We start from the raw sequence: 57,671 nt of genomic DNA, 5'->3' as shown, positions 1-57,671 counted from the left end.
GATCAGGAGGCGGCGGCGCCGCCGACGGACCGGCCGACGACGAGTGTGCCGGTGCTCGGAGTCGGCATGGTCGGATACGCGTTCATGGGCGCCGCCCACTCGCAGGGCTGGCGCACCGCGGGACACGTCTTCGAACTGCCGATGAGACCGGCTCTCGCCGCGATCTGCGGACGCGACCGGGCGGCGGTCGACGCGGCAGCGGCCCGCCACGGCTGGGCGGCGGCGGAGACCGACTGGCGCGCCCTGATCGCCCGGGAGGACGTACAGCTCGTCGACATCTGCACCCCCGGTGACAGCCATGCCGAGATCGCCATCGCCGCGCTGGAGGCCGGCAAACACGTGCTGTGCGAGAAGCCGCTCGCCAACACGGTCGCCGAGGCCGAGGCCATGGTCGAGGCCGCGGAGCGCGCCGCGGTCCGCGGTCAGGTCGCGATGGTGGGCTTCAACTACCGCAGGGTGCCCGCGATCACCTACGCCAGAAAGCTGATCGCCGACGGCCGGATCGGCACCCTGCGACATGTCCGCGCCACCTATCTCCAGGACTGGCTCGTCGATCCCGAATCACCGCTCACCTGGCGGCTGAAGCGGGAACGCGCCGGCTCGGGAGCGCTCGGCGACCTCGGGGCGCACATCGTGGACCTGGCCCAGTTCCTGGCGGGGGAGCCGCTGGTCGGGGTGTCCGCGGTCAGTGAGACGTTCGTGCGCGAACGGCCGGTGCTCGCCGGGCCGTCGGCGGGGCTCTCCGGGGCCGCGGACCAGGGCGCACGGGGCGCGGTGACCGTCGACGACGCGGCGCTGTTCACCGGCCGGCTCGCGTCCGGGGCGCTGGCCTCGTTCGAGGCGACCCGGATGGCCGCCGGACGGAAGAACGCGCTGCGGCTGGAGATCAACGGGGAGCGCGGCTCGCTCGCCTTCGATCTGGAACGGCTCAACGAGCTCTCCTTCCACGACCACACCGAGGCCGCCACCACGGCGGGATTCCGGCGCATCCTGGTCACCGAGCCGCAGCACCCGTACCTGGAGGCGTGGTGGCCGCCGGGTCACTCCCTCGGCTACGAGCACACCTTCGTCCACCAGGCCCGTGACCTGGTGCAAACGATCGCCGAAGGGGCCGCGCCCGTACCGTCGTTCGCCGACGGCCTGCAGGTGCAACGGGTGCTTGCCGCGGTGGAGGAGAGCGCCGAGAAGAACTCCGTACACACCCCCGTAGTCCTTTAGGAGGTTTCGCGCATGCCCCGTCCCTTCACACTGTTCACCGGTCAGTGGGCCGACCTGCCGCTGGAGGAGGTCTGCCGGCTCGCCCGGGACTTCGGCTATGACGGGCTCGAACTCGCCTGCTGGGGCGACCACTTCGAGGTCGACAAGGCGCTGTCCGACCCCGGCTATCTGGACGGGCGGCGGCAGCTGCTCGACAAGTACGGGCTGAAGTGCTGGGCGATCTCCAACCACCTCGTCGGCCAGGCCGTCTGCGACAACCCGATCGACGAGCGGCACCGGGGGATCCTGCCCGCGCGGATCTGGGGCGACGGTGACCCCGAAGGGGTGCGACGCCGGGCGGCCGAGGAGATCAAGAACACCGCCCGAGCGGCCGCCGCTATCGGGGTGCGTACCGTCATCGGCTTCACCGGCTCCTCGATCTGGCACCTGGTGGCCATGTTCCCGCCGGTCCCGCCGCACATGATCGAGCGGGGCTACGAGGACTTCGCCGAGCGCTGGAACCCGATCCTGGACGTCTTCGACACGGAGGGCGTGCGGTTCGCCCACGAGGTTCACCCGAGCGAGATCGCGTACGACTACTGGACCACGCACCGCGCCCTGGAGGCCGTCGGCCACCGGGCGGCGTTCGGGCTGAACTTCGATCCCAGCCACTTCGTCTGGCAGGACCTCGACCCGGTCAACTTCCTGTACGACTTCCGGGACCGGATCTACCACGTGGACTGCAAGGAGGCACGCAGGCGCCTCGACGGCCGGAACGGTCGTCTCGGTTCCCACCTGCCGTGGGGCGACCCGAGGCGCGGCTGGGACTTCGTCTCCGCCGGACACGGGGACGTGCCCTGGGAGGACGTCTTCCGGATGCTCCGGTCCATCGGGTACGAGGGTCCGGTGTCCGTCGAGTGGGAGGACGCGGGGATGGACCGGCTGGCGGGCGCGCCGGAAGCGCTTGCCACGCTGAAGCGGTACGACTTCGAACCGCCGTCCGCGTCGTTCGACGCGGCGTTCGGGGGTGGGGACTGAGGGGCCCGTCCGGGGGCGCCGCCCCCGGGCCCGGCTCCTTCGTCGTCGGAGGAGTCTGACCGGCCGAGCGCCGGTTCGGGAGGGGGCCGGGAGCGCGAGCTCGCGGCCGCCCCGCGCTCAGCCCTGCCCTCACCCCACTTTGTCCTGGCGCAGGAAAAAGTTCGACACGACCGTTGCGCAAGGGCTTTCCGTCCCGGACGAACAGGTCTACCGTCCAAAGCGTGTACATGACATGACCTGGGTCACGGGCGCCCCATCGGCCCCATATGACCTGAGCGGCAGTCCCCGCGCAGAACGGCACGGCAGCACCCGCCCGTACAACCGGCACGGCAGCACCCGCCCGTACAACCGGCACTCTCCGGAGGACACTCGTGCACAGAACAAGAGCCAGAAGCAGGAACAGAACCCGGCTCCGCGCCCGTAAATCCCTCGCGCTGCTCACCGGCGGCCTGCTCGCCGCGGCCACCCTCGCCCTGGGCGCCTCGCCCGGAGCAGCCGCGACGGGACCGTCCTCGCCGGCCGCCGCCGACGCGGCGGCGGAGGAATTCCAGCAGGTCACCCTCGCCAAGGGCGCGGCCGAGACCGGCGAGCCCATGACCCTTGCCGTCCTCCCCGACCGCAGCGTGCTGCACACCTCGCGCACCGGCGAGCTGCGTCTCACCGACAGCGGCGGGAACACCCGCGTGGTGGGATCCGTCCCCGTGTACTCGCACGACGAGGAGGGGCTCCAGGGCGTCGCCATCGACCCGGACTTCAGCAAGAACCGGGCCATCTACCTCTACTACGCGCCCCCGCTGGACACCCCCTCCGGGGACGCCCCCGAGAACGGCACGGCCGCCGACTTCGCCAAGTTCGACGGGGTCAACCGCCTGTCGCGCTTCGTCCTGAAGGACGACGGCACTCTCGACAACGCCAGCGAGAAGAAGATCCTCGACATCCCGACCTCGCGCGGCATGTGCTGCCACGTCGGCGGTGACATCGACTTCGACGCCCAGGGCAACCTGTATCTGTCGACCGGTGACGACACCAACCCGTTCGCCTCCGACGGCTACACCCCGATCGACCAGCGCCCCGACCGCAACCCGGCGTTCGACGCCCGGCGCAGCGCGGGCAACACCAACGACCTGCGCGGCAAGATCCTTCGGATCAAGGTCGCCGACGACGGCTCGTACACCATCCCCGACGGGAACCTCTTCGCACCCGGTACGGACAAGACCCGCCCCGAGATCTACGCGATGGGCTTCCGCAACCCGTTCCGCTTCTCCGTGGACAAGGCCACCGGCATCCTCTACGTCGGCGACTACGGGCCCGACGCGGGTGCGGCCGATCCCAAGCGGGGCCCGGCGGGCCAGGTCGAGTTCGCCCGGGTGACCGAGCCGGGCAACTTCGGCTGGCCGTTCTGCACCGGGAACAACGACGCCTACGTCGACTACGATTTCGCGACGAAGACGTCCGGCGCGTCCTTCGACTGTGCCGCCCCGAAGAACACCTCCCCGCACAACACCGGTCTCGTCGACCTTCCGCCCGCCCAGCCCGCCTGGATTCCCTACGACGGCGGATCCGTACCCGAGTTCGGCACCGGCTCCGAGTCGCCGATGGGCGGACCCGTCTACCACTACGATGCGGGCCTCGACTCGCCCGTGAAGTTCCCCGAGGCCTACGACGGGCAGTTCTTCGCGGGGGAGTTCGGCCGGCGTTGGATCAAGGCCATCAAGCATGACGCGGACGGCACCGTCCAGGCCATCAACCCCGTCCCGTGGACCGGGACCCAGGTGATGGACATGGCCTTCGGACCCGACGGGGCGCTGTACGTGCTCGACTACGGCACCAGCTGGTTCGGCGGCGACGAGAACTCCGCCCTCTACCGCATCGAGAACGCCACCGGCGGGCGCTCTCCCAACGCGGTGGCATCGTCCGACAAGACCTCCGGCACGACACCGCTCAAGGTGAAATTCTCCTCGGAGGGCACCGTCGACCCCGACGGCGATCCCCTGACGTACGCCTGGAACTTCGGTGACGGCGGCACCTCGACGGCGGCCAACCCCACGTACACGTACAAGAAGAACGGCACCTACACGGCGACCGTCACCGCCAAGGACCCGACCGGCCGGACCGCCTCGGCGAGTGTCCATGTCACGGTCGGCAACACCGCGCCGAAGGTGGAGCTGAAACTCCCCGGTGACGGGCAGTTGTTCAGCTTCGGCGACGACATCCCGTTCAAGGTGACCGTCACCGACCCCGAGGACGGCACGATCGACTGCTCCAAGGTCGAGGTCCGTTTCGTCCTCGGCCACGACAGCCACGGCCACCCCATCACCACCGTCAACGGCTGCTCCGGCACCATCAAGACCGCCATCGACGGCGGCCACGACCCGAACGCCAACATCTTCGGGGTCATCGACGCCTCCTACACGGACGGCGGAGGCGGCGGTCAGGCGTCCCTGTCCGGTCACGACCAGGCCCAACTCCAGCCGCGGCACCGCCAGGCGGAGCACTTCAGCGCCTCGTCGGGGATCAAGGTCTACGACAAGGCGACCGCCAACGGCGGCAAGACCGTCGGCGACATCCACAACGACGACTGGATCTCCTTCAAGCCGTACATCCTCGGCGACTCCAACAAGCTCACCGCCCGCATCGCGTCCGGTGGCAGCGGCGGCTTCCTGGAGGTCCGGGCAGGTTCGGTGACCGGTACGCTCCTGGGCTCGACCCCGGTACCGGTGACCGGTGGCTGGGAGAACTTCCAGGACGTCGACGTACCGCTGCGGAACGTCCCCAAGAAGGCCACCGAGCTCTTCCTCGTCTTCAAGGGAGGTGACGGAGCGCTGTACGACGTCGACGACTTCGAGCTCACCCACAGCACCGTCGGCAAGACCGCCAAGCGGGTCCTGGTCTTCTCGAAGACGGCCGGCTTCCGCCACGACGCGATCCCCGACGGCATCGCCGCGCTGAAGGAACTCGGCAGGGGCAGCGACATCACCGTCGACGCGACGGAGGAGGCCCGCCAGTTCACGACCGCGAACCTGGCGCGGTACGACGCCGTCGTCTTCCTGTCGACGACCGGTGACGTGCTCGACGCCGACCAGCAGAAGGCGTTCGAGAACTACGTGGCCACCGGCGGCGGCTACATGGGCGTCCACGCGGCGGCGGACACCGAGTACGACTGGCCGTTCTACGGCGGACTCGTCGGCGCGTACTTCTCCTCCCACCCCGCCATCCAGCCCGCCACCGTCCGCGTCGAGGACCACAAGCACCCGGCGACCGCCCACCTCGACGACGAGTGGAACCGCACCGACGAGTGGTACAACTACCGCACCAACCCGCGAGGCCAGGCCAAGGTCCTCGCCACACTCGACGAGACGACCTACACCGGCGGCACCATGAAGGGCGATCACCCGATCACCTGGTGCCAGAGCTACCAGGGCGGCCGCTCCTTCTACACCGGGCTCGGCCACACCAAGGAGTCGTACGCCGAACCGGCCTTCCGTCAACTCCTGCTCGGTGGCATGCGGTACGCGGCCGGCCAGGTGAAGGCCGACTGCAAGCCCGACACCGGCTACCGGTCGATCTTCAACGGCAAGACGCTCGAAGGCTGGAAGCAGGCCGGCCCGGGGAAGTTCGACATCGTCGACGGTGAACTGCGGTCCCAGGGCGGCATGGGCCTGCTCACCTACCAGGCCAAGGAACTCGGGTCGTACTCGCTCAAGCTCGACTGGAAGTTGCAGGGCGACGACAACTCCGGTGTCTTCGTCGGCTTCCCGGAGTCCGACGACCCCTGGTCCGCGGTGAACAACGGCTACGAGGTCCAGATCGACGCCACCGACGCGCCCGACCGCACCACGGGCTCGATCTACACCTTCAAGGCGGCGGACATCAAGGCGCGGGACCGGGCCCTGCGACCGCCCGGCCAGTGGAACAGCTACGAGATCAAGGTCCGGGGCGAGCGTCTTCAGGTCTTCCTCAACGGGGTGAAGATCAACGACTTCACCAACACCGATCCGGTGCGGAGCTTGAAGAACGGATACATCGGCCTGCAGAACCACGGTGCCGATGACCATGTGTCCTTCCGCAACATCCAGTTGAAGGAGCTGCCCTCCGCGTAGGGCGGTGCACCCGGCCGACGGCGGGCGGGGAAGGTCCGTCCTTACCGCCCGCCGTCACCACGTGAGACCAACCCCCTCGTCGATCCCGTTCCCCCGTCGCACAGCGCCACCCGCTCTGCCCAGCCAGGATCCCCAGCCAGGGAGGCAGCCAGTGACAGCACCCGCCGTTCGCACCGGAGTCTGGTTCATCGGAGCACGCGGCTCCGTCGCCACCACCGCCACGGCGGGGTGTGCGGCGATCGCGGCGGGGCTCCACCCGGCGGCAGGCGTGGTCAGCGAGACCCCGCCGTTCGCGGCCAGTGGACTGCCCGCCCTCACCTCACTGGTCTTCGGCGGACACGACACCGTCGGCTGTCCACTGCCCAAACGTGCCGAGACGCTGGCCGCCGGGGGAGTCCTGCCGTACGGCCTTCCCGCAGCCGTACGCTCCGAACTCGACGCAGCCGACGCCGAGATCCGGCCCGGCGGACCGCTGCCCGGCGACACCCGCGAGGACGAGACGCTCATCACCGCCTTCGCCGCCGACCTCGCCGACTTCGGACAGCGCCACGGCCTGGCCAGGACGGTCGTGGTCAATGTCGCCTCCACGGAACCCGTCCCGGCCCCCGGCGACCGGCGGCTGCCCGCCAGCTCGCTGTACGCCGCGGCGGCACTCCGGGCCGGTTGTCCGTACATCAACTTCACCCCCTCCACGGGGCTGCGCACCCCCGCTCTCCAGGACACCGTCGCGGACTGCGGACTTCCGCACGCGGGCCGCGACGGCAAGACCGGCCAGACGCTGCTGCGCTCCGTGCTCGCCCCGATGTTCGTGCAACGGGCCCTGCCCGTACGGGCCTGGTCCGGCACCAACCTCCTGGGCGGAGGCGACGGAGCGGCACTGGCCGACCCGGGCGCGGCCGCGGCCAAGAACGCCGGCAAGGAACGCGTCCTCGCCGACACGCTGGGAATCGCGCCGGAGGGCGAGGTCCACATCGACGACGTGCCGGCGCTCGGCGACTGGAAGACGGCCTGGGACCACATCGCGTTCGACGGATTCCTCGGGGCGCGCATGGTGCTCCAGACGACCTGGCAGGGCTGCGACTCCGCACTGGCCGCACCGCTGGTCCTCGACCTGGCCAGACTGGTCGCCCGCGCCCACGAGAAGGGACTGACCGGCCCCCTGCCCCAGCTGGGCTTCTACTTCAAGGATCCGGACGGCGGGCCGGCCGCGCTCTTCGAGCAGTACACGGCGCTGCTCGCCTTCGCCGAGACGCTGCGGGGGGAGAAGTGACGGGACGGGCCTGGGCGGAACTGCTGCGGGTGTCGGCGTTGTTCACCGTCCCCGGGGACGCGCTGGCCGGGGCGGCGGCGATGGGCCTGCGCCCCGACCGCGGTACCGCGCTCGCCGTCGGCGCCTCGCTCTGCCTGTACGAGGCGGGCATGGCGCTCAACGACTGGGCCGACCGCGACGAGGACGCCGTCGACCGCCCGCACCGCCCGATCCCCTCGGGACGGATCGCTCCCGGCGCGGCCCTCGCGGCGGCGGGCGCGCTGACGGCCGCGGGCCTGGGCCTCGCCGCCCGTGCGGGGCGCCCCGCCCTCGCGGTCGCCGCGGGACTGGCGGCGACGGTCTGGGCGTACGACCTCCGGCTCAAGCACACCCCGGCGGGACCGGCGGCGATGGCGGCGGCGCGAGCCCTGGACCTGCTGCTCGGCGCCACCGCCACCGGGGCGGCGGCCAGGGCGGCGGGACCGGGCCCGGCCTCCGCCTCGGCTTCCGCATCGCGTGGCTTCGTTCGCAGTGCCCTTCCGGCTGCCGGCCTGCTCGGGGCACACACCTATGCCGTCACCGCCGTCTCACGGCACGAGGCGCAGGGCGGATCCGCCACCGCGCCCCTCACCGCGCTCGCAGCCACCGCAGCCGTGGGCGCCGCGGCCCTGCGTGGGCAGCGAGGGCCGCACGGATCCGACGGCGTTCCCACGGCTGCGGGACGCGGAAGGACGGCAGCGACGAAGTACCGGCCGTCGGTCACCCACACCGCCCCCCGCCTCCTTCTCACCGCGCTCACCGGCGCCTACTTCCGCACCGCCGCCGGGCCCCTCCTCCACGCCGCCCTCAACCCGTCCCCGCCGCTCACCCAGCGCGCCGTCGGCGGCGGCATCCGGGCGATGATCCCGCTCCAGGCCGCTCTGGCCGCCCGCGCCGGAGCAGCCGGAACGGGGCTCGCCGTCATGGGACTGGTCCCACTCGCCCGCACCCTCGCCCGGAAGGTGAGCCTCACATGACGATCCGCTTCGGCTACGGCACCAACGGGCTCACCGATCTCCGCCTGGACGACGCCCTCGGACTCCTCGCCGATCTCGGATACGACGGGGTCGGTCTGACCCTCGACCACATGCACCTCGACCCCCTCGCCCCGGATCTCTCCGCCCGCACCCGCCATGTGGCCTCCAGACTCCGGGAGCTGGGCCTGGGGGTCACCGTCGAGACCGGCGCCCGCTACGTCCTCGACCCCCGCCGCAAACACGGCCCGTCCCTGCTCGACCCGGACCCGGAGGCCCGCGCCGCCCGCACGCGGCTGCTCGTCCGTGCCGTCGGTATCGCCGCCGACCTCGGTGCCCACGCCGTGCACTGCTTCAGCGGCATCACCCCACCGGACACCACCCCCGACACCGCGTGGCAGCGGCTCACCGACTCCCTCGCGCCCGTTCTGGACGCCGCCGAGCGCTCCGGCGTCCCCCTGGCGATCGAACCCGAACCCGGACACCTCCTCGCCACCCTCGCCGATTTCCACCACCTGCGCGTCCTCAGCGGCGATCCACCGCCTCTCGGACTCACCCTCGACATCGGCCACTGCCAGTGCCTGGAACCCGCCGCGCCCGTCGACTGCGTCCGCGACGCCGCCCCCTGGCTGCGCCATGTCCAGATCGAGGACATGCGCCGGGGCGTCCATGAACACCTTCCGTTCGGCGACGGCGAGATCGACTTCCCGCCCGTACTCGAAGCCCTCGACGTCCTCTCGGACACCGGCTACCGCGGCCTCGCCGTCGTCGAACTGCCCCGTCACTCCCATGCCGGTCCCGAACTCGCCCGCACCTCGATCGAGTTCCTCCGCAAGCACAGCCCATCCAGCCGCTGAAACCGCCGAAGGGAGCAACGCCATGCCGATGACCCCGACGACCGCCCCGCTGCTGACTCGTGAGGAACTCGACGTACAGCTCGGCGGAGCCGCGCGCGCCTGGCTCGACGAGGCCTTCGCGGAGGCCGAGCACGCCGCCGCCCACGAGGGCACCGAACAGCCAGGCGGCCCGTACGCCGCACCGCCGTGGGAACTGCGGTACGCCGCCGCCGGCCGCTACTGCGGACTCGAAAACGCCGACTCCGTACGCGTCCTCCTGCTCATCGAAGCCCGCGCCGCGCTGCCCGCTCTGAGCAGGCTCTACGAGCAGGGCACCGCCGCCGAACGACGCGCCGTCCTGCTCGCCCTGCACCGGCTCGACCTCGGCCCCACCGCCCTCCCGCTCGTCGAGGACGCCCTGCGCACCAATGACACCCGGCTCGTGGCCGCGGCCGTCGGACCGTACGCCGCCGCCCACCTCGACGCGCACAACTGGCGCCACGCCATTCTCAAGTGCCTCTTCACCGGCGTCCCCGTCGACGCCGTGGACCAACTGGCACGGCGCTCCCGCGGCGACGCCGAACTCGCCCGCATGCTGGGCGACTTCGCGGCCGAACGCATCGCGGCGGACCGCGACGTCCCCGCCGACCTCACCCGCGTTCTCGACCTCACCACCCCCGGCCCTGCCGCCCCCACGGAGGAGTCCTGATGCGCATCTTCGACCCCCACATCCACATGACCTCCCGCACCACGGACGACTATCAGGCGATGTACGACGCGGGCGTCCGCGCCCTCGTGGAACCCTCCTTCTGGCTCGGCCAGCCCCGCACCTCGCCCGCCAGCTTCTTCGACTACTTCGACGCCCTGCTCGGCTGGGAGCCCTTCCGCGCCGCCCAGTACGGCATCGCCCACCACTGCACGCTCGCCCTCAACCCCAAGGAGGCGAACGATTCCCGCTGCACCCCCGTCCTGGACGCCCTGCCGCGCTATCTCGTCAAGGACTCCGTCGTCGCCGTCGGCGAGATCGGCTACGACTCCATGACCCCCGCCGAGGACACCGCCCTGGCCGCCCAGCTCCAGCTCGCCGCCGACCACGGTCTGCCGGCGCTCGTGCACACCCCGCACCGCGACAAGCTCGCCGGTCTGCACCGCACCCTCGACGTGATCCGCGAATCCCACCTCCCCCCGGAGCGGGTCCTGCTCGATCACCTCAACGAGACGACCGTGACGGACGCCATCGACAGCGGCTGCTGGGCCGGCTTCTCCATCTACCCCGACACCAAGATGGACGAGGACCGCATGATCGCGGTCCTCAAGACCCACGGCACCGAGAAGGTCCTGGTCAACTCGGCCGCCGACTGGGGCAGGAGCGACCCGCTCAAGACCCGCAGGGTGGGCGACGCGATGCTCGCCGCCGGGTTCGACGAGGACGACGTCGACCAGGTGCTCTGGCGCAACCCCGTCGCCTTCTACGGGCAGAGCGGCCGGCTCCAGCTCGACATCGCCGCGCCGGAACCGCTCCACGAGGGCAACTCCATCCTGCGCGGCGGGGAGTGAGGCCATGCGCTTCCGCCACCCCGACGGCTCCACCGTCCACCTCTCGTACTGCACCAACGTCCACCCGGCGGAGACACTGGACGGGGTCCGCACCCAACTGCGCGACCACTGCGAACCGGTCCGCAAACGCCTCGGCCGCGACCGGCTCGGCATCGGCCTGTGGCTCGCCGGCGACGCCGCCCGCAGTCTGATCAACGACCCGTCCCAGCTGCGCTCCCTGCGCACCGAACTGGACCGCCGGGGCCTGGAAGTCGTCACCCTCAACGGCTTCCCGTACGAGGGCTTCGGCGCCGACAAGGTCAAGTACCGGGTGTACAAGCCGGACTGGACGGACCCGGAGCGGCTCGCCCACACCACCGACCTCGCCCGACTCCTGGCCGGGCTGCTCCCCGACGACGTCACCGAAGGAACCATCTCCACCCTCCCGATCGCCTGGCGCACCCCGTTCGACTCCGATGCCGAGGCCGCCGTTCTCGCACACACCGCGCTCACCACCCTCGCGGAACGCCTCGACGTGCTGGCCGAGCTCACCGGCAGGTCCATCCGCATCGGCCTCGAACCCGAGCCCGGCTGCACGGTCGAGACCACCGCCGACGCCGTCGCCCCGCTCACCGCCGTCGGACACGGGCGCATCGGCATCTGCATCGACACCTGCCACCTCGCGACCTCCTTCGAGGACCCCGACACCGCCGTCGACGCGCTCGGTGCCGCCGGCGTCCCGGTCGTCAAGGCACAGCTCTCCGCCGCACTGCACGCCGAACACCCCCACCTCCCCGAGGTACGCGCCGCGCTCGCCGCCTTCGCCGAGCCCCGCTTCCTCCACCAGACCCGCACCAGCACCGCCGCCGGACTGCGCGGCACCGACGACCTCGACGAGGCGGTCACCGGCCGGGCCCTGCCCGACGGAGCCCCGTGGCGCGCCCACTTCCACGTCCCCCTGCACGCACCCCCCGCACCGCCGCTCACCTCCACCCTTCCCGTGCTCCGGTCCACGCTGACCCGACTGGTCGGCGGCGCTCGGCCCCTCACCAGGCACCTGGAGGTCGAGACGTACACCTGGCAGGCGCTGCCCGCCGAACTGCGCCCCCGCACCCGCCCCCAGCTCGCCGACGGCATCGCCGCCGAACTCACCCTCGCCCGCGACCTCCTGGTCGACCTCGGTCTCAAGGAGCTCCCGTGACCCGAACCGGGCCCGCCACCGGCCGGCACACGACACCCACCCCCCTCCTCGTCCTTGACGTCGTCGGCCTCACCCCGCAGCTCCTCGACCACATGCCGCACCTCAAGGCCCTCGGCCGGTCCGGCACCCACGCCCCCCTCGGCACCGTGCTTCCCGCCGTCACCTGCGCAGCCCAGTCCACCTTCCTCACCGGCACCACCCCCGCCGAGCACGGGATCGTCGCCAACGGCTGGTACTTCCGCGAGCTCGGCGACGTGCTGCTCTGGCGCCAGCACAACGGTCTGGTCGCCGGTGACAAACTCTGGGACGCCGCCCGCCGTGCCCACCCCGGCTACACCGTCGCCAACATCTGCTGGTGGTACGCGATGGGCGCCGACACCGACATCACCATCACCCCCCGTCCCGTGTACTACGCCGACGGCCGCAAGGAACCCGACTGCTACACCCGGCCGCCCGCCCTGCACGACGAACTCACCGCGAAACTCGGCACCTTCCCCCTCTTCCACTTCTGGGGCCCGGGCGCCGACCTCGTCTCCTCCCAGTGGATCATCGACGCGACCCGGCACATCCTCGACACCCGCCACCCCGACCTGGCCCTGTGCTACCTCCCACACCTCGACTACGACCTGCAGCGCTACGGCCCCGACGACCCCCGCTCGCACCGGGCCGCGGCCGATCTCGACCGGGCCGTGGCACCTCTCCTGGACGACGCGCGCCGCGAAGGCCGCACCGTCGTCGCCCTCTCCGAGTACGGCATCACCCGCGTCGACCGGCCCGTCGACATCAACCGGGCCCTGCGCCGCGCCGGCCTCCTGGAGGTCCACACCCAGGACGGCATGGAGTACCTCGACCCGATGGCCTCCCGCGCCTTCGCCGTCGCCGACCACCAACTCGCCCATGTCTACGTGCGCCGTCCCGAGGACCTCGAAGCGACCCGCGAAGCCCTCCAGGACCTCCCCGGGATCGAGCAACTCCTCGACGACGAGGGCAAGAAGGCCCACGGCCTGGACCACCCGCGCTCCGGCGAACTGGTCGCCGTCGCGGACCCGGATGCCTGGTTCACGTACTACTACTGGCTCGATGACGCCCACGCGCCCGACTTCGCACAGCTGGTCGAGATCCACCGCAAACCCGGTTACGACCCCGTCGAACTCTTCCTGGACCCCCAGGACCCGTACGTCCGGGTCAAGGCCGCTGCGGCCGTCGCCCGCAAGAAGCTCGGGATGCGCTACCGCATGGCGGTCGTTCCGCTGGACCCCTCACCCATTCGCGGCAGCCACGGCCGCCTCCCCATGAGCGACGAAGAAGGGCCGCTCATCCTGTGCTCCACCCCCCACGCGTTCACCGGACCCGTCCGGGCCACCGAGGTGAAGTCCTTGCTCCTCACGCTGGCCGGCCTCGCATGAGATCGGTCCGTGCACAGCGTTTCGAGCATCTTCGAGAAAGAGAGAGACCGTGACCGCGTACAACGACGAATCCGGAACGGACGGCGCCCTGCGCCGCAGCCTCGGCGTCAGCCGCCGCCGCTTTCTGAGCAGCTGCACGGCCGCCGCGACAGCGGCGATCGCCGCGCCCGCCTTCGGCGCGTCGCCGGCCCTGGCCCAGACCGCATCGGGCAAGGGGCAGGGCGTCGGCCAGGCCCTGATCCCGGCGGCGAAGCGGGGAATCATCCTGTACACCGTGCGCGACGCCACGGGCCGGGATCCGCTCACCACCGACCTTCCCTCGGGCTTCCGTGAGGTCTTCAGGGAGCTGGCCCGATACGGCTACCGGCAGGTCGAGTTCGCCGGGTACGGTCAGCACACCAATGCACCCGGCGGAAGCAACCTCGAATCGGTGGAGGGCGCGAAGCTGCTGCGCTCGTGGCTGGACGAGTACGGTCTGCGCGCCCAGGGCAACCACGGCTTCATCCCGGCGTCCTGGCCGCTGAGCCAGAGCGATCTGGACCAGTTCAAGCGCCACCTCGACATAGCGAACATCCTCGGCATGGAGCACATGGGCACCGGTGGCGACCCCACCGGCAGCGCGTACCGTGCCGACTGGGACGTGGCCGCCGACAAGTGGAACACGCTGGGACGGATCGCTCAGGACGCCGGCATCAAGCTGTACACCCACAACCACGACGCGGCCTACGGCTTCCTGCTCGACGGCGGTCCGCTGGACGCCCAGGGCCGCCCCACCCGCAGCTCCGGCATCCGCAAGCTCGAATACTTCCTCCAGGTCACCGACCCGAAGTCCGTATGGCTGGAGATGGACATCTACTGGGCACATGTCGCCCAGTACAAGTTCCACACCTACACCGCGCACGACGGATCCCAGCGGGAGAACATCTTCGACCCGGCGGCGCTGGTCCGCGGCAACACCAAGCGCTACCCGCTGTTCCACGCCAAGGACGGCATCGTCAACACCACCAGTGGGGAGGGCTACGACATGGTCCCCTTCGGCACCGGGGTCATCGACTACCGGACGTTCTTCCGCCGCGTCGGGGCGAAGAATTACCACAACCCGATGGTCGAGCAGGACAACGCACCGAGCTCGACCGTCCCCGCGCAGTCCCTGAACCATGCGCGGATCGGCTACGACAACCTGGCCGCGCTACGCAAGTAGGACGATCGGCGCCGCCGGAGGGGCGGTCCGCGCCTCACCCCGAGTTCCTGACGACCGGGGAACAGCGCAAACGTCCGCCAGGTGACGTCAGGCACCGTACGCTCCACGGCAGTCACCAGGAGCGTACGGTGCCTGACCGGCACCCGGAACTGCGCGGCCGGCCCCCGGGGCGCCGCCTGCCAGAGCACAGGCACCGTTGTAGTCCCACGCTTCGACCACCATGGCGCCGAGACCACCGCCGAACAGCCCGCTGATCAGCCTTCCGCTGTACATCGGACCGTAATCGGTGGCCTTGTGGTTCTCCCCGAAACAGTCCGGAGTCAGCGCGGCGAACATCGGGTGGAAGGCGCCGCCGTCGAAACCGGAGAGGAAGGCGAAGAACAGGAGGAGCCACTCGCTGTGCACGTTCCCGGCCCGGATCACACCGATCCGGGCCAGGCCGTGATGCCCCACCCCTCGACGGTGCCGTCCGTAGCTGCACTGTAGCGGTGCGTGCATCTGGCGCGTCCATGTGTGCCGGATCGCGCCGACGGCGTCCGGCGCACCGCACTGACCACCGGAAACGCGGGTGAGAGGCACCCCGAACCCCTGGTATTGTTTTCCATGTCGCCGCGGGAAACCGGGGCCGACCACCTGGTCCGGGTGGCGGAATGGCAGACGCGCTAGCTTGAGGTGCTAGTGCCCTTTATCGGGCGTGGGGGTTCAAGTCCCCCCTCGGACACCAGCTGAGACCCCAGTACTTCTGGGGTCTTTCTGCGTTTCCAAATGGTGTGCGAACCGCACGTGAACGACGCTCGGTGGACCGGGCGGTCCTGGGGCTTGAACTCCGACGCGTTCTCCGGCGCCGGCGGGACAAGGGCTGGACCCGCCGGCTGGACGACCGGCCGCGTGACCGGGTCCGCAAGGCCGCGGGTCGGGATCCGGAGCCGACCGCGGTGATCATCGACGCGCAGTCGGTGAAAGGGACTGCGTGCGGGCCGCGCCGCGGGGCTTCGGCGGTGGGCAGATCTCACCGAGCGGCCGCGCCGCCCGCGAAGCGCCGACGGTCGCTCCGAGTCGTCGCAGCAGCATCGCTGGTGCCGCGTCAGGCGATGTTCGCCCCGTCGCCTGATCGAACTCGGCTGCCCGTCTGTGCGGCGAGCTCTTTGGTCATGAACACGCGGCTGGTGCCCGGCGGATCGCAGGGGACCTCTCCCAGGCGCTTCCACCCTTGTTTCTGATAGAAGCCGGGGGCCTGGAAGGTGATCGTGTAGAGCACGGCCGCACGGCAGCCGCGGGCGCGGGCCTCGTCCTCGGCCTGCCGAAGGATCTCCCAGCCCAGCCCGCTGCCACGCAGCTCGGGGGGCAGGAAGACGAGGTCGACGAAGAACAGCCCGAGTGAGGTGCGCCCGGTCAGTCCGCCGATCACCTGGTGCGTCTTTGGATCACGGACCAGGACGGCCAGCGGTCTCCGGTCGTCGACTCCCGACTTCTCGATGTTGAACCGGTCCAGCCCGTCGGAGAGCACCGCGATATCCGCAGGCGTGGGGACGTCGGTGACCACGAGGTCGGTCCGGGGTTCGGGACGTGGTGACGCGCTGACGGTCGTGTCGGATGCGGGCATGGTTCCTCCCATACGTAGGCGGAGGCGGCGCGGCCTCTGGTTCGGATGCAGGTGCGGGGTGCCGGCGTTCCCTGCGCACCCGGCGACGTTACGGCGTGGACGTTTCGACGGACGCCGAACTGACGTCGGCGACAATGGAGGACATGGACATTCAGTGCGCAGGTCAGGACGTGGGCGTGGACCTGGCGGCCGTGGCCAGGCTGCTTGCCGACGGGACCCGGGCCGCCTTCTGTCTGGCGCTGCTCGACGGCCGGGCGTGGACCGCGACCGAGCTCGCACGATATGCCGGGGTCGCGCCGTCGACCGCGACGTCGCATCTGAACCTGCTCGTCAGCGGCGGACTCCTCGTCGAGGAGCGGCACGGACGCCACCGTTACCTTCGGGTGGCAGACCGCAGGGTGATCGAGTTGATCGAGAGTCTCGCCGCGCTGGCCCCACAGCAATCTGCCCGACCGCGCTCGCTGGCGGCCTTTGGCCGTCAGCAGGCACTGGCCCGTGCGCGGCTGTGTTACGACCACCTGGCCGGAGCCGTCGCGCTGGCGATCACCGACGCGATGGTCGAGCGCGGCCTGCTGGAGTGGGGTCCCGAGCCGGGACTGACCGGTGCGGGCGCGGCCTGGCTGGCCGAGATCGGTATCACGGTGCCGAGCGGATCGCGCCGCCCGCTGGTGCGCGCGTGCCTGGACTGGACCGAGCGCCGCCCCCACCTGGCCGGCGCGGTGGGTGCCGACCTGTGCGCCCACGCACTCACGGCCGGATGGATCACACGGATCGGCACGACCCGCGCCCTCACCGTGACCCCCGCCGGCCGACGGGCATGGCACGACCACCTCGGCCTGCCACTGGCTGATCTCTGATCCTTCGGCGGTCGTCGCAGACGCGGCGGACACACGACGCCCGGACCCGCATCCTCATGGCGCGTGCCCGTCCCCCTGTCCCAGGGGCTGAGAAGCCTCACTTCAATGTGTGACGACCTCGATGACTCCCCATGGTCTTGACGGCGAGCAGGACCGATGGGGCGATCCCTCCGGGCAGAAGGTGGAACGGCTGGTGCGCGTGGACCAGGGGGGCCTTCGGGGCGGATCGTCGCTGGGTACATCGACGAGGCGGAGTGCCGGGCGTGCGGCACTCCGCCTCGCAGTATCCGATGGTCTGCCGACGGTGTTCGAGTGGGGCGAGTGGGGTGACGGGCGTGAGGGGCTCGGATCCGCTACCGGGCGGAAGCGATCAGCGGGTAGTGGTCGGAGAGGTTCGTGTACGTGTACTTCGTGCCCCAGCTGGAGACGGTCCAGGGCGCGCTCTGCTCCTTGATCACCTCGTTCGTCCAGCCGGCCGGCTTCGCGTGCCCGGCGCGGTGCAGGACGTAGTCGAGGTCCTCGCGGGGGTCGTCGGGGTAGCGGTCGGCGGCGATCGAGTTGTCCTGGGTGTCGAAGGAGTAGGCGTGCCCGGTGCGGGCATCGGCTCCGGTCAGTCCGGCGTCGGTGAGCATCGACGCGTACTCGGGGGAGCGGGAGTCGACGTTCATGTCGCCTGCCACGATGACCTGTTCGGAAGCCGGGATGTTCTTGGCGTCGAGGAAGGCGTCGATCTGCTTGAACTGCCGGCTGCGCATCTGCGCCGCCTCACCGGCCTTGCATCCGGAGTCGGTCGACTGCGCGTGGGTCCCCACCACATGGACCTTGGTGCCGTTGACGTTCAGTTCGGCGTAGACGAAGCCCTTGTTGGACCACCAGTCGCTGCCGCAGGCGTCCTTGTAGATGTACTGCTCCTTGCGGACGATCGGCCACTTGCTCAGCACGGTGACCCCACCGTCCTCCGGAGTGGTGGCCGAGTAGGCGCCTCCCGTGGCATCCCAGCCGTTCTTGCTCCGGCCCACCACCGGTGTCTGATACGGGTATTGAGTGGAAGCGTTCCGTGCGAGTGCGTCGGAAGCGGAGTTGTCGAACGCCTCCTGGAGTACGACCACGTCATGGCCCTGGAAGAAGGACGCCTTCGGTATCTCCGCCGCTCGGTGGTCCTGTCCCCAGTTCGGGTAGAGGTTCGTGCTCATGAGGAACGTGTTGTACGTGAGCACCCGCAGGGACGGGACGTCGGCCGCCGATGCCTGAGGGGCGTTGGCGATCAGCGTGACGGCGGCGAGCGCGGCGGACAGGGTCACGCCGGAGGTGCGGCGGAGTGCGGTGAGCGGCACGGGGTCTCCTGCTTCTGCTGATGGGGGTGGAACAGGCGACACACATCCAATCAGCGGGAGTTACCCATGGGTAGACGTCGGATGCCGGGACTGTTTCCGTGGGCGTACCAATGAACGAAACCTTGGTGCACGCGTGCGGCTCACGAACCGTGGTGGACCGTCACCCACCCGCCGTACCCGCCCGGACTCCGGGCGAGCAGCTCGTACACCGCTGTGAGCCGGCGGTGTCCGCGCTCCGATGGGCCGCTCGCGGGCTGCATCCTCGTCCGCGAGGCGGTCCGCGCCGCCGCGGAAGGGCGCCCAAAAAATTGGCGAGTACATGCCCATTGTCAGGGCTGTCGTGAGGGAGTTACATGGTCGTTGCACGCGGACGAAAGCGCTTTCTGTCGACCGGGAAACCCCGGTCGGCCGTCCCTTCGCTGCCGCTGGGAGGCTGTATGACACCGCCCCGCACCAGACGCCACTCACTCGCCGTCGCCGCGCTCGCCGCGACCGCCTCGCTCGCCGCCGCCACGTTTCCGGCCCAGGCGGCCCGCCCCTCGACCGCTCACACACCGCTACGGGCCCAGGCCGTCGCGGCGTACGACTTCGGACACCCGGACCCCGCCGACCCCGGTCGCGAGCAGGACATCGGACGTTCCGGCACCACGCTCAGCCTGATCAACGGCGGTTCCGCGATGCGTGTGGCCGACGAGGCGTACCCGGGCGCTTCGCCCGCCCTGCAGGTGCGCCAGCAGAATCCGGCCACCGCGGGCAACGACGACTGGAAGGCCGGGACCTGGGACGCCGAGGGCATGGCGTCCCTCGGGGCCTTCAACAGTGCCCGGGGTGCCACCGTCATGGGCTGGTTCAAGATGACGGGCGACAATCCCGCCCTCAACTCCAACACAGCGAATCCGGGCGACCGCTACAACGCGATCGGGCTGGCCGGCGTACTGTCCGGAACCTCTGACGGCCACGCGGTGCGGGCGCTGCTCGAACTCATCCAGGTCAACGGTGAGTTGAAGCTGGTCGCGCTGGGCAGGCGCCTGGACGGCGGCGCCTCCCAGACCTTCGCCGCCGAAGCCCCCTGGGAAGAACTGCTGCCCCTCGGTGAATGGGTCCACCTGGCTGCGACGTTCGACTTCCGTGACGGCACCCTCGCCCTCTACCGCGACGGCAAACCCCTGGACGGGTTCTACGTCACGCCGGGCGACCCCTGGGAACTCGCCACCACGCCTGCGCCTCATCGCGCCTCGCCCACCGATCCCCGCGGCATCAAGATCGGCGGGAGCTTTCCCCAGAACACCCGGGAGAGCAATGCCTGCGACTGCCGTATGGACGACCTCCTGTTCCTGAACCGCCCGGTGCCGGCCGGAGCGGTCGCGGCGGAGTACCGGCGCATGACGCGGGGCCACTGACCGCTCTCGTCCCCGGCTCGCCCTTTCCTCACTTCCTTGTCGCGCCAGCCCGAAGGGATCCGCATGGCCTCACGACGTACCTATCGAAAGAGCTGGGCGGCCGTGGCCGTCGTCGCAGCCCTCGCTGTCGGCGGTCTCGCCGCGCCCTCCCATGCCGACGCACCCGCCGCAACGACAGCCGCCCTGACCGACCCCATTCCGCAGAAGCCCGTCCAGTCCAGGACAGGCCTCGTCCTGCAGGAGTTCGCGCAGTTCCCCGAGTCGAAGCCCGTCCCGGCGCCGACGGATCCGCGTCTGGTGCGCCACGCCCGGATCAACACCATCAATGAACTTCCCGACGGGTCGGGCCGGATGGCGACCCCCGACCTCAACGGCACCCTGTACCTCACCGACCCCGGCGCCGCGACGCGGAAGTCCGGGGGTACGCCGCACCCCTACCTGGACGTCAAGGCGGCGTTCCCGCACTTCTTCTCGGGCCGCGGTCTCGGCCAGGGCCTCGGGTACGCCGCATTCCACCCGGAGTTCGCGGCGAACGGGCGGTTCTACACCATCCACACCGAGCTCGCCTCGCAGGCCACCGAGACCCCCGACTACCAGCAGGCGGGCACGCTCACTTATCACGGCATCGTCACCGAGTGGACCGCCGACGACCCCTCCGCGGCCGTCTTCCGCGGCACCCGTCGCGAGGTGCTGCGGATCGGCTTCTCCGGCCAGGTCCACGGCATTCAGCAGATCGACTTCAACCCGACGGCCAAGCCCCACGACGAGGACTACGGCCTTCTCTACCTTGCGGTGGGCGACGGAGGGCAGGGTGTCGGCAACAGCGAGCCGCAGAACCTGACGCTCCCGCACGGCAAACTTCTGCGGATCGACCCCGCAGGCCGTGACAGCGCCAGCGGCCGGTACGGCATCCCCGCGTCCAACCCGTTCGTCGGTGAGGCCGGTTCCCTCGGGGAGATCTACGCCATAGGCATGCGGGACCCGCACCGCTTCAGCTGGGACACGGGCGGCAGCCACCGTATGTATCTCGGTCACATCGGCGAGCACGCCATCGAGTCGGTGTACGAGGTCAAGGCCGGCGACAACTTCGGCTGGAGCGAGCGCGAGGGTCCCTTCGTGTTCGACAAGAAGGCCACCGACCCGTGCGCCCGTATCCTCCCCCTCCCCGCCGACGACGCCCAGTACGGCTACACCTACCCGGTCGCCGCCTACGACCACGACCCGGGACCCGACTGGAACTGCCGGTCCGACGTGGGCCGCGCCATCGCCGGAGGCTCCGTCTACCGCGGCAAGGACGCGCCGGCGCTGCGCGGAAAGTACATCTTCGGCGACCTCGTGGACGGCCGGATCCTGGCCGCCGACACCCGCGACATGCGCCGCGGCGCCGGGCTCGCGCCGCTTGAGCAGCTGATGCTCTTCGACAAGTCCACCGGGAAGACGGTCACCATGCGCGACCTCGCCGGTGACCAACGCGTCGACCTGCGCTTCGGTTCCGACCGCAGCGGCGGCCTGTACATCGTCTCGAAGGCCAACGGCAAGGTCTGGAAGGTGACCGGGACCCGCACCTTCGCCGACTGCGAGGTCGGCAACACCCCCACCACCCACACCACCGGTCCCGACAACTGGGCGCCGGTCACCCCGGCCAAGTGGGCCTACACCGAACGCGAGACGATCCTGACCGAGCCGGGCGTCGCCCGCCCCGGACCGCGGCGCCCCTTCGAGTACGCCGTCCTGACCGCTGGCCCGCGCTACTCCTCCGTCACCGTCGAGGCGGAGGTGCGGATCGATACCCCCGTCGAGATCACCAACCGTGACGTCATTCTCATCTGGGACTACCAGTCCGACACTCGATTCCAGTACGCGCACCTGTCGAGCGACAACACCATCTACCCGCACAACGGTCTGTTCACGGTCGACGACGCCGACCGGCTGCGCATCGACGACCAGTGGAACGGCAGCTTCGGCGCACCTCCGGCGATCAAGGACGACGGATGGCACAAGGTGCGCCTCACCCACTGTGCCGACACCGGTGAGACCGCCGTCTACCTGGACGGCAGCCGCAATCCCCTGATCACCGCCACCGACCCGGTCTTTGCCTCGGGGCGGGTTGGCTTCGGATCCTTCGACAACACGGGCCGCATCCGTCATCTGAAGGTGACGGGCACTCCGGCCGACGACTGAGCTCGCGGGAGCGGGCCGACGCCATCGGCCCGCTCCCGCACATCGTCCAAGACCATGTCGCGGCCTGCCAGATCGAGAGAGACCGAGTCGTGGAAACCCGTGATCCGGCAGAGGCCGTTTCGACATGGTGCGGTGCGACTGCCGCGTACAGATCCGAACAGCGGGCCGTGGCCCCGGATCGCCAGGCTTCGCAGGAGTCATTGGCAGAGTTCGTCGAGGTCGCGATCGACACCACCGAGCTCCACTTGCACAGCTGACGTCAGCCGCCCAACGCCCAGCGGACCGCGGCTACCGCAGCAAGGGCGAGTGGTGGAAGGAGCCACGCGCGTCCCATGGCGCGCCGCACCGAAGGAGGGACGACTGTGATGAGTAGCGCGACGGCACTGACGGCGATGGTGAAGAAACACGACAAGGTGATCGCGCCGTATGCGTCCTTGTCCCAGACTCCTGACGGACGGATGGTCAGCGCGTAGTAGCAGCAACCGGCGGCGATGGCATAAAGGATCACCAGGGGGACGGCCGTGACCCGTCGAAGGCAGCCTTGGTCCTCAGCCTTACGAGTGGTTTCGGAGCGTTCGAGCATCAGCGCAGCGCGTTCCTTGCGTTGTCGAGGTCGTTGTTGAAACCCCGGCCGTATGCCTGGGCGTCGTCTCCCGCCCAGTACGGTCCGCCGTTGTACCGCGCCGTGAGCTCCTGGTACGGGGCCGGCGTCCTCTCCTGCGGCGGTACGTCGGCGAAGTCGCCGTCGGCTTTGAGTCGAGCGAGGTGCTCGGATGCGATGAAGATGTTCTGTCCTGGATCCTGGAGGGGCTCCTCCACGGCCGGCCGCTGGTGTGCGGTCAGGTTGTCCGGATCGCGATGGGGCCGAAGGACGTTTCGTCGGGGCTTCCACCGAGACGCCCCGGCAGTTTCTCGGGCGAGACGGGACTCAGCCCCCAGGGCCGATCGGCATGCTCGCGGATCGTATCGACGACATCGTCCGCGATTCCTGGCCGGCAGCCGATCTCCTGTCAGGCGATACCGGCGACCATGTCGGCGGGCAGCCCCGAGTTCTTCGCCGCGGCCTGGATGATCTCCCTGTTCACGGCCGAGCCGGGTTTGCGCACGAGGGCCGGGCCGCTGCCGCCGGTGCGGCGCCTTCTCGGCCCCTCCCGGCCGGGCATTTCGCGTTGCGTCATGCGGCAGTGGCTGCCGCCGCCCGGCCATCACCCCGGTTCCCGCTTTGGTTACGATCCGGTCTCGGACATTCCTGAGGGGCTTGTTTTCAGCCATGTAATCGTTTCCAATCTTCGTTGTAATCGATTCCACGGCCCTGAGCTGCTGGTTTCGAGGCTCACGGAAACCACAAGGAGGTGGTCCGGAAATGGCGAGCATCAAGGATGTCGCGGCCGAGGCGGGAGTGTCCGTCGCCACGGTCTCCCGCGTTCTCAACAGCCATCCCTCCGTCAGCCCCGACGCGCGCAGACGCGTCCTCGCCGCTGTCGACGCCCTCGGATACCGGCCCAACGCCGTGGCCCGGTCGCTGCGCACCGATCAGACGCGCACCCTCGGCCTGGTCATCAGTGACGTACTCAACCCGTACTTCACCGAACTGGCCCGCTTCGTCGAGGAAGAGGCCCGCGCGCTCGGCTACAGCGTCATCATCGGGAACGCCGACGAACGGCCCGACCTGCAGGAACATCACGTCCGGACGCTCCTCGACCGCAGGATCGACGGACTCCTCGTCTCCCCGGCCGACGGAAGCTCCCCGCTCATGCCGGGGCCGGGCGACAGCGGCACGCCGATGGTCTTCGTGGACCGCTGGATCCAGGGCGTGGACGTCCCCGTGGTGCGCGCCGACGGCCGCGACGCCATCCGGGACCTGGTCGCCCACCTGCACCGTCTCGGTCACCGCAGGCTCGCCATCATCGCGGGTCCGGCGGCCACCACCACGGGCAACGAGCGGGTCGACGCCTTCCGCGAGGCGCTGCGCGAGCACGGGCTCGCGCTGCCCGACGCCTACATCGGCCAGGGCGACTTCCGGGCGGACAGCGGGCGCCGCGTCACCGAGCGCTTCCTGGCCCTTCCCGAACCGCCCGAGGTCGTCTTCGCCGCCGACAACCTGATGGCACTCGGCGCGCTGGACGCGATCCGCGCGCACGGGCTGAGCGTTCCGCAGGACATCGGGCTGGCTGCCTTCGACGACATCCCGTGGTTCGTGCACACCGACCCGCCGATCACGTCGATCGCCCAGCCGACCGGCGAGCTCGGCCGCGCCGCCGTACGCGCGCTGGTCGACCTCATCGAGGGACGGCCCCCGCAGTCCGTGACCCTTCCCGCCCGTCTCGTCGTACGCAGTTCCTGCGGCGAACCCGCTTCGAACCGGAGGAGCAGCCTGTGAGCACCCAGGACGAGTTGCTGCGCATCGAAGGCGTACGCAAGACCTTTCCCGGCGTGGTCGCCCTGGACAGCGTCGACTTCGATCTGCGGGGCGGCGAAGTGCACGTCCTGCTCGGTGAGAACGGAGCGGGCAAGAGCACCCTCATCAAAATGCTCTCCGGTGCCTACCGCCCCGACAGCGGCCGGATCTTCGCCCAGGGGCGTGAGGTCCGCATCCATGGTGCGCAGGACGCCGAACGGCTCGGAATCGCCACGATCTACCAGGAGTTCAACCTGGTACCCGATCTGACCGTGGCCGAGAACATCTTCCTCGGCCGGCAGCCGCGCCGCTTCGGGATGATCGACCGGCGCCGCATGGAGGCGGACGCCGAAGTGCTCCTGCACCGCGTCGGCCTGCACGTCTCGCCGAAGGCCAAGGTGCGCGAACTGGGCATCGCCCGGCTGCAGATGGTGGAGATCGCCAAGGCGCTCAGCCTCGACGCACGCGTGCTGATCATGGACGAGCCGACGGCGGTACTCACGTCCGAGGAGGTCGAGAAGCTCTTCCGGATCGTGCGGCAGCTGCGCGAAGAGGGCGTGGGGATCATCTTCATCACCCACCACCTCGAAGAGATCGCGGCGCTCGGCGACCGGGTCACGGTGCTGCGCGACGGCCGCAGCATCGACCAGGTGCCCGCCTCGACCCCCGAGGCGAAGCTCGTACAGCTCATGGTCGGCCGCAGCATCGAGCAGCAGTACCCGAGGGAGCGGCCGAAGACGGGAGAACCCCTGCTCGCCGTGCGCGGGCTGACCCGCAACGGCGTCTTCCACGACGTCAGCTTCGACGTGCGGGCGGGCGAGGTCGTCGGCCTCGCCGGTCTCGTCGGCGCCGGACGCACCGAGGTCGCCCGTGCCGTGTTCGGCGCGGATCCCTATGACGCGGGCACCGTCGACGTACGGGGCCGCCGGCTGGCCAAGCACGACGTGACCGCGGCCATGGGCGCCGGGATCGGTCTCGTGCCCGAGGACCGCAAGGCCCAGGGGCTGGTGCTCGATGCCTCCGTGCAGGAGAACCTCGGCCTGGTCACCCTGCGCTCGGCGAGCCGCTCCGGGCTCGTGGACCTCAAGGGACAGCGCACGGCCGCCGCCCGGATCGCCGAACAGCTCGGGGTGCGGATGGCGGGTCTCGGCCAGCACGTCCGCACGCTCTCCGGCGGCAACCAGCAGAAGGTCGTCATCGGCAAGTGGCTGCTCGCCGACACCCGGGTGCTGATCCTCGACGAACCCACGCGCGGCATCGACGTCGGCGCCAAGGTCGAGATCTACCAGCTCATCAACGAGCTGACGGCCTCCGGCCACGCCGTTCTGATGATCTCCAGCGACCTGCCCGAAGTCCTCGGCATGAGCGACCGGGTGCTGGTCATGGCCCAGGGCCGCATCGCCGGGGAACTCCCCGCGCACGAAGCGACCCAGGACGCGGTGATGGCGCTCGCCGTCAGCGCCGCCCCCACAACGACTCCCGCAACAACTCCGGCTGTGAACGAAGAGGAGAGCCCCCGTGGCCACTGACACGCTCAAGAGCGATTCGGGCGCGAGTGGCGCCGCAGGACGCACGATCCGCCGCCTCCTGCTCGACAACGGCGCCCTCAGCGCACTGGTCGTCCTGCTGGTGGCGATGTCGCTGCTCTCCGGCGACTTCCTGACCACCCAGAACCTGCTGAACGTCGGGGTGCAGGCCGCTGTCACCGCGATCCTCGCGTTCGGCGTCACCTTCGTCATCGTCTCGGCCGGCATCGACCTGTCCGTGGGTTCGGTCGCCGCGCTCTCCGCGACCGTGCTCGCCTGGTCGGCGACCTCACAAGGCGTGCCCGTCTGGCTGGCGGTCGTCCTGGCCGTCGCCACGGGCATCGCCTGCGGCTTCGTCAACGGCGCCCTCGTCTCGTACGGCAAACTGCCGCCGTTCATCGCGACACTGGCCATGCTCTCCATCGCGCGCGGTCTGTCCCTGGTCATCTCCCAGGGCAGCCCGATCGCCTTCCCCGACTCGGTCTCCGTCCTCGGCAACACGCTCGGCGGCTGGCTGCCCGTCCCGGTCCTCGTGATGATCGCGATGGGCCTGGTCACGGCACTGATCCTGGCCCGTACCTACATCGGCCGCTCGATGTACGCGATCGGCGGCAACGAGGAGGCGGCCCGCCTCTCCGGACTGCGCGTCAAGCGCCAGAAGCTCGCCATCTACGCCCTGTCCGGGCTCTTCGCGGCCGTCGCGGGCATCGTTCTCGCGTCCCGTCTGACCTCCGCCCAGCCGCAGGCCGCGCAGGGGTACGAGCTGGACGCGATCGCCGCGGTCGTCATCGGCGGTGCCAGCCTGGCCGGCGGTGTCGGCAAGGCGTCCGGCACCCTGATCGGCGCGCTCATCCTCGCCGTGCTGCGCAACGGACTCAACCTTCTCTCCGTCTCCGCGTTCTGGCAGCAGGTCGTCATCGGTGTGGTCATCGCCCTCGCGGTGCTGCTGGACACGCTGCGCCGCAAGGCCGGGGCCAAGACCGCCCCCACGACCGGTTCCCCCGGCGCTCCCGGCTCGCCGGGATCCGGCCGAAAGGGAGCAGGAGCGGTGAAGTTCGGGATCGCCGCGCTCTGTGTGGCCGTCGTCGTGGGCGGGGTGTCGTACTTCAACCATGGCTCCTCCGGCGGGAACACCAAGGTGGGCATGTCGCTCTCCACGCTCAACAACCCGTTCTTCGTACAGATGAAGGCGGGCGCGCAGGCGGAGGCGAAGGCGGACGGGGTCGACCTCACGGTCACCGACGCGCAGAACGACGCGTCGCAACAGGCCAACCAGCTGCAGAACTTCACGAGCTCCGGAGTGAAGTCCATCATCGTCAACCCGGTGGACTCCGACGCGGCGGGCCCCGCCGTGCGGAGCGCCAACCAGGCGGACATCCCGGTGATCGCCGCCGACCGAGGCGTCAACAAGGCCGAGACCGCGACGCTGGTGGCCTCCGACAACGTCGCGGGAGGCAAGCTCGCGGCGAAGGCGCTGGCCGACAAGCTCGGCGGCAAGGGCGACATCGTCATCCTGCAGGGCACCGCGGGCACCTCGGCCAGCCGGGAGCGCGGCGCGGGCTTCGCCGAAGGGCTCAAGGCGTACCCCGGCATCAAGGTCGTGGCCAAGCAGCCCGCGGACTTCGACCGCACCAAGGGCCTGGACGTCATGACCAACCTGCTCCAGTCCCACCCCGGCGTCACCGGTGTCTTCGCCGAGAACGACGAGATGGCGCTCGGCGCGGTCAAGGCACTCGGCAGCAAGGCGGGAACGTCCGTGTCCGTCGTCGGATTCGACGGAACCCCGGACGGCCTGAAGGCGGTCGCGGCGGGCACGCTGTACGCCTCCGTGGCTCAGCAGCCGAGGGAACTGGGCAAGATCGCCGTGCAGAACGCGGTGAAGGCCGCCGAGGGCAAGAAGGTCGACAGCACGGTGAAGGTGCCGGTCAAGGTCGTCACCGAGAAGAACGTCGCCGACTTCTCCTGAGCGGGACCCGAGCACTGTCCGATCACGGAAAGCAGGAATGATGCACGAGAACGAGTACGACCGGTACGAGCTGCTGGTCGTGGGTTCGGCCAATGCCGACCTGGTCATCGAGGTCGAACGCCGCCCCGCCGCCGGTGAGACCGTGCTCGGCTCCGATCTGGCCGTCCATCCGGGCGGCAAGGGAGGGAACCAGGCGGTCGCGGCCGCCCGTCTCGGGGCCCGCACCGCCCTGCTGGCCCGGGTCGGCGACGACGCCCACGGTCGCCTGCTGCTGGAGTCGCAGCGGGCGGCGGGAGTCGACACCCGTGGCGTCCTCGTGGGCGGGGCACCGACCGGAGTCGCACTGATCACCGTGGACCCCTCGGGAGACAACAGCATCGTGGTGTCGCCCGGGGCCAACGGCCGGCTGACCCCGGAGGACATCCGGGCGGCCGGGCCCCTCTTCGAGGCGGCCCGGGTCGTCTCCGTGCAACTGGAGATCCCGCTGGACACCGTCGCCGAGGTGGCGGGTGCGATGTCACCCGGAACCCGGCTGGTACTGAACCCCTCTCCGCCCGCGCCGCTGCCCGACTCCGTGCTCGCCGTCTGCGACCCATTGGTGGTCAATGAGCACGAGGCGCGCTCCATACTGGGAGAAGCGGCGGGCAGCACGGCTCAGGAGTGGGCGCGGGCGCTGCTCACGTCCGGTCCGCGGTCGGTCGTGGTCACGCTGGGGGCACAAGGCGCACTCGTCGCCGACAGCCGTACGGGTGCGTTCGTCACCGTCCCGAGCCCCGAGGTCGAGGCCGTGGACACGACCGGGGCGGGTGACGCGTTCACCGCCGCTCTGGCCTGGCGCCTGGGGCAGGGCGAGGAGCTCACCGAAGCTGCCGCCTTCGCCGTCAGGGTGGGCGCGGCAGCCGTCACCAGACACGGCGCGCAGGCGTCCTTCCCGACCGCAGAGGAAGTCTCCGGGCCGTGAAGAAGGCAGGAATCCTCAACCGCCATCTCGCCGGGGCACTGGCGGAGTTGGGCCACGGCGACGGGGTACTGATCTGCGACGTGGGCATGCCCATTCCGGCCGGTCCCAGGGTTGTCGACCTGGCCTTCCGGGCCGGTGTCCCGTCGTTCGCCGAGGTGCTCGACGGGCTGTTGGGCGAACTGGTGGTGGAGGGCGCGACGGCGGCGCACGAGGTCCGGAAGGCCAACCCGGAGGCCGCACGGCTCTTGGACGAGCGCCTTCCGGAACTCGCCCACGTATCGCACCACGAACTCAAGGTGCTCTCGGCCGGTGCCCGGCTGGTGGTACGGACCGGGGAAGCGCGGCCGTACGCGAACGTGCTACTGCGCTGCGGGGTCTTCTTCTGACGAAGGCCGGGCCCTCGGACGCGAGAAGCACGAACGACGGGTCTGCCCATGACCGCCGCCGACCGGACCACGGCGCAATCCGCACAGCCGAGGGGCCGCATCTCTCTCCTGGATGCGGCCCATCGGGCGTATGCGTCGAGGCAGATGCCGGCTTGGCCGGCCATACCATAGCGGCGCGTCGGAAGAACCGATTCGGACGCGGGAAAACGGATGCCATGGCGCTGCAACGCACTCCCGGACCGGTCCTCCCACCTATGAGGCCTGACACACCCCGGCCTCCATCAGGAACTCGCTCGGCGTGCCCGACCACGACACATGCAGCCCGTCCCGGGCCCGCGTGCACGCCACGAACAGCAGGCAGCGTTCCGCCAGCAGGTCCGACTCGTGCTGGAGCCGGTCGATCTCGGCCGGGGTCACCGCACGCGGATACGGCAGCGCACCGTCGCTCACACCGATGACCGCCACGCAACGGAACTCCAGCCCCTTGAAGGAGTGCATCGTGCCGACCTGAACGGCGTCCGCGCCGGACGGGACATCGCCCCGCAGGCGTGTGGCAGGGATGCCCGCGTCCTTGAGCCGATGCGCCGCCTTGTCGCAGTTCTTGTTGAACCGGGCGCTCACCCCGATCTCCCCCGGGGCGATCCCGCTGTCGAGCCAACCACGGACGCGCGCGACGAGCGCGTCCAGCTCGGCTTCCTCCGATTCCGCCCCGCGCGCCTCGGGCCCGTTGCCGTGCAGGGCCGAGCGGTAGCCCAGCAGGGTCTCGTTCGCCGCGTCGTCCGCCAGCTGCTCGAAGGGCCGGCCGACGAGCAGCGCGGTGGACCAGCTGAGGATCTCGTGCGTGGAACGGTAGTTCTTGCGCATCTTCGTCGACCGGCCGGCCACCTTGATCCCGACGGACTTCAGCGACACCTTCGAGTCGTAGATGCGCTGATGCGGGTCGCCCGCGATGAACAGGTCGTCGGGGCGCGCCGGGGCCGCCGCACGCAACAGCCGCCACTGCGCGGGGTGCAGATCCTGCGCCTCGTCGACGACCACGTGCCGGTAGCGCGGGCCGCCGGCCTCCATCAGATCCGCGGCCTCCGCGCAGGTACCGAGGTAGGTGCGGAGCCCGTCGGCGGTGAGCCGCCCGGTGAACTCCTCGATCGTGCGCCACACCAGCACGCGGGCCGAGGTGGGCAGCGCGCTGCCGCGTCCGCGCCGCTCGCAGTCCTCGTACTCCTTCAGGGTCCGCAGATTCCGTGCGAGGACGACGTGCTTGTACTCCTGCGCGAGGAACTGCGCGGTGCCGGTGAACCCGGTGGCCTTCGCGGCCCGCGCCCACCGCGTCTCCTCCTCGCCGCCCCGCAGCGGCCGCCGCGCGGTCGACACGACGCGGCCGGCGAACGCGTCGACCGTCATGATGTCCACCCGGTCACGCAGCGTCTCGTCCTCCACCAGGGTGGCGAGACCGGTCCGCAGCGCGCCCACCAGCGCATTGGTGTACGTGGTCAGCAGGATGCGGTCGCCGTCACGCAGATACCCCAGCAGATGGCGCACCCGGTGCAGCGCGACGACGGTCTTTCCGGTTCCGGGCCCGCCGGTGACCTGCGCGGGCCCGGAGTACGAGGCCCGGTAGGCGACCTTGTGCTGGGAGGGGTGCAAAAAGACCCGCCAGGCCGCGAACGGTTTGTCGAGGATGTCGCGCAGCTCCTCGGATGCGGTGACGAGCGCGATCCGGGTACGGGTGCGGTGGATGGCGGCGGCGAAGTCGCCGGTGTCCACAGGCGCGTCGTCGGCGGGCCTGGCGGAGAGGCTGACGGACACCACGTCCCGCCACACCTCCTCCACGGTGAAGCCCGCGGCGAGGTATTCGAGGACTTCGCGCTGGTCCTGCGGGAAGTACGGTGCGAAGACCTCCAGTTGTTCGAGGTCGGTGAGCGCGCGTGCCTGGCGCAAGGTGGTTTCGTCGATGCCGAGCGCCGTCAGGTCCCCGTCGGACACCTTCGCGAACAACCGCCGGTCGGGAGCGGGAGCGATGCGCTCGTACGCGGGGGTGAGCTCGTCGAGCATCGCGATGTCGCGGATCTCGACGGCCCGAGTGACGGTATTGATGCTGGCTTTCTGCTTGATGGCCCAGTCGATCGCCTTGTCGTGCGGCATCACGCGGAGCAGTACGTACGTGTCGCCGCTGTCGGGTGCGAGGACGACACCACGCGTCCCCTGGTCGATCCGGATGGTCCGGATATGAGGATCACGCGCGCGCTTCAAGCTCTCCAGCTTCAGCCCGGGATCCTTGAACAGCTGGTCCAGGGTGAGGCGTTCGAACTTCTCCCAGGCATCGAACACCCCCTGCTTCACGCTGCCCTGAAGCTTGCCGAGCTGGGCGCAGAAACCGATGTCGAACGCGAGGTGGGGCATGGGGCGGACTCTCCGGGGAAGCGAACTGAGGATTGACGATGGGGGTCAGGCGGCCGGCCCGTCGAGGTCGAGACCGATCAGAGCCAGCGCCTCGCCGACCTCTTCGGTCATCTCGTCGCCGGGCCCGAAGACCAGACACAGGTCATCGTGCAGCGGCCGAAGAATCCGATGAGCCTCGGCCGCCTGGCCCTGGGCGAGCAGCAGCATCCCGATGTCGCGGCGCAGCTCGACGGCTTCCTCGCTGAGGTCGCTGTCGACGGTCCCCACGACGTCGAGGAGACCACGCAGCGCGGCGAGCGCGTCGGTGACCTGGCCGAGCTCGGCGCGGCAGCGTGCGGCCTGGGTACGACAGGCGCGCGCCGACTCGCCGGTGGGGCCGCCGGTGCGCGCGTACGCGTCCGCCAGCGCGTCGAACTCGGGCAGAGCAGCCCGGTAGTCTCCGCCGAGCAGTTGGATCGCGGCCCGACGGGTCCGCAGCTCCAGGACCTTCCGGCTCTCCGCACCGAGCGCGCGGGCGGCGGGTTCGGTGATCTCCCCGAGCACCTCGGCGGCCTGCGCGAACCGCTCCTCGTCCAGGAGCGCGTCGGAGTGCGCATACGCCTCGTCGATCTCCGCACGCAACTGCGCGGGTACGGGTACGGGACCGGGCGCGGCCTGCCCTTCGTTCGGGTCGGCTGCCGCGGGCGTGGACCGGGCCGGCCCCGCACGGGCGCGCGGCGCATACGGGTGGCGGAAGATCCCGGTCGGGTCCGGCGCCCCCGCCGGTCCCGCCTCCCCGGGCGCGGGCTTCACGCCAGGCGGCGGAAGGAACGGCCGCAGTCGCTCGTACACCTCCTGCACGTCGGCCGGCCGCGCCTCCGGCGCCTTGAGCAGCAGCTGCAGGACGAGGTCCTCCAGCTCCTTCGGGACGCAGCGTCCGCAGCGGGGTGGGGGCGGCGTTGACGTGCTGGTGCATCACCATGTACTCGCTGTCCGCCGTGAACAGCAGCCGCCCGCCGAGGAGTTCGTGCAGGACACAGCCCAGGGCGTACAGATCGGTCTGCGGGGAGGTCCGCCCGCCGCGTACCTGCTCGGGCGCCATGTACTGGTAGGTGCCGATGGGGCTGCCGGTCGCGGTCAGTTTGGTGGCATCGGTCCGAAGGATGGCCGCGATCCCGAAGTCGAGGACCTTCACCGTCCCGTCGCGGGCGACCAGGACGTTGCTGGGCTTGAGGGCGCGGTGGATCACCGGCACCTCGTGCGCGTACGACAGCACGGTGGCGACCTGCGCCGCCACCGCCACCGCCCAACTGACCGGAAGCAGCCGCTCCGGGTGGATGTACGCGGACAGCGACACCCCGTCCACCAGCTCCATGACCAGGAACAGCCGCTCGTACGTGTCGTCGAGCACCGCGTCGTACACCTGCGGCACGCCGGGGTGCTGGATCCGCGCGGTGATGCGGGCCTCACGGCGGAAGCGCTTGGCGAACTCCTCCGCCAGCTGCGGCGAACCGACGACGGCCTGCTGTCGGATCAGCTTCACGGCGACGGGCCGGTCGAGCACGGCGTCGTAGCCGCGCCACACGTCCCCCATGCCGCCGTTGTCGAGCGGCTCCAGAAGCTCGTACCGACCCGCGATCGGCTGCTGCTGCGGCACATTGCCCCCGTGTGTGCGTGCGCCGGCCGGTGTGCGCTGCTGGACCGGCTCTCGACATGGTGGAGGGCAAGTGTCCCTGGTGGGGCGATCTTCAGTCCAGTGGCAGCGGTACGGAGGCGCACGGGGCGCCTCTTTCCGGTCACGGGTCACGGGCCAGGGGGCACGGGTCAGGGCCGGCCTACGGCGAGGGCGCCGCCAGGACGCTCACGGAACACACGGCCCACACCGTCTTGCCCGGTCCGTCCGCGCATGGGTACCAGCCCCAACGGTCCGCGAGCGCGGCCACCAGGAGCAGGCCGCGGCCTCCTTCTCCGCCTCCGTTCAGGTCGCCCGACGGTTCGCTGACGACAGGCACCTTCTCGCCGCGGGTGTCGGTGACCTCGACGCGCAGGGCGGTGCCTTCGGCGGACAGGTGGAGGCGGAAGTCGCGGCCGGGCACGTGGCCGTGACTCACGGCGTTCGCGCTCAGCTCCGCGACGATCAGCGTCAGTGTGTCGTGCGTGTCGTTGCCGTACGGGATGCCCCAGGCGTCGAGCCGCTCGCCGGCCAGGCGCCGGGCGAGACGGGCGCCGCGTGAAGTGGAGCTGAAGCGCATCGTGAAGTGGTGCCAGGGGAGGCGGGGTTGGGTGGTGCGGATGGGGCGTACGGGGAGTGGTGGATTGCTGGTCATGGCTCCACGTTGCCGCTTGGTGGCGTAGCGTGACCAGGCGTGACGCGCCGTCGCGGGCTGGCTGTACGTGGCGTGCGTCCGGCTTGTACGTACGTGGGACAGGCGGTGGCGATGACGCAGGACGAGACGGGTGCGGGTACGGGGACGGATGGCGGCTCCGAGTCCGGGCAACGGCCGGAGGACGAGCCGGGGGCCGGGGTGATGACTGCGTTCGGGCGGCAGTTGAAGCTGTTACGTCTGCGGGCAGGGCTGGACCGGGCGGAGTTCGGGAAGCGGGTGGGGTACGCGGCGCAGTCCGTCGCGTCGTTCGAGCAGGGGCGGCGGATCCCGCAGCCGGCGTTCATCGACAAGGCGGATGCGATGCTGGAGGCCGGGGGCTTGTTGCTGGCGTTGAAGAAGGAGGTCGCTCGGGCGCAGTACCCGGCGTTCTTCAGGGATATGGCGCGGCTGGAGGCGGAGGCGGTGGAGCTGTGCGCGTACGACACGCACATGGTCAAGGGCCTGTTGCAGACAGAGGAGTACATGCGCGCGGTGCTCGCCATGCGTCGCCCGCTGCTGGACGAGGAAACCATCGAGCTGCGAGTAGCTGCACGTCTGGCGCGGCAAGAGATCTTCAGCCGATGGCCCGCTCCTCTCTTGAGCTTTGTGATGGAGGAGCCAGTCCTTCGAAGGCCGCTCGGTGGCGGGGACGTTCTACGAGGGCAGCTCGAACAACTCCTGCTGTTCGGCCAGAACCGCAACGTGGAGATCCAAGTGATGCCGCTGGATCGCGACGACAACGCGGGGGTGGACGGCCCCTTCACAGTCATCACGCGCAAGGGTGGAGAGCAGTTCGTCTACATGGAGGGTCAGGGGCGCAGCAATCTGCTGACTGATCGGGACGAGACACGGTTGGCCGCAGCACGCTATGGGATCATCCGGAGTCAGGCTCTCACTCCGCGAGAGACTCTGGGATTCATCGAGAAGTTGCTGGGAGATCTATGAACACCACCGATGCTCCTGCCATGCGGGAGCTGGCTTGGTTCAAGAGCAGCTACAGCGGGGCTGAAGGCGGCGAGTGCGTAGAGGTCGCCTGGCGCAAGAGCACCTACAGCGGCGCAGAGGGCGGCGACTGTGTGGAGGTCGCTACTGCGGCCACGCACGTACACATCCGTGACTCGAAGCAGGTCGGCGGCCCCATGTTGACCGTACGACCCGAAGCGTGGGCAGGGCTTGTAGGGCTGGTCCGGGCCGTCGGCTGAAACACCGAACCGCCAGGAGGGTCCCGCCGCGTGCCGTACAGGCGCAACGGCGGGACCCTCCCAGCGTGTAGCGGGACTACTCGTCCACGCCCTCCTCGCGGCGGATCACCGCCAGGCCGCCCGGCGCGCGCTGCGGTCCAGGCTGGACTTGAACCCCTTGTCGGGCCCGAAGTATTGCCGTCCCATGCCGGCGATCGTGTCGATCCGCCATGCCGAACTGCGCTCGCTGGTGCAGCGGGCGCTGAAGTCCACGCAGAAGGGGAAGAACGTCGGCTCGTACGCCGAGTACATCGCCGACGGCGTGAACGGGGAGCTGGGTGCCGGCTGGTCCACCCCGCCGATCACCTTCTGGCACGCCGGACCGCTCGCCGCGCTCAGCGACGAGCTGCTGCCCGGCGCCGGGCTGCGGACCCTGACCATCACACCTGGCACCTCGGTGGTCGCCATCGACGGCGAGACGCAGACGACCGCATGGCACGAGCTGTACGACGACCCCGAGCGGTACGGGCTCACGTACGCCGAACTCGCCCAGGCGCGCGTGCCGTTCGAGCTGCACGTGGACCTGACCGTGGCCGATGCGCGACAGATCTTCTACGACCGCAACGTGCAGGGCGTCGTGGTCGCGAAGAACCTGGCCATGTCCATGGACCAGCGGGACTTCGCCACCCGCCTCGCGCACCGCGTCGCCGACGCCGTCAAGGTCGACGTCGACGGCAAGTTCGTACCGTTCACCAAGCTCGTCAACGCCGGCAAGCGGCAGGTGGGCAAGACCGACGCCGAGGTCATCACCCTGTCCGCGCTCCGGGCCCTCGTGATCACGGCGATCTACGGGCGCGGCGGGCTGTCCCGCTCGGCGGAGACGGTCCACGAGGACGAACTGCCCGCAGGGTCGAGCGCCGAGCAGGTCGAGCAGAGCGTCGTGCCGCTGCTGGCCCGCCTGATCGCCGACCGCAGCGACCACTTCGTCTCGCGCAGCGCCCTCACCGCACCGGCCGTGCTGGCAGGCCTGGGCATCGCCGTGCACCACACCACGGCGTGGGCGGACCCGGTGAACGCGCTGGGCGCCGACGAACTGCCCAGGCTGCTCTCCGGCATCAAGTGGGAGCGCGAGGCCCGCTACTGGGACGGCGTGGCAGCGAAGTCGGGTGCGACCGGGCGCCTCAACTTCAGCGGCGGCGTCAAGGACTCCGGCGGCCGGGTCGCCGACGCGATCCTCTACCCGGCACGGAGGCAGGCCGCCGGATCCGCGGCCAGTAGGCGCCAGATCGCGCGCCCGGACCTTCGGGAACGCCGGTTCGCAGCAGTGGCGCCCACATCCCGGACCCACCAGGTCAGGCCACTACGTGCTCCGCTCGGGCGTTGCCGATGAAGCGGCGCAGGGCGTCCGTGCTGTGGAAGACGCGGTAGTCGCCGGCTTCCAACGCGGCCTGCTCCTGCAGTGTGGTGTCCGGGGCGAGGACTACGGGTACGCCCACCTCTTCCTGGAGCCCCTGGGGCCAGTAGGCAGCAGCGACGGTGATGGCGGCGCCCGTGCGGGGGTCGCTCACCTCGCTGTCCAGCTCTGGTGCGGCCAGGCCCGCCTCCGCGAGCTCCGACAGGAGGGCAGCCAGGCCTGGGATCTCCTCGTCGTCATCCGAGTCGGTCACTGCCACGGCAGTTTGCACCGTGGTGACAGCGGTTGACGCCTGGAGTTCCACAGGAGAGGGGCCGTCGTGGAGGGCCTGGAGGAAGTCGTTGGCTGCTCCGGCCAGTAGTTCGCGTCGGGCCGCCAGGAAATCCGGATAGTTCTCGATCCGCCAGAGTTCCTGATTCATGGGGATCCACTGCGTCGCTAGCGAGCCAGGCATGTGGATCTCGATCTCTTCCAGGTACTCGGCCGGATTCTTTGCCCCGATCCGTAGATTCGTGTCCTGGGTGAGGAAGCAGAAGTTGGCTACGGCGTTCACTTCGGCGCGGCTGTATCCGTGCTCGTAGAGGCGGGCTTTGGGGAAGATGTGGTGTACCTGAAGAGAGCTGAGGCGGCCGAGCATGCCGTCCCGCAGGGGCACGCCGCTGACGAAATCCTGGGCGCCGTACACCCGCGTCAGCAAGTAGAGAAGGGGATAGAAGCGGGAGCCCATGCTGGAGCCGACGAAGTCATCGGGACGGATCTTGAGCAGACCGCCACGACTGCGGCGCAGCACATTGATCAGCTGGTCGACACCACCGTCGTCGATCGCTTGCAGGTCCTGGTTGAGCGCGGTCTCGGTGGCTCCGGTGTGACGACCCCACAGGAAGCTGTGGACGTACCAGTGGAAGAGGCGGTCGCGGGTCATGGCATCCGGGAACCGTCCACCGTGGTGGTGAAGCAGACGGCTCATGACCGGGAATGCGGCCCGGCCGCTCAGAACCCGCCCATGGTCGAGCCCAAGACGTCCGCCGAGCGCGTTGAGCAGGTAGGAGATGGAATCGACGGTCTCCGTCAAACCGGTACGGAACAGCGTCACATCGACGTCCGCGAGCTTTGAGAACTGGGCCTCGCCGGTGAGTACGGCATTGACGTTACGCAGCAGCCAGTCGAGCTTGAAGTCGAATCCAGCTGCGGACCAACTGCCCAATGCCTCATTCATGGTGGGCCGTGCCGCTGACCAGCTCGCGCAGATGGCGGCCAGAGCCAGGTCTCCCTTGGAGAGCTTGGTACCACCCGAATTCACGCGGTTGAAAATATCCACGACGACATCGATGGTCTTGTCCGCACCGGTGACCTCGTCGACATGGACGGTGCGATCCTTGATCTGCGTGATCCGGTTGAGCCGCTCGATGTACGCCCCCTGCAGCACCGCGTCCTGGCCCGCGAGCTGCGTGACGGCTAGCAGTTGGCTGCCCAGGCCACCCTGGAACAGGGCCGAGACATCGACCCAGACCGGATTGCCTTTCATCTTCCCCGGCGCGTAGAACTCGAAGGCCTCGGTCTGGAGATTGAAGTGCAGCCCGGCCAGCGTCGAGGAGTTGCCCTCGAAGAAGCGGGGTGGCCGGCCGCGGGTCACGCCGTACAAAGTGGTTACCCGCTGCTGTCCGTCCAGCAGGAGCTGAATCGTGCCGTCCTTGCCGGACAAGCCGCCTCGTGTGTCGGCCTTTTCGGCTTTGGTGCTCCAAGTGAGGAAGCCGCCGATCGGGTACCCCCGGTACAACGACTGGAAGAAGCCGCGCACTTGATCGCGGGTCCATACATAGCCGCGCTGGAATTCCGGCAGAGCGATGTCGCCTGCGTCGACCTTGTCCAGGATCTGAGAGATCTGCATATCTGTAGCCCGCCTTCTGAACCCAGCGGACTCCCCCCACCAGGAACCGCACGTGATCACTGTAAAATTAGCAGCCAGCGGGGCAGCGTGAGCGCACATCGGGACGGCTGGGGTAGTGGTTGGAGGGATTCGTGTACGCGTAGTCCGTGCCCCAACTGGGCGCCATCCAGGGCGCGCTCTGCTCCTTGATCACGTCGTTCGTCCCTTCGGACGGCTTCGTGCCCGGGGCGGTATGGGCCCCGGCCAGTCCGGCATCGGCGAGCGTCGAAGGGGATTCGGGTGAGCGCACGGGCGCTTATCCACAGGTGCACCGACAGTGGCCGGGCCGACCGTTGGGCAGGGACACAGCGGTGCGGGCCGGGGGAGGCGGTGCCGGTGGCCGTCAGCTCCGTGCGGCGTACACGATGAGGTTGTCGACGGGGTGGCCCTGTGCGTCGAAGGCGCCGTCGCAGGTGATCAGACGCAGCACGCGTTCGTCGGTGGCGCCGTAGACCTTCTTGGTCGGGAAGGCCTTCTTGCTGACGGACTCGGTGCCGGTGACCCGGAAGTGGATCTCCGCTCCCCGGTCGTTGCGGATCGCGATGTCCGCACCCTTGGTGATCTTCTTCAGATCGTGGAAGACGGCCTTGCCGAAACGGGTGTCGTTGTGTCCGATGAGAACCGCGGCGCCACGCTCGCCGGGGGCGACGCCACCGGTGTACCAGCCGGCCGTCATGCCCTGCTCGGCGGGCGGGACCTGGACGGTGCCGTCCTCGTTCAGACCGAGCCGCATCAGCGGGGTGTTGACCCCGATCGAAGCGATGCTGAGCCGGACGGGGGCCGCTGCGGGCTCGGACCCCTTGTGCTTCCCGGTGCCGTCGGGGCCGGTGTCCCTCGCAGCATGGGGAGGAGTACTCGCCGTGCTGCCCGGTGCGTCGGACGCGGCGTCCACGGCCTCCGAGGAGCAACCGGTGAGGACGAGGCAGATGACCACCGGAAGCGCGGCGCGCCAGAACGGGGGAGGCGTGGGGGACATGGGGGCTCCAGATCGGGACGGAGATCGGCAGTGGCGGGGGCCGCGGGGGGGGGGGGGCCCCCGGGGGGGGGGGGGCCGGGGGGGGGGGCGGCCCGCGGGGGCGCCCCCCCCCCACCAGGGGGAGGTGCGGCCGTTGCCGGCGGTCGACCGTTGTGCGCCGATCGACGTGTGGTCAACTGCCTACCGCGTCAACCGCCGTGCTGCGCGGTCGGTTGCCGTGAAGACGCTGCGGCGCGGGCGGTTTCAGCCGTTGCGCTGTGCGGCGGAACGTCGGCGCAGCACCACCGTGCCCGCTCCCGCGACCAGCAGAGCGGCGGCGGCCGAACCGGCGAGGGCGGTGGTGCTGTCGCCCGAGGTACCGGCCGGCCGCTCGCCCGCGGCGACGCCACCGCGCGGGGTGACGGCGGGCGAACCCTTGGCGGCGCCGGCTCGCTCGACGGCCGGAACCGGGGTGGGACGGTCGCCCGCGGCGACGCCGCCACGCGGCACCACCGACGGCTGAGCCGCCCGCGCGGGCGCGGCGGACCGCTCGACGGCCGGGGCCGACGCCGCGGGAGTGCTGTCGGCGAAGGCCGCGGCGGACGGGACGAGTACCGCGCCGGCCGCCACGGCGGCGAGGACTGCGGTACGCAGGGACAGGCGGTGGGACATGGGATGGCTCCATTCCAGGTCGGCCTCAAAGGTGCCCGGTCATCGGTTCGCACCGGGCGCGAGGCATGCCGACAGGCTGGCGTGAAGTTATGAAGAAGCTGTCAGAACGTTGTGGTCATCGCATCAGGCCCGGTCCGGTCCGTGCTCCGCCAAGCCTCCCGCCACCGTCGCCGAGCCGAACTCTCCCGGCCCCGTGCGCACGGGAGACATCGGCAGCCGGAGCGTGAACACCGAGCCCCGGCTCTCGATGCTCACCGCGCTCACCGAGCCGCCATGCGCCTCGACCAGTTTCCGTACGATCGCCAGGCCCAGCCCGCTGCCACCGGTGCGGCGGCTGCGGGACTTCTCGGCACGCCAGAAGCGGTCGAATACATGGGGCAGATCGCCGGCCGAGATGCCGCTGCCCGTGTCGGTGACCTCCACGACCACGTCGCCGGTCACCGCGTCGCTCACCGCGCCGCCCGCCGTCACGACTTCGCCCGCCCCGACGTCATGCGCCGTCACCTCGTCCGTCGCGGACCCGGAGACGTAGGTGTGCAAGGTGACATTTCCACCCGCCGGGGTGTGACGTATCGCGTTGGAGACCAGATTGCCGATGGCCTGACGCAGCCGGACCGCGTCGGCCGTCAGCTCGGCAGCGGGGGCACCGGCCGCCGCCGGCAGGACCGTCAGCGTGACTCCCGCGGTCTCGGCCCGCGCCTGGTGGGCCGCGGCGACCTGGCCCAGCACCTCCTCGGCACTCATCGGCTCGGGGTGCAGTCGCAGCGCACCCGCGTCGGCCGCGGCCAGATCCTGGAGGTCGTCGATGATGTGCTGCAACTGCACGGCCTCCGTGTGCAGCGAGGAGATGAACGCCGGGTCGGGCTCCGCCAGGCCGTCCTGCGCCGCCTCCAGCCAGCCGCGGATATTGCTCAGCGGGGTGCGCAGTTCATGGGCGACATCGCTGACCATGTCCTTGCGCTGCCCTTCGAGGCGGGCGCGGTGGGCGGCCATGTCGTTGAAGGCCGCGGCGAGCCGCCCGATCTCGCTGTCGTCGGTGACCCGCACGGGCGCGGAGTCGTCCCCGTCCCGCATCCGCTGTGCCGCACCGGTGAGGGCGCGCAGCGGCCGTACCAGCCGGGCCCCGGCCAGCATCGTGGCCCCGACGGTGAGCGCCAGGACGAGCGCCGCGGCACCCGCGATCTTCGCGGTGTTCGCCGGGGAGAGATCGAAGCCGGGCACGGTCGTACTGCTCTCGTCGCCGATGAACAGCAGCGCGGGTGAGGCGACATAGGAGCTGAGCTGTTCGCGACGGGCCGTGCCGACACAGGAGGCGGTGGCCCGGTCGTCGTCGCCGGTCCGGACGCTCGGTACGGGGGAGACCACCCGGGACTCCTCACGCGCGGCCGGCACCGGTTCGGGGCGCGCACCCCAGGACAGGTCCAGATTGAGCTGCACGCTCGCGCGGCCCTGACGCTTCAGGCAGGCGTTGGCCAGTTGGTTGAGTTCCCCCAGCGCCTTGCGCTCGGTCGCTGTCGGGCGGGCCAGGTCGTCGCCCGCGCACCGGGTGCCGTCCATCCGGTCGGGATCGTTGCCGACGACCTCGATGCGCGGGCGACCACTCGGTCCCTCGACCGCGTCCGCCGCCACCCCGGACCGGCTCAGACACGCCACACTCTGCTGGGCGGCACGCCGCAACGCCGTACGTTCGGCCGCGGGCAGCCGGAACGGACCCACCGCGCGCGGGTCGACACGGTCGGCCGTCGCACCCGTGCGGCCCACTGTCTGGGACAGCGCCGTGTCCATGGACAGCGGATCGACGATCGCCGACGCCTGGGGCGGCAGCGCGGGCGGGGACGGCTGGCCGGCGGAATCGGCGAGGGGCCGCCGCTGCTCGGTGGTGAGGGCGATCCGCCGGCCGGACCGCCGCGCCAGGTCGCGCACGGTGCTGTCGGCGCCGTCCCAGGTGGGATGGGTCGCCGCGTATCCGAGCAGGGTGTTGTAGATCCGGGCGTCGGCGGTGAGATTCTGCCCCTGCTCCTGCTTGATGGCGCCGGAGGTGGTCTGTACGGCGATCCAGGCGGTCGCGGCCACCGAACATGCCGCCACCAGGGCCGACACCGCGAGCAGACGGCCGAACAGACTCTTGCGCAGCGGTAGCCGCGCCCGCTGCTCATGAGCGGTCCGATGCCCGTCGCGAAGCCGCGCCCGCCGTTCACGGCGAGGGGACACGTCGTCCACCCCGCTACGACGACGCATGCGTGGTGTTCCTTGTAGGGTCCGTCAGCTTGTAGCCCACACCGAAGACGGTGAGGAGCCGGGCGGGCCGACGCGGCGCGGGTTCGATCTTCTTCCGCAGGTTCATGATGTGTACGTCGACGGTACGGAAACTGACGTACCGGTCGAAGCCGTGCAGCTCCTCCAGAAGCCGCTGCCGCGTGAAGACCCGTTCGGGCTCGGCCGCCATGGCGGCGAGAATGCGGAACTCACCGGGGGTGCACTCCACGGACCGGCCCTCGACCGACACCTCGTGCCGTACCGGGTCGACCGTCAGCGCGCCGACCCTCAGTGCCTGGTCCCCGGCAGGTTCGGCGGTCGCCACTCGCCGGGTGCGGCGCAGCAGTGTCCGCACGCGCGCCATCAACTCGCGCGGACTGTACGGCTTCGTCATGTAGTCGTCCGCGCCCAGGTCCAGACCGAGCAGCAGATCGTCCTCGGTGCTGCGGGCCGTCAGCATCAGCACCGGCACCTCCCGCTGCTCGGCGCGCAGCACCCGTACCACGTCCAGGCCGTCGGCCCGCGGCATCATCACATCGAGGACCAGCAGATCGGGCTCCCGGTGCCGGACCTCGGCGAGGACCGCGAGGCCGTCCCCGACGACCGTGACCGTGTGACCCTCGTGTTCGAGGTAGCGACGTACGAGTTCGGCCTGCTTCTCGTCGTCTTCGGCGACTATGACGTTTGCGCACACGTGGACGATCGTAGAGGAGCCCGCGCGCCACTCGTGGCGCCGGACCGACGGGTTCACCGTGGAGTGGACCACCGGCCCATGGGCTGGACCCGCGGGCACCGGACCGGGAAGGCAACACGGGTGAGCGGCAACGGCGGTGCCGAGGACGAGGGGCGCCGTCGTCCGGGGCGGTCCGCTGCGGTCCGCGCGGTGGAGACGCGGAGGGTTCCGGTGGCTCCGATCTTGCCGTGGGCCCCGCCGACTGGTCTTGTGTACCGCGGGCGCCGTGGGGTGTCCGTGACAACGAGGGCCATCGGTGGCGGCAGGCGCGCAGACGCGGTCCAGGCGGGGGAGAAGGTCAGTGCGGCACCGGTCGCGGCGAGGCCGAGCAGCGGCCAGCACCCGTAGTCGGTGCCGACCTGCGGCACCGCGTGCGCATCGATGGCCGCCCGCGGCACGACCATGAGCGCGATCACGGCACCGACCGTGCCCGCGGTGGAGGGCGTTGCCTGCCTCCTTCGGCATCCCCTGGCGTGCTGGGTGAAGGCCGGCGTGCTCAAGCGCATCCTCGACCAGCTCTGCCGCCGACTGCCTCTGCGCAGCAGCCGCTGACCCTGGCCGGTCCGCGTGATCACCGCTCCACTGCGGTTCGGCTGCCGTGTCGGATCGAGATGGTCATCCTCCCCGTGTTCAGGGGATATTGACCTGTCTGACGCTAACGTTGATCCGCATGGTGGCAGCGGCGGTGCCGGGGAGGGCGCACCGCGCGGAACACCGGGAACGAGGAGTGCGCGACATGCTGGATCCCACTTCGGTGGCGGCCATTTCGGCGGTACTCGGCGCGGTTGGTTCGGGGATGGCCAACGAGGCCGGCAAGTGGGCCTGGGAATCGACCGGCGGTGTCGTACGGCGCATCATCGGCCGGGAGGTCCCCGCGCCCGTCGGTCCGGGTGAACAGGACGACGTGGCCCGCATGGTCCACGAGCAGATCCGTACGAACCCGCAACTCGCGGCCTACTGGCGTGCGTTCGCAGCGCGAGTGCCGGGCGGACCGGCTCCGGTCCGAGCCGCGCAGTCGCACCTCCCCGCCTCCATCAGGTTCTTCACGGACCGCAGGGAGGCGATGAGGCGGCTGCGGCGCGAGGCATCGCGGCGGCCGGACGGGCGGCCCCGGCTGGCCCTGGTGCACGGCCCGGACGGCATGGGCTCCAGCGCCCTCGCCGTGCACTTCGGATCCACGCCGACCCGTCTCTTCCCCGACGGCCGGATCTACGCCGACCTCGGCGGTCGGGGTGCCGGGAGCGCACGCGACGCCGGAACCGTGCTTCGGGCACTGCTCCGCCAACTCGGAGTGCGGGACGAGGAGATGCCGCCCGCGACCGACCGCCTCGGTGAGTTCTTCCGCCAGTGCGTGGCGGACCGTCGCCTCCTGGTCGTGCTCGACCACGCGCATTCGGCGGCCCAGGTGAGGCCGTTCCTCACGTCGGCGCCGGGGGTGTTCACCATCGTTGTCGCCCGGACCCCGTTCCCCGGCCTCGACGCCGTAAGGGTCCCGGTCGGGCCGCTCACGGACCGGGACGCGGTGCGTCTGCTCACCGATATCACCGACAAGTCGACCGTTGCCGCGGCTCGTGCCGCGCTGCCGTCGCTGCTCGCACGCTGCGGCGGTTCGCCGTATGCCCTGCGCGCAGCGGCGGACCGGCTGTCCGCCCTGACGCTCGCGCCCCACCGGGCCGAGGCGCAGACCGACCCGGTACGCTGCGTGGCGGAGGACAACTACCGGCTCCTGGAGCCGGAAGCCGCCAGGCTGTACCGGCTGATGGCGCTGCGCGCCTGGCCCGCCTTCGACGCCGCGACGGCCGGGTGGACCACGGGCCAGGACCCGTCGGTCGCCGCAGGCATCCTGGCGGACCTCGCCGACCTGATGCTCCTGGAACGCGGCCGTGACGGAAGCGGCGACGGGCGTTACCACTACCGCCCCGCCGTCCGCGCACACGCCGAGGCGACAGCGATCCGCGAGGACGGAATCGCGGCCTGCTCGGCGGCTCTCACCCGCACCCTGCTCGGCTACGCGGACCTGGCGACATCGGCGGCGCATCAGGCGCTCCCGGAGAGCTGGCGCGTCCCGGCACCCGCCGACGACCGCACCGGGCAGCGCTACGAGGGCCGGGCCGCGGCCCTGGAGGCGCTGCTCGCGGAGTCCGGCAATCTCGTCGAGGCCGTTCGCTGCGCCGAGGAGTCGGGCGACCCGCACATCGCCGTACGTCTGTGCCGATCCCTGTGGCCGCTGCAACTCAAGGCGGGGTACCACGAGATGCTGGTGCCGGCGCTCCGCATCGGAGCCCGCCTGGCCGACACTCATCTTCCGGGAGGCCGTGACGCCGGTGCACTCCACGCCCAACTGGCACACACAATGACCGAGTTGGGACGCTGGGAAGAGGCGGAGACGGAGTCTCGCGCGGCGGCGCTGGCCGAGGAGTCGGCCGGCCACACGCGAGGCCATGCCTCGGCCGTGGAGTTCCTGGGCCTGCTCAGGCTGCGGCAGTGGCGATACCGGGAGGCCTACGAGTGCTTCGACGAAGCGGACGGCATCCTGAACACGATGGGCGCACACGACGACGGGACCGCCGACCTGCCGCGTGCCCAGGCGCTGTTGCAACGCCATCGCGGGCGGGCCCTGCGCGGGCTCGGTGAGCGGGAGGAGGCCCGGGAGAGGCTGGGGACCGCACTGCGCCACTTCCGGGCGAGCGGCGACACGTACAACACGGCCCGGACGCTCACCGATCTGGCCGAGACCTGGCTGGACGGTGAGGACACCGAAGCGGCACTGCCCCTGATCGACGAGGCGATCACGACGCTCGACGGCCAGCGCGCGGATTACCACCTGTCGCACCTGCTGCGGATGCGGGAGCGCTGCGTCACCCCGTAAGTCCTCGTCCCTGGCCCGTCCGCCCCCTTCACTTCGCCGATTCCGGAGGGGGCAGAGGGACGACCCGCACGCTGTGCAGGCGTGTGCCCGTCCGCACACGGAGCCCGTCGGCCACCACCCGTGCGAGCCGCTCGTCGGTCGCGACCGTGTCGTGTCCGCCGGTGGCGAGCCACGCGTACAGGGCGGAGGCGCAGGCGGCGGGGTCAACGCCGGACACCCCTTCCGTGCCGGCGGCGGGCACGGCCACCAACCGGAGCGGCTCTTCACCACGCACCCGGACCACGCACTCGGACGGCCCGGTCACGTACGCCGCCAGGGAACAGCCGCGATGGCGGTGGAGCACCTCGGCGGTCCAGATCGACGGAGACCCGAAACGGGGATCGTCGGGCGCCCCGTCCCGGAAGATGACATCGGCCAGATCCAACTGGTCGACGTCACGGGTGTCCTCGTGCACGGCGACATGCGCTTCCGCGCCCTCGTCCGGGCTCACTCCCGGCGGCTCGCTCCAGCGGCTGACCGCGATCCTTCCCGGTCCGAGTACCTGCGACAGAACGTGCAAGGGGGCGGTGACCGTGCCGGGCGCGTAGTCGGGCAGCGGCAGCGGTTCGAGCGAGGCAGGCCGGCCGGGTTCTGGCGCGCCCATCATCGAGTAGAAGAGTCTGCGCAACCGGACCGCGGATTCGCCCGGCACGGAGGTGGTGAAAACGGCAGGCCCCGCCAACGGCCGGTGGCGGCCGATGAGTTCCTCGATCTGTGCCGCCAGTGAGGCAGTGGGATCGAGTCGCGGCGCCCGCCGCATGAACGTGGAGATCGGCGCATCGGGATCGAGGGCGTCGAGCGGCGCGGCTCCCAGGAGCACAGGAGTGCCGAGGGCGGCCGCGTAGTAGGTGACGGAACCGTGGTCCCCGATCACGGCATCGGCCGCCAGCAATGCCTGCCGCCACCCCTTCAGCGGATCGATCAGCGTCAGCCCGCCGCGCCGCGCGCGATCGAGCCACGCGCGGATCTGGCCGGGCCCGTGGCCGTGCCAGACATTGGGGTGCAGTACGGCGGCGAACCGATACTCGTCCACGGGGAACTCGGCAGCCACCCGATCCAGTAGCGCAGCCACGGCATCACTCCCATTGCCGCCCCTGCCTTCTCCACCGTCACCGAGAAGCGAATCGGAGTTCCAGGTCGAATTGAGCAGGACGAGCCGCTGCCCCGGCCGCACGGCCAGCGCGCGGCGGAAGCGCTCGCGGTAGGGCCGGGCGGCGAGTATCCGGTCGAAGCAGGGGTCCCCCGCGAGAACGGCGGTCGGTGCCGCCTCGGGGCACGCGGCGCTCAAGCGTTCGTACTGCTCGGGGTGGGAGAGGACGAGCGCGTCCGCGACAGGAGTGCCCCGCGACAGAAGCCACTCCGGCGCAAGCCCGAAGACGGGCGCAGGCGCCGCCCCCGCCCCCGACCCGGTGTCCGGTGTCCGGTGTCCGGTGTCCGGTGTCCGGTGTCCGGTGTCCGGTGTCCGGTGTCCGGTGTCCGGTGTTGCCAGCCTCTTAGTGTATCCGACGCCGTGCGAGAGAATGGCCAACTTCCCGGAGAGCAGCTCCAGTTGACCGCCAAAGCTCGCGGAGACGACCAGATCCGCCGGAGTCTCGACTGCCTGTTCCCACGGCAGGGCCGGCACCCCGGTCTCGGCCAGCAACTCGGCCGTGCCGGCCGCGAACGCCGAGGAGCCCGTACAGGTCACCAGCAACTGGACACGCAGGTCGTCGTCGAACAGCGGAAGCACATCGAGCAACCGGGTCGCGGCAGTCACGTTGTGCACGACGACGAGGACCCGCAGGCACTTGGCCCGGGTGGCCCACCGCGCCGCGTCATCCCCCACCGGCACGCGCACCCACTCCGCCCGTCCGTACCCCATCCGTCCACTCCCTGCCCGCCCCGGCCCGCTCGCGGGATCACGATAGTCAACCGGTGCGACCACCGGGCACAATGCCCGGCTGCGCCTCGACCGCCGCCATCTGGACGCGGTGGAGCGCCGCTCCATCCACGAGTCCCTGCTCGAACCCGTTCCGCGGCACACCGTCGATGTCACTCGCGGCCAGGACACCGATGCGTAAGTCTCCTTCCGGACAAAGGACTTGATCCTCGCCGAGTGCGACCGCACGGCTGCCGCCGGGCTTACTCTGGACAACCCCCTGGCCGACGGCGAGAGCCAGGGTCTTTCGTTCGGATCGATCCCGGCATGGTCCGAACGAGAAGCCCCAGATCTCCACCCTCACCGCCCCGGGCCACGGCGCCCGCCACCGCCCCGAGAACCCGACCCGCCGAACCTCACAGCTCAGAGCCCAGGCGGCCCGTCAAAGACGATCGGCCGCCATGAAAGGATTGCCGATGGAGCCTCGTGGCTACCGCATGGTCATATCGACCCGGCAGGACTTCGTCACCACCTCCGCCCACGCCGAGCGCCAGCTCTACACCTGGCTCGAGAAGCAGAAGCGCTACGACGCCTCGGCGCTGGACGAGGGCCGCAACGACATCGCCCCCAATGTCACCCTGGACCGGGATTCGTCGTCCGGCCGGCACGGTGCGTACACCCGTTGGCGGATGCGCGAGACACCCTCGCCGCAGATCGGTACGTGGCAGTCCACTCTCGTCGTCCGGGACGACCCACAGGACGACGAGCGCCGCACCTGGATCCAGGTCGATGTCGAGCACCGGCCCACCGTTGCGGACCAGCACCCCACACGTGCGAAGACCCCCGGCATCGCGCGTCTGCTTCTGGACTCGCTCGACGCCCGGGACGGCCTCGCCGAGGTGAAGGCCAAGCCCGCCTTCATCGAACCCGAGGACGTCCCCGAGGTCATCGAGGAACTCTGCGATGCGGAGCGCCGGCTGCCGATCGTCGTCGCCAGCGTTCCCTACGGCGCCGACCCCGACGTCTGGGCCGAATCGACGGTGGAGAAGGCGTACAGTCATCTCTCCGGTCTCGCCGTGCTGTACGTCCTGTCTCCCGAGGCCCAACCCGCCTTCAACCAAGCCTTGGAGTTCCACCCGGTGTTCGGCGGTGGCATCCGCACGTACGTCCCGGGAATCGACCCCGCCTGGAAACCCGACGCACAGCGGCACCCCGTGATGTCCCGGCGGACCATTGAGGCCGATGTATGCCGAGCCGCCTCCACGCTCGCCTCGCTCCCGCAGCGTCTGGCCCTGTACCAGCCGTTGCCGGGTGCCTTGGATTCGCTGCCCATCCAGCGGACGAGGCCGCGCCCGCAGGAGCACGGCACGAACGTCGAGAAGCTCACCGGCGAGAACGCGACCCTGAACGCGATGCTTGCCGAGGCCGAGGAGACGGAGAGTTCGCAGGCGCAGAGGATCAGCGAACTCAAATCGGACCTGGGCAAGGCGGACCGTACCGCGCACGAGCTTCGCGGTGAGAACGAGGAGCTGTACGAACAGTTCCGGTCCGCACAGCGCCAGGTCCGGTTCCTCCAGGACAGGCTTGCGGAAGTCGGTCAGTACGAGGCTGCCTACTCCACCCCCGAGACTCTTGACCTCGACTATCCGGGGACCTTCTCCGACCTGCTCGACCGGCTCGGCGAGCTGCCGTATCTCTCCTTCACCGGCAAGGCGAAGATCACCCGTGATCTGGACAGCCAGTCCGTTGACAGCTGGCTCCGCGTGGCATGGGATGCTCTGCGCGCCCTGAACTGCTACGCCAAAGCGTCTGCGAACGGTTCAGCAGGCGGCGACTTTCTCAGCTGGTGCAAAGGGGAGGAGTCGCGTGACCACCCCTTCCCGGCGGCCAAGGTGGCGATGCGGGAGTCGGACGCCGTCGCCCGCAAGGACAAACTCCGGCGCGAGCGCATGCTTCCCGTGCCGAAGGAGGTACACCCCGACGAGGTGGTCTTCATGCAGGCGCACCTGCGTATCGGCTCCGGCAACACCATCGCGCCCCGGTTGCACTTCTACGACGACGGGCCCCAGACCGGCCTGGTGTACGTCGGGTACCTCGGCCCTCATTTGCGTAACACTCTGACCTGAGGCCCGACTTCGTCCGGCCCGGCCGCGCTCGGACCGGGCCGGGCCTCCACGAGGACCCGGGTCTCGACACCCGGGTCCCGAGACCCGGCACATGGCGAGACGACACACTCCTGCGCCCCGTACCTATGGCTGCTCACCCCATGGGAAGGTCCGTCGCACCGTCCTACCGTGGCGGGCCCGGACCACCAAGCCCACCCCGGACGGGAGAGCCGCGATGCGCAGAGCAACGAGCACCTTGCTCGGCATGCTCCTCACACTGCTGAGCCTCGGAGCAGCCACCACAGCGGCCCACGCCGCCCCACCCGGCTACCTCAGCCTCGAAGCCACCTACACCACCGTCGCCAACGGCTGGGACCGTGTCGACCGCTACCTCGACACCACCAGCGGCTTCCATGCCGAGCAGTACCCCCAGGACGGCCGTGGCGACCAGGACGGTCAGCGACGCACCTTCTTCGGCGGTGTCAAGCAGCCCTACTCCGGCCGTTTCCTCCTCTACTCCGCCCCCGGCTGGAGCAGCGGCAGTCACCAGACCCCCGTCCTCCTCGTCCACGGCGCCAACGACAACGCCGACCGGGCCTGGGCCAACCCCGGCGAGGCCGGTGGCTACGGCTGCGGTACCGTCTCCTGCCCCAGCACCGGACTCATGCAGTACCTCGCCGCCCGCGGCTACCGCGTCTTCGCCGTCAACTTCGCCCACAAGCAGGGCGACAATCTGATGCAGGCCCAACAGGTCGGCGACGCCATCGCCGTCATCAAGGACCGGCTCGGTGTCAGCCAGGTGGACCTCGTCGGCTGGAGCAAGGGGGAGATGTCCACCCGCGCCTACGTCTCCTCACTCCGCCCCACCTGGGGACGTCCCTATGCCGGAGACGTACGCCGCCTCATCACCCTCGGCGGCCCCAACGGCGGCTACGACTACCCCTACGCCCACGGCTGGGCCCACGACTTCAGCATCTGGCCGCAGTGCGGCGGCAGCGTCAACGCCCCCTCGCCCCACCTCTACATGACCTGCTACGGCACCTACACCGCCCACCCAGAGTTCGCCTTCACCCCCACCGACGGCTACGACGTCTATCCGGGACAGCGGCAGATGCTTGCCCGCTGGGACGCCACCTACGGCATCGACATGACCCAACAGGACTGGTACACCACTTACCACGGTGGCCAGGGCTTCTACACCTCCGGCACCGGCATCCAGACCGCCATCGACGCCGGCTCCCTGATCACCCCCCTCCACGAAGCAGGGGTCCCCGGTACCGTCGCCACCTACCTGCTCGCCGGTGGATCCCCCAGCGTCCTCGGCATCTACAACGAGAACCGCGGCCCCAGCGACGGTGTGGTCTTCGTCAACAGTGCTCTCGACCGCACCGGCATCGCCAACGTTGCCGGCACCGCCCTCATCTCCACCGCCAACCACCTCCAACTCGGCTGGCACTCCTCCGCCTGCGCCCAGATCGCCGCCTGGCTCGGCTGACCACGCCACACCGAAGGACGGACCATGACCTCGCCCGCACTCCTCCCCGGCATCCACGCCCGACGCATCGCCACCCCCCGGCTCTCCCTCAACCTCCTCGAACTCCCGGACCGGACCGGCGAACCCGTCCTCTTCGTCCACGGCAACGTCTCCGCCGCCACCTTCTGGCAGCAGACCATGCTCGACCTTCCCCACGCCTACCGCCCCCTCGCCGTCGACCTCCGCGGCTTCGGCGACGCCGATCCCCTCCCCGTCGACGCCGCCCGCGGCCTGCGGGACTACAGCGACGACCTCACCGCCCTTCGTGACGCCCTGGCCCTGGACCGCGTCCACCTCGTCGGCTGGAGCATGGGCGGTGGCATCGCCCTCCAACACCTTCGCGATCACCCCATCGCCGTCCGCAGCCTCACCCTCGTCAACCCGGTTTCCCCCTACGGATTCGGCGGCACCCACGGTCCGGACGGCCGACTCAACCACCCCGACGGCGCCGGTTCCGGCGCGGGTACCGTCAACCCCGAATTCGTCCAGCGCCTCAAAGACGGCGACCGCAGCGAGGACTCACCACTCTCCCCCCGCTCCGTTCTCGCCTCCAGCTACGTCAAGCCGCCGCTCCGCCCCGCCCTTGAGGACGCCTTCGTCGACGCCATGCTCTCCACCCGTACCGGGGACGGCCACTATCCGGGCGACACCCGTCCCAGCGACCACTGGCCCGGCACCGCCCCTGGCTCCCGAGGTGTCCTCAACGCCATGGCCCCCACCCACTTCCGCATCGACGGCCTGCACCGGATCGACCCCAAACCGCCCATCGGCTGGATCCGCGGCACCGACGACCTCATCGTCTCCGACACCTCCCTCTTCGACCTCGCCCACCTCGGTGCCCTGGGCGCCGTCCCCGGCTGGCCCGGCGCCGAGCACTGCCCCGCCCAGCCCATGGTCGCCCAGACCCGCCACGCCCTCGATCACTACGCCGCCACGGGCGGCCCCGTCCGCGAAACCGCCATCCCCGACGCCGGCCACGCCGTCCACATCGACAAACCCAAGGAGTTCACCGCCGCCCTTCTCGACACCCTCACCTCGGGCCGGTGAAGCGGCGGGCGGAGGAGTTGGCCCGATTGACGCCAGAAGCGCCAGTGACCGTACTCGACCACAACTGTCGTGATCCCCAGGTAGGTTGAGGCCACTACTTGATCACTTTGCGCTCGGAGGTCTCCATGAGTGAGCAGCAGTCATCCGTCACGCCGCCCGCCACGCCGGTCTCCGAGCGCATCGACACGACGCGGCCTCACTCCGCCCGTTTCTGGAACTACTTCGTGGGCGGCAAGGACAACTACGAGGTCGACCGCGAGATCGGCGATCAGATCAAGGCGCTCTTCCCCGGGCTCGTCGATGTCGCCGTGGCGGGGCGGCAGTTCCTGCACCGCTCGGTGAGCCATCTGGTGGAGGAGAGGGGCATCCGGCAGTTCCTCGACATCGGCACCGGCCTGCCGACCGCGGACAACACGCACGAGGTCGCCCAGGGCATCGCCCCCGATGCGCGGATTGTCTACGTCGACAACGACCCGCTGGTCCTGGCCCACGCCCGCACCCTGCTCACCAGCACACCCGAAGGGGTTACCGACTACATCGACGCCGACCTGTACGACCCGGACGCCATCCTCGCCGAAGCGGCCAAGACCCTCGACTTCGACCTGCCCGTAGCGCTGATGCTGCTCGGCATACTCGGCCACGCGGGCGACTTCGGACGGGCCTGCGAGGTGGTGGACCGGCTGATGGCGGGCCTGCCGTCGGGCAGTCACCTGGTCGTGTACGACGGCACCCGTACCAGTGCGGGCATGATTGCCGCGGAGAAGGCCTACATCGAGAGCGGTGCGGTGCCGTACTACGTCCGCGAACCGGACGAGATCGTCACCGTCTTCGACGGTCTGCGGATTCTTGAACCCGGCTTCGTCCGACTCAGTGAGTGGCGGCCCGATGCCGACAGCGCGACCGTGTCCGCCGATGTGGACGCCTTCGGTGGGATCGGCGTCAAGAAGTGACGTAGGGACGATGGCGCGGCCCGACGGCATCGATACCCGGTGCAGGAGCACCCATGGGGTGTGACCGACGGACGTGGGGACCGTTCGCAGACGGTCCCCACTCCCGTACTCGTGGTCCTGTGCCCGTGCTATCGGCGCCGCAGATCGAGGGTGAAGCCGTGATCGGTGGAGACGGGCGATGTCTTGATCTCCGTCATTCCGGTTGCCGGGTCCGTGTACCAGCCGGACGTGGCCGATGCCAGGGCGGCCGAGGAAGCCACGCGGTGCAGACGGTCACTGCCCATGGCCACCTGTGTCGGTGCGTCCTCGCCATGAACCGTGAAGCGGTACGAGCGGGCTGACGCCTTGCCCTCATAACTGCCCACGCTCGCACCGACCTTGATGGTGGTGTCGCCCAAGTCGCCGTGAAGGGGTGCCTGCACCCGCACCCGCTGGGTGGCCGAGGCGCCCTCCGTGAACTTCCTCGTCACGCCGTCGTCCTCGTAGAGCGTGTAGTCCGTGGTGCCCTGCGGGTAGATGTCGTAGTCGAGTTGGCCCTTGTCCCGTGATTCCCAGGACAGGGTGCCCTTGGGCCACATCGGCACGATCGCCCCGCCCTTGACGAACAGCGGCAGGGTGTCGAGCGGTGCCTTGTAACCGTTGATCGTGGTCGGGCCCCGGTAGGTCTTGCCCGTCCAGTAGTCGGTCCAGGTGCCCTTCGGCAGGTAGATGCCGTCACGGACGTCCGTGTCGCTGTACACCGGTGCGACCAGGAAGTCCGGTCCGGCCAGGAACTCGTACTTCGCGTTCGGTCCCAGTGCCGCCGGGTCGTCGGGGTACTCCAATGCGAGCGGGCGGACCGCGCCGACACCGGTCTTCGTGGCGTCCTTCGACAGCGTGTACATGTACGGCAGCAGCCGCTCCTTCAGCTGCAGGTACTTGCGGTTGATGGAGGTGTACGGCTCGCCGTCCAGCCACGGCTGCTGGTCGTGCGGCTTCTTGGTGGTGATGTCGCTCGCCCAGCCGTCCATGGTCATGATGGCCGGGAGGAACGCCTTCCACTGCAGGTCACGGGTGTACATCTTGGCGTCGTGCCGGTAGATGCTGCCGACGTCACCCGTGTTGTACGCGATGCCGGACAGGGTCGCACCGGCGTATGTCGGGATCTGCCACCGGATGTAGTCCCAGGACAGGCTCTGGTCACCGCTCCACAGCACACCGCAGCGCTGCGCCCCGGCCCAGGAAACGGGAAGCCAGACGAAGCCGCGGGCGTCGCTGTTGTCCTCGATACCGGCCTTGGCCTGGTCGCAGGCGTCCAGCGCGAAGCCGTAGCCGCCACCGACCCAGGCCACGTCCAGCTTGCGGACGCGTACGCCGGCCCTGGCCTCCTCGGCCTGGTCCGGCAGACCGTTCTGTGTCCAGAGACCGAGCTGGGCGTGGTTCTTGTTGAGACCCGCGCCCGTCTCCGGAAGCTTCTCGTAACCGCAGCCGTAGCCGTCGTTGACGAGCATCCAGCCGAGCGGCATCTGGTTCTGTACATAGCCGTCGGAGACCTTCAGCGCGTCCAGGGTGTGGCGCTCGCCCCGGTTGGCATTGTGGAGGTAGCAGTCGGCGGAGCCGGGTTCCAGCCCGTACACCGGCGGCATGAACGGCTTGCCCACCAGGGAGGTGTACTTGCCGATGACCGTCTTGGTGTCACCGGTGAAGTAGTAGGCGTCCAGCCGTCGTTCCTGCTGCCCGGTCCGTACGGGTGAGCCGAAGTCGTAGATGCCGGGGGTCATCGTGTTGCGGAAGACGCCGTAGCCGGCGGTGGAGAGGTAGAACGGCTGGGAGTTGTTGTAACCGCCCTCGTTCCAGTTGGTGTTGTTGCCGACGTGTCTGATCTGATCGCGGTGCGAGAAGCTGCCGTTCTGCTCACCGCCGCCGAAGAACTGCTCGGTGGCACCGCGCTCCAGACTCTGCCGCATGCCGCCACCGGTCCAACGCAGCGGATCGGCCTCCTGCCAGATGGCCGTGCGGTTGTCGGCCTTGTAGAGGCCGAAGCGCAGCGGACTCTTGTAGACGCGCATCACCACGTTTCCGGAGCGGATGCCGTAATAACTGCCCGCGTCGAAGGACTTGGTGTGCCGCTGGGCCGTGGGACGCTGCCGGATCATGTGGCTGTCCTCGGGGTCGGCGAGGACGCCGTCCGGGGATGCCTGCAGCCTCAGCGTACTGTCGGTGAAGAACTCGGCGCGGGCCTTGAGAGCACCGGCCTCGATCTCGTACCTGCCGTCTGAGCCGCTGAAGCCGGTGAGATCTCCGGCGTCGGTGGCCTCGGGAAGGTACGCCTTCCCGCTGAAGGAATTGTTGTGCACGTCGTAGGGGACGACGACCACGCGATACGTGCCGGACGCCTTCGGGATGACCGCGGACTCGGGGTCGGCCGTGCCCGCGCTGGACGCCACCTGCTTGCCGGCCGAGTCATAGATGTACATGTCGAAGTCGTCCGTGGGTGTCTCCCATTGGATGGAGACGGGGACACCCCCTTCGGGGTTGTCGTCCCACTGCCCCGCGGGCGGGTTCACGGCCAGGTCGAAGCGCGCGCAGACGGCGTTGTCCGGGTCGTCGTCGGGCGTACCGCACTTGGTGGGCGAGTCGACGGTCCCCTTGGCGTAGACCGGGCTCTGCCATGTCACATTCTTCGTGGTGCTGTCGAGGGTGCCGGAAGGCGTGGCCGCGGCCTGCGCGTCCGGGGCGGGCACGGTCAACGCGGTGAGCGCGAGGACGATGACCGAGAGCGTGCCGACCGTCGCCTGGCCGGGGCGGTTCTGAAGGATCCGCAAGGAGTGTTCTCCGTTCGTACCGAACAGCGAAGTAGGTGATGTCTGCGCAGACATGCTTGGAACATTGGAGATTCGCGCATCAGAATTCACCGTACGGCGGGTGCATGTCAACGTTTCAGGTGCGTGCTCGATGGCATCGCTCCCTGTCCCTGCCCGCGTCCGGCCCGCAGGGGTGACAGGTCCTGGCCCGTCGGGGGATCGCCGGGGCAAGCCCAGAAGGGGCCACGGGTGATCTTGAAGCTCTGACGCGCGGCGGTGGGACAGTCGTGCGCGGCCGGCGGTCGGCCAGGTGTCCGGGGGCGGGGCGCGGGCGGGGGCTTTGCGGGCGGTGAGGAAGAGCGGGCCGTGGGGTGCGGCCGACGATGCGGCGGGGCAGGAGCTCGGTGGTGCCTGACTGCCACTGAATCCACTCGACATCGCCGCCCGTGGAGACGACCCGGCCGTGCCAGGCGGCGATGAACAGCAACAACTGGGCCCCCACGGACCCAGCACCCCAGGAGAGATTCGCTAGTGCCGGATCAGGCAACGTTTGCCCTGTTGTGATGTGACGCGCCGCCCGGGATCCTTTTCCGGACGGCAGGCGGCGGTCACCGTGTGCGTGTGGCAGAACGAGTACGCGTACGCGAGATTGATGACGACGAAGGCCGGAGGCTACTGCGGATCATCCGCAGGGGCACCGGGTCGGTGGTGACCTGGCGGCGGGCCCAGATGGTCCTGCTGTCCGCTCAGAGCATGCTGGTGGCGAAGATCGCCGAGGTGACGTTCACCAGCGACGACCGCGTCCGGGATGTGATCCACAACTTCAACGCCGACGGATTCGACTCTCTTTATCCGAAGTACTCCGGCGGCCGGCCGAAGACCTTCACGCTGCCCGAGCGGCGCGAGATCAAGAAGATCGCGAAGTCGAAGCCGGCCGAGCACGACCTGCCGTTCTCGACCTGGAGCCTGACCAAGCTGGCGGACTTCCTGGTCGCCGAGGGGGTGGTCGACGACATCAGCCACGAGGGCCTGCGCATCCTGCTCCGCGAGGAAGGCGTCTCCTTTCAACGCCTGAAGACCTGGAAGACCTCCCGCGACCCCGACTACGCGGCCAAGAAGGCGCGGGTGGAACACCTCTACGCCATCGCCGACGGCGAGGTCATACCCGAGGACGATGAGCCCGAAGTCGTCTTCTGTATCGACGAGTTCGGACC

At 70.0% G+C, this 57,671-nt stretch carries 44 protein-coding genes, 1 tRNA gene and 2 pseudogenes (1 of these 47 running past the window's edge); 29 read left to right on the top strand and 18 right to left on the bottom strand.

Features of this window, described 5'->3' with window-relative positions; genetic code table 11:
* From ABZ826_RS26590 to ABZ826_RS26540, 11 genes are all read left to right on the top strand, one after another.
* A protein-coding gene (locus ABZ826_RS26590; RefSeq protein WP_361453219.1) for a Gfo/Idh/MocA family oxidoreductase crosses the window boundary here: on the top strand, positions 1 to 1,218 show its 3' portion. The gene continues 21 nt to the left of window position 1, outside the view; the window shows 1,218 of its 1,239 coding nt (coding positions 22–1,239); its start codon lies off the left edge, out of view; the stop codon is at positions 1,216 to 1,218.
* Positions 1,219 to 1,230: 12 nt separating this feature from the next.
* The gene (locus tag ABZ826_RS26585) at positions 1,231 to 2,235 is read left to right on the top strand and encodes a sugar phosphate isomerase/epimerase family protein (protein ID WP_361453216.1); all 1,005 of its coding nucleotides are present in this window, start codon (positions 1,231 to 1,233) and stop codon (positions 2,233 to 2,235) included.
* A gap of 371 nt (positions 2,236 to 2,606) precedes the next feature.
* Entirely contained in the window at positions 2,607 to 6,335 is a 3,729-nt protein-coding gene (locus ABZ826_RS26580) for a ThuA domain-containing protein (protein WP_361453213.1), read from the top strand.
* Positions 6,336 to 6,486: 151 nt separating this feature from the next.
* Entirely contained in the window at positions 6,487 to 7,605 is a 1,119-nt protein-coding gene (locus ABZ826_RS26575) for an inositol-3-phosphate synthase (protein WP_361453210.1), read from the top strand.
* On the top strand, positions 7,602 to 8,600 hold the full coding sequence (locus tag ABZ826_RS26570) for an SCO3242 family prenyltransferase (protein ID WP_361453207.1): 999 nt from the start codon (positions 7,602 to 7,604) through the stop codon (positions 8,598 to 8,600). The genes ABZ826_RS26575 and ABZ826_RS26570 overlap by 4 nt, the downstream gene beginning before the upstream one ends.
* Positions 8,597 to 9,454 (top strand): sugar phosphate isomerase/epimerase family protein, encoded by an 858-nt coding sequence (locus ABZ826_RS26565; RefSeq protein WP_361453204.1) that lies wholly within the window; start codon positions 8,597 to 8,599, stop codon positions 9,452 to 9,454. The genes ABZ826_RS26570 and ABZ826_RS26565 overlap by 4 nt, the downstream gene beginning before the upstream one ends.
* Before the next feature lie 22 nt (positions 9,455 to 9,476).
* Positions 9,477 to 10,142, top strand: a complete 666-nt coding sequence (locus tag ABZ826_RS26560) for an EboA domain-containing protein (RefSeq protein WP_361453201.1) — start codon at positions 9,477 to 9,479, stop codon at positions 10,140 to 10,142.
* Positions 10,142 to 10,990 (top strand): TatD family hydrolase, encoded by an 849-nt coding sequence (locus ABZ826_RS26555; RefSeq protein ID WP_361453198.1) that lies wholly within the window; start codon positions 10,142 to 10,144, stop codon positions 10,988 to 10,990. The genes ABZ826_RS26560 and ABZ826_RS26555 overlap by 1 nt, the downstream gene beginning before the upstream one ends.
* 4 nt (positions 10,991 to 10,994) lie before the next feature.
* On the top strand, positions 10,995 to 12,170 hold the full coding sequence (gene eboE, locus ABZ826_RS26550) for a metabolite traffic protein EboE (RefSeq protein WP_361453195.1): 1,176 nt from the start codon (positions 10,995 to 10,997) through the stop codon (positions 12,168 to 12,170).
* Positions 12,167 to 13,576 (top strand): nucleotide pyrophosphatase/phosphodiesterase family protein, encoded by a 1,410-nt coding sequence (locus ABZ826_RS26545; protein WP_361453192.1) that lies wholly within the window; start codon positions 12,167 to 12,169, stop codon positions 13,574 to 13,576. Before eboE ends, ABZ826_RS26545 begins: the two co-directional genes overlap by 4 nt.
* Positions 13,577 to 13,625: 49 nt before the next feature.
* Complete coding sequence (locus ABZ826_RS26540) at positions 13,626 to 14,777, top strand: sugar phosphate isomerase/epimerase family protein (protein WP_361453189.1); 1,152 nt, start codon at positions 13,626 to 13,628, stop codon at positions 14,775 to 14,777.
* Between the two features lie 171 nt (positions 14,778 to 14,948).
* Here the strand turns inward: ABZ826_RS26540 and ABZ826_RS26535 are convergent.
* Positions 14,949 to 15,218, bottom strand: a pseudogene (locus tag ABZ826_RS26535) (MFS transporter); the annotation flags it as partial.
* Positions 15,219 to 15,413: 195 nt separating this feature from the next.
* Here ABZ826_RS26535 and ABZ826_RS26530 point away from each other — a divergent pair.
* A tRNA-Leu gene (locus tag ABZ826_RS26530) sits at positions 15,414 to 15,501 on the top strand.
* Positions 15,502 to 15,861: 360 nt separating this feature from the next.
* Here ABZ826_RS26530 and ABZ826_RS26525 read toward each other — a convergent pair.
* On the bottom strand, positions 15,862 to 16,380 hold the full coding sequence (locus ABZ826_RS26525; protein ID WP_361453186.1) for a GNAT family N-acetyltransferase: 519 nt from the start codon (positions 16,378 to 16,380) through the stop codon (positions 15,862 to 15,864).
* Positions 16,381 to 16,514: 134 nt separating this feature from the next.
* Between ABZ826_RS26525 and ABZ826_RS26520 the strand changes: the two genes are divergently transcribed.
* Positions 16,515 to 17,237 (top strand): winged helix-turn-helix domain-containing protein, encoded by a 723-nt coding sequence (locus ABZ826_RS26520; protein ID WP_361453279.1) that lies wholly within the window; start codon positions 16,515 to 16,517, stop codon positions 17,235 to 17,237.
* Between the two features lie 353 nt (positions 17,238 to 17,590).
* Here the strand turns inward: ABZ826_RS26520 and sph are convergent, their stop codons facing one another.
* Complete coding sequence (gene sph, locus ABZ826_RS26515) at positions 17,591 to 18,571, bottom strand: sphingomyelin phosphodiesterase (RefSeq protein WP_361453183.1); 981 nt, start codon at positions 18,569 to 18,571, stop codon at positions 17,591 to 17,593.
* A 437-nt stretch (positions 18,572 to 19,008) separates the two neighbouring features.
* Between sph and ABZ826_RS26510 the strand changes: the two genes are divergently transcribed.
* Positions 19,009 to 19,971, top strand: coding sequence for a hypothetical protein (locus ABZ826_RS26510; protein WP_361453180.1), 963 nt, complete (start codon positions 19,009 to 19,011; stop codon positions 19,969 to 19,971).
* Positions 19,972 to 20,034: 63 nt separating this feature from the next.
* Positions 20,035 to 22,152 carry a PQQ-dependent sugar dehydrogenase gene (locus ABZ826_RS26505; RefSeq protein WP_361453177.1) on the top strand — a complete coding sequence of 706 codons (2,118 nt, stop codon included), beginning with the start codon at positions 20,035 to 20,037 and terminating at the stop codon, positions 22,150 to 22,152.
* A 259-nt stretch (positions 22,153 to 22,411) separates the two neighbouring features.
* Here ABZ826_RS26505 and ABZ826_RS26500 read toward each other — a convergent pair whose 3' ends face one another.
* From ABZ826_RS26500 to ABZ826_RS26490, 3 genes are all read right to left on the bottom strand, one after another.
* Positions 22,412 to 22,735 (bottom strand): hypothetical protein, encoded by a 324-nt coding sequence (locus ABZ826_RS26500; RefSeq protein WP_361453174.1) that lies wholly within the window; start codon positions 22,733 to 22,735, stop codon positions 22,412 to 22,414.
* A complete protein-coding gene (locus tag ABZ826_RS26495; RefSeq protein WP_361453171.1) occupies positions 22,735 to 22,971 on the bottom strand; it encodes a hypothetical protein in 237 nt (78 codons plus the stop codon). The genes ABZ826_RS26500 and ABZ826_RS26495 overlap by 1 nt, the downstream gene beginning before the upstream one ends.
* Positions 22,972 to 23,162: 191 nt before the next feature.
* Positions 23,163 to 23,330 (bottom strand): hypothetical protein, encoded by a 168-nt coding sequence (locus ABZ826_RS26490; protein ID WP_361453169.1) that lies wholly within the window; start codon positions 23,328 to 23,330, stop codon positions 23,163 to 23,165.
* Positions 23,331 to 23,515: 185 nt separating this feature from the next.
* Here ABZ826_RS26490 and ABZ826_RS26485 point away from each other — a divergent pair, with 185 nt between their 5' ends.
* From ABZ826_RS26485 to rbsD, 5 genes are read left to right on the top strand one after another with little or no spacing between them, the layout of a single operon-like run.
* Positions 23,516 to 24,532: a LacI family DNA-binding transcriptional regulator gene (locus ABZ826_RS26485; protein WP_361453166.1), complete on the top strand. Its 1,017-nt coding sequence runs from the start codon at positions 23,516 to 23,518 to the stop codon at positions 24,530 to 24,532.
* Positions 24,529 to 26,079, top strand: coding sequence for a sugar ABC transporter ATP-binding protein (locus tag ABZ826_RS26480; protein WP_361453163.1), 1,551 nt, complete (start codon positions 24,529 to 24,531; stop codon positions 26,077 to 26,079). Before ABZ826_RS26485 ends, ABZ826_RS26480 begins: the two co-directional genes overlap by 4 nt.
* A complete protein-coding gene (locus tag ABZ826_RS26475; protein ID WP_361453160.1) occupies positions 26,069 to 28,042 on the top strand; it encodes a substrate-binding domain-containing protein in 1,974 nt (657 codons plus the stop codon). The genes ABZ826_RS26480 and ABZ826_RS26475 overlap by 11 nt, the downstream gene beginning before the upstream one ends.
* A 40-nt stretch (positions 28,043 to 28,082) precedes the next feature.
* Positions 28,083 to 29,003 carry a ribokinase gene (locus ABZ826_RS26470; protein WP_361453276.1) on the top strand — a complete coding sequence of 307 codons (921 nt, stop codon included), beginning with the start codon at positions 28,083 to 28,085 and terminating at the stop codon, positions 29,001 to 29,003.
* Complete coding sequence (gene rbsD, locus ABZ826_RS26465; RefSeq protein WP_361453157.1) at positions 29,000 to 29,389, top strand: D-ribose pyranase; 390 nt, start codon at positions 29,000 to 29,002, stop codon at positions 29,387 to 29,389. The genes ABZ826_RS26470 and rbsD overlap by 4 nt, the downstream gene beginning before the upstream one ends.
* A 252-nt stretch (positions 29,390 to 29,641) precedes the next feature.
* Here the strand turns inward: rbsD and ABZ826_RS26460 are convergent, their stop codons facing one another.
* The 3 genes and pseudogenes from ABZ826_RS26460 to ABZ826_RS26450 all read right to left on the bottom strand — a co-directional run bounded on the left by ABZ826_RS26460 (position 29,642) and on the right by ABZ826_RS26450 (position 34,095).
* Entirely contained in the window at positions 29,642 to 31,789 is a 2,148-nt protein-coding gene (locus ABZ826_RS26460; protein ID WP_361453154.1) for a UvrD-helicase domain-containing protein, read from the bottom strand.
* 45 nt (positions 31,790 to 31,834) lie between these two features.
* A pseudogene (locus ABZ826_RS26455) lies at positions 31,835 to 33,425 on the bottom strand (protein kinase).
* Positions 33,426 to 33,603: 178 nt separating this feature from the next.
* Positions 33,604 to 34,095 carry an ATP-binding protein gene (locus tag ABZ826_RS26450; protein ID WP_361453151.1) on the bottom strand — a complete coding sequence of 164 codons (492 nt, stop codon included), beginning with the start codon at positions 34,093 to 34,095 and terminating at the stop codon, positions 33,604 to 33,606.
* A 111-nt stretch (positions 34,096 to 34,206) separates the two neighbouring features.
* On the opposite strand from ABZ826_RS26450, the gene ABZ826_RS26445 reads away from it, so the two are divergent.
* The 3 genes from ABZ826_RS26445 to ABZ826_RS26435 all read left to right on the top strand — a co-directional run bounded on the left by ABZ826_RS26445 (position 34,207) and on the right by ABZ826_RS26435 (position 36,705).
* Positions 34,207 to 35,079 carry a helix-turn-helix transcriptional regulator gene (locus tag ABZ826_RS26445; RefSeq protein ID WP_361453148.1) on the top strand — a complete coding sequence of 291 codons (873 nt, stop codon included), beginning with the start codon at positions 34,207 to 34,209 and terminating at the stop codon, positions 35,077 to 35,079.
* The gene (locus tag ABZ826_RS26440) at positions 35,076 to 35,336 is read left to right on the top strand and encodes a DUF397 domain-containing protein (RefSeq protein ID WP_361453145.1); all 261 of its coding nucleotides are present in this window, start codon (positions 35,076 to 35,078) and stop codon (positions 35,334 to 35,336) included. The genes ABZ826_RS26445 and ABZ826_RS26440 overlap by 4 nt, the downstream gene beginning before the upstream one ends.
* A gap of 184 nt (positions 35,337 to 35,520) precedes the next feature.
* Entirely contained in the window at positions 35,521 to 36,705 is a 1,185-nt protein-coding gene (locus ABZ826_RS26435) for a DNA sulfur modification protein DndB (RefSeq protein ID WP_361453142.1), read from the top strand.
* Here the strand turns inward: ABZ826_RS26435 and ABZ826_RS26430 are convergent.
* From ABZ826_RS26430 to ABZ826_RS26400, 7 genes are all read right to left on the bottom strand, one after another.
* On the bottom strand, positions 36,668 to 38,617 hold the full coding sequence (locus ABZ826_RS26430; RefSeq protein ID WP_361453139.1) for a DUF262 domain-containing protein: 1,950 nt from the start codon (positions 38,615 to 38,617) through the stop codon (positions 36,668 to 36,670). The genes ABZ826_RS26435 and ABZ826_RS26430 overlap by 38 nt on opposite strands.
* Before the next feature lie 67 nt (positions 38,618 to 38,684).
* Complete coding sequence (locus ABZ826_RS26425) at positions 38,685 to 38,906, bottom strand: hypothetical protein (protein ID WP_361453136.1); 222 nt, start codon at positions 38,904 to 38,906, stop codon at positions 38,685 to 38,687.
* A gap of 93 nt (positions 38,907 to 38,999) precedes the next feature.
* The gene (locus tag ABZ826_RS26420) at positions 39,000 to 39,632 is read right to left on the bottom strand and encodes a class F sortase (RefSeq protein ID WP_361453133.1); all 633 of its coding nucleotides are present in this window, start codon (positions 39,630 to 39,632) and stop codon (positions 39,000 to 39,002) included.
* Positions 39,633 to 39,875: 243 nt separating this feature from the next.
* Positions 39,876 to 40,283, bottom strand: a complete 408-nt coding sequence (locus ABZ826_RS26415) for a hypothetical protein (protein WP_361453130.1) — start codon at positions 40,281 to 40,283, stop codon at positions 39,876 to 39,878.
* Between the two features lie 123 nt (positions 40,284 to 40,406).
* Positions 40,407 to 42,521, bottom strand: a complete 2,115-nt coding sequence (locus ABZ826_RS26410; RefSeq protein WP_361453127.1) for a HAMP domain-containing sensor histidine kinase — start codon at positions 42,519 to 42,521, stop codon at positions 40,407 to 40,409.
* Positions 42,508 to 43,233 carry a response regulator transcription factor gene (locus ABZ826_RS26405; RefSeq protein WP_361453124.1) on the bottom strand — a complete coding sequence of 242 codons (726 nt, stop codon included), beginning with the start codon at positions 43,231 to 43,233 and terminating at the stop codon, positions 42,508 to 42,510. Before ABZ826_RS26405 ends, ABZ826_RS26410 begins: the two co-directional genes overlap by 14 nt.
* 53 nt (positions 43,234 to 43,286) lie before the next feature.
* Positions 43,287 to 43,688 carry a hypothetical protein gene (locus ABZ826_RS26400; RefSeq protein ID WP_361453121.1) on the bottom strand — a complete coding sequence of 134 codons (402 nt, stop codon included), beginning with the start codon at positions 43,686 to 43,688 and terminating at the stop codon, positions 43,287 to 43,289.
* A gap of 320 nt (positions 43,689 to 44,008) precedes the next feature.
* On the opposite strand from ABZ826_RS26400, the gene ABZ826_RS26395 reads away from it, so the two are divergent.
* Positions 44,009 to 46,141, top strand: coding sequence for a tetratricopeptide repeat protein (locus ABZ826_RS26395; protein ID WP_361453118.1), 2,133 nt, complete (start codon positions 44,009 to 44,011; stop codon positions 46,139 to 46,141).
* Between the two features lie 28 nt (positions 46,142 to 46,169).
* Here the strand turns inward: ABZ826_RS26395 and ABZ826_RS26390 are convergent, their stop codons facing one another.
* A complete protein-coding gene (locus ABZ826_RS26390) occupies positions 46,170 to 48,041 on the bottom strand; it encodes a hypothetical protein (RefSeq protein ID WP_361453115.1) in 1,872 nt (623 codons plus the stop codon).
* A 473-nt stretch (positions 48,042 to 48,514) separates the two neighbouring features.
* Between ABZ826_RS26390 and ABZ826_RS26385 the strand changes: the two genes are divergently transcribed.
* From ABZ826_RS26385 to ABZ826_RS26370, 4 genes are all read left to right on the top strand, one after another.
* Positions 48,515 to 50,164 (top strand): hypothetical protein, encoded by a 1,650-nt coding sequence (locus ABZ826_RS26385; RefSeq protein WP_361453112.1) that lies wholly within the window; start codon positions 48,515 to 48,517, stop codon positions 50,162 to 50,164.
* Between the two features lie 214 nt (positions 50,165 to 50,378).
* Positions 50,379 to 51,638, top strand: coding sequence for a lipase (locus ABZ826_RS26380; RefSeq protein ID WP_361453109.1), 1,260 nt, complete (start codon positions 50,379 to 50,381; stop codon positions 51,636 to 51,638).
* A 24-nt stretch (positions 51,639 to 51,662) separates the two neighbouring features.
* Positions 51,663 to 52,724, top strand: coding sequence for an alpha/beta hydrolase (locus tag ABZ826_RS26375; RefSeq protein ID WP_361453106.1), 1,062 nt, complete (start codon positions 51,663 to 51,665; stop codon positions 52,722 to 52,724).
* A 125-nt stretch (positions 52,725 to 52,849) separates the two neighbouring features.
* Positions 52,850 to 53,674 (top strand): SAM-dependent methyltransferase, encoded by an 825-nt coding sequence (locus ABZ826_RS26370; protein WP_361453103.1) that lies wholly within the window; start codon positions 52,850 to 52,852, stop codon positions 53,672 to 53,674.
* Between the two features lie 128 nt (positions 53,675 to 53,802).
* Here the strand turns inward: ABZ826_RS26370 and ABZ826_RS26365 are convergent, their stop codons facing one another.
* Positions 53,803 to 56,532 (bottom strand): TIM-barrel domain-containing protein, encoded by a 2,730-nt coding sequence (locus ABZ826_RS26365; RefSeq protein ID WP_361453100.1) that lies wholly within the window; start codon positions 56,530 to 56,532, stop codon positions 53,803 to 53,805.
* A 546-nt stretch (positions 56,533 to 57,078) separates the two neighbouring features.
* Here ABZ826_RS26365 and ABZ826_RS26360 point away from each other — a divergent pair.
* The coding region (locus ABZ826_RS26360; RefSeq protein ID WP_361453097.1) for a helix-turn-helix domain-containing protein at positions 57,079 to 57,671 on the top strand (593 nt) is incomplete at its 3' end.

Source organism: Streptomyces sp. NPDC047515 (assembly GCF_040643055.1).
Classification (GTDB): Bacteria; Actinomycetota; Actinomycetes; order Streptomycetales; family Streptomycetaceae; genus Streptomyces.
The sequence above is the reverse complement of the archived record's forward strand: the minus strand, read 5'-3'. Positions and strand labels throughout refer to the sequence as shown.

What these genes read in the sequence shown, in the direction of transcription:
- ABZ826_RS26585 (WP_361453216.1), top strand. Translation starts at nt 1,231, where the DNA reads ATGCCCCGTCCCTTCACACTGTTCACCGGTCAGTGGGCCGACCTGCCG.
- ABZ826_RS26565 (WP_361453204.1), top strand. Translation starts at nt 8,597, where the DNA reads ATGACGATCCGCTTCGGCTACGGCACCAACGGGCTCACCGATCTCCGC.
- ABZ826_RS26560 (WP_361453201.1), top strand. Translation starts at nt 9,477, where the DNA reads ATGCCGATGACCCCGACGACCGCCCCGCTGCTGACTCGTGAGGAACTC.
- ABZ826_RS26555 (WP_361453198.1), top strand. Translation starts at nt 10,142, where the DNA reads ATGCGCATCTTCGACCCCCACATCCACATGACCTCCCGCACCACGGAC.
- eboE (WP_361453195.1), top strand. Translation starts at nt 10,995, where the DNA reads ATGCGCTTCCGCCACCCCGACGGCTCCACCGTCCACCTCTCGTACTGC.
- ABZ826_RS26525 (WP_361453186.1), bottom strand. Translation starts at nt 16,380, where the DNA reads ATGCCCGCATCCGACACGACCGTCAGCGCGTCACCACGTCCCGAACCC.
- ABZ826_RS26520 (WP_361453279.1), top strand. Translation starts at nt 16,515, where the DNA reads ATGGAGGACATGGACATTCAGTGCGCAGGTCAGGACGTGGGCGTGGAC.
- ABZ826_RS26510 (WP_361453180.1), top strand. Translation starts at nt 19,009, where the DNA reads ATGACACCGCCCCGCACCAGACGCCACTCACTCGCCGTCGCCGCGCTC.
- ABZ826_RS26505 (WP_361453177.1), top strand. Translation starts at nt 20,035, where the DNA reads ATGGCCTCACGACGTACCTATCGAAAGAGCTGGGCGGCCGTGGCCGTC.
- ABZ826_RS26500 (WP_361453174.1), bottom strand. Translation starts at nt 22,735, where the DNA reads ATGCTCGAACGCTCCGAAACCACTCGTAAGGCTGAGGACCAAGGCTGC.
- ABZ826_RS26490 (WP_361453169.1), bottom strand. Translation starts at nt 23,330, where the DNA reads ATGACGCAACGCGAAATGCCCGGCCGGGAGGGGCCGAGAAGGCGCCGC.
- ABZ826_RS26485 (WP_361453166.1), top strand. Translation starts at nt 23,516, where the DNA reads ATGGCGAGCATCAAGGATGTCGCGGCCGAGGCGGGAGTGTCCGTCGCC.
- ABZ826_RS26470 (WP_361453276.1), top strand. Translation starts at nt 28,083, where the DNA reads ATGCACGAGAACGAGTACGACCGGTACGAGCTGCTGGTCGTGGGTTCG.
- ABZ826_RS26460 (WP_361453154.1), bottom strand. Translation starts at nt 31,789, where the DNA reads ATGCCCCACCTCGCGTTCGACATCGGTTTCTGCGCCCAGCTCGGCAAG.
- ABZ826_RS26450 (WP_361453151.1), bottom strand. Translation starts at nt 34,095, where the DNA reads ATGACCAGCAATCCACCACTCCCCGTACGCCCCATCCGCACCACCCAA.
- ABZ826_RS26445 (WP_361453148.1), top strand. Translation starts at nt 34,207, where the DNA reads ATGACGCAGGACGAGACGGGTGCGGGTACGGGGACGGATGGCGGCTCC.
- ABZ826_RS26440 (WP_361453145.1), top strand. Translation starts at nt 35,076, where the DNA reads ATGAACACCACCGATGCTCCTGCCATGCGGGAGCTGGCTTGGTTCAAG.
- ABZ826_RS26435 (WP_361453142.1), top strand. Translation starts at nt 35,521, where the DNA reads ATGCCGGCGATCGTGTCGATCCGCCATGCCGAACTGCGCTCGCTGGTG.
- ABZ826_RS26430 (WP_361453139.1), bottom strand. Translation starts at nt 38,617, where the DNA reads ATGCAGATCTCTCAGATCCTGGACAAGGTCGACGCAGGCGACATCGCT.
- ABZ826_RS26420 (WP_361453133.1), bottom strand. Translation starts at nt 39,632, where the DNA reads ATGTCCCCCACGCCTCCCCCGTTCTGGCGCGCCGCGCTTCCGGTGGTC.
- ABZ826_RS26415 (WP_361453130.1), bottom strand. Translation starts at nt 40,283, where the DNA reads ATGTCCCACCGCCTGTCCCTGCGTACCGCAGTCCTCGCCGCCGTGGCG.
- ABZ826_RS26410 (WP_361453127.1), bottom strand. Translation starts at nt 42,521, where the DNA reads ATGCGTCGTCGTAGCGGGGTGGACGACGTGTCCCCTCGCCGTGAACGG.
- ABZ826_RS26395 (WP_361453118.1), top strand. Translation starts at nt 44,009, where the DNA reads ATGCTGGATCCCACTTCGGTGGCGGCCATTTCGGCGGTACTCGGCGCG.
- ABZ826_RS26390 (WP_361453115.1), bottom strand. Translation starts at nt 48,041, where the DNA reads ATGGGGTACGGACGGGCGGAGTGGGTGCGCGTGCCGGTGGGGGATGAC.
- ABZ826_RS26385 (WP_361453112.1), top strand. Translation starts at nt 48,515, where the DNA reads ATGGAGCCTCGTGGCTACCGCATGGTCATATCGACCCGGCAGGACTTC.
- ABZ826_RS26380 (WP_361453109.1), top strand. Translation starts at nt 50,379, where the DNA reads ATGCGCAGAGCAACGAGCACCTTGCTCGGCATGCTCCTCACACTGCTG.
- ABZ826_RS26375 (WP_361453106.1), top strand. Translation starts at nt 51,663, where the DNA reads ATGACCTCGCCCGCACTCCTCCCCGGCATCCACGCCCGACGCATCGCC.
- ABZ826_RS26370 (WP_361453103.1), top strand. Translation starts at nt 52,850, where the DNA reads ATGAGTGAGCAGCAGTCATCCGTCACGCCGCCCGCCACGCCGGTCTCC.
- ABZ826_RS26365 (WP_361453100.1), bottom strand. Translation starts at nt 56,532, where the DNA reads ATGTCTGCGCAGACATCACCTACTTCGCTGTTCGGTACGAACGGAGAA.